The following is a 57671-nucleotide window of genomic DNA, read 5'->3' as shown; positions in this document are numbered from 1 at the left end:
AGCCTGCAATTGCCAGGTGAGATTTGCGGAGGCGTCGATGGATCTGGCGGTTTCCGGCGCCGGCAGCCATTCGGGCGCGCCGAGAGGTGGCACCAGACGTGCCGGCCGGGGGGCTTTCGCCGTGGCCGCGACGACGGCGGGCAAGGGCGCCACCGTCGCGGCACCCGATCGCAGGAGCAATCCGGCGGTCGCGACCAGATCGACCGCATCCTCCGGCGTGACCGACCAGAACATCGGTGGCGCGATCAGTGCACCCCGCCCGCTGACCGGTAGCGGATCGTCCGGGCGGGCCGGAAAGCGGGCGTCCGGGACGACGATGGCGGGGAAGGCCAGTGCGGCCAGGGCCGACTGGCGCCGACTGACCGCTGACTCCGTGTTCAGGTCGACGCGTTGGGCATCGGGGGTGTAGGCGAGTGTGTGAGGACTAGAACCCGCAGCTCCCAGGGCCGCACTGATCGCCGGCTCGAACGTTGACACCCGAACCCGGCCGATCGCGTACTGTCCCGACGGGTCGCTCCCGCCGCGTGGGGCAATGCCGTCAGAGGCGGCAAGCGCCGTGGGCAGCTCTGCTTTGGTCAGCTCGGCGACACCGTTGTCGGTGAGGTGTCCGGCTGCGGGAAGCGCCATGCCCCGGACGCTTTTCACGCCCAAGACGGCGTCGACCAGATCAGCCGGATTATTCACCGCGAGCCGGGTCAGCGCGGTGTTGCCGACCCGGTGCAGCGCATCGAGGTTCACGCCTGCGTACGGCAGTGCGACGACACAGCGATTGGCCGCGAGAGCGGTGAGCTCGGTGAGCCAGGCTTTCGCTTCCGCCTCACCCCGGCCGGGCTTCGTCGGGCCCGCGGGTGCGGCGGGGTTGGCCAGCACGGCGTAGCCGCGCGTCATCGCCGATACCGTGACGAGCAGGTCGGGATCGATGGCCAGACACAGGCTCTCGCGGACCGCCGCGCGCGGATCGCCCGGTCCGGCGGCCTTCACCGGACGCAAGCCGACCAGCAGGTTGTAGAGCCGCCCACCGGGACCGAGTGAACGCGCGAGACTCTCGTTGACCAACAGGATTCGGTCGGTGGCTCCGGCGCCGACCCGCCCCGGAACTGTTTGCGGTGGCGCCGCGAGCGGCCACAGCATGGTGAACGGGGCGGGCGTGCTGGTGCGGGCGGCCACCGAACCGTCCGGCCCGAGCCCGCGAGCGGCGGCCGGGTCCTGGACGAATCGTCGGGCCCGATCGGGGTCGGGGGGCAGTGACAGTACGGGCAGGAGCGTGCGCGAATCCGCGACGCGGGCCGGTGCTCCATCATCGGGCGTGGCATTGAGGTTCACCAGCAACGGGTAGATGCCGGGCTCGGAAATCCGCAGCCCGGCGGCGCTGCTCAACGGCATCCGCAGGGAAAAGCCGGTCGTCGCGCCCGGCCGCAACTCGTTGGCAATAGCGCTGAACTCACCGTTGATCTCGAACGTTGCGGGATCGCCGGCAAGTTCAGTCCGCAGGTCGGCGGCTCGGCGGACCGCCGGCCCGCGTTGCAGGCGGATGGTGAGGGAGCGCAGCACGCGTTCGCCGGTGTTGCGCACCGTTCCTTCGACGACAATGGTCGGACCGGTCGTGGTGGTGACGACCGTCGGCCGAACGCCATCGATCGAAATGGTGGCGAGCGCCGTATCTGGGTGGTGGGACTCGTTCGCGCCGGCCCCGCGCGAAGGGCCGGCCGGTGCGGAGGGGGCGGCCAGCGCCGGTGCTCCCGGGCCGAGGGCGGCGACACCCGCACCGAGTAGCGCCGATCCGGCGACCAGGGCCACCAGGATCAGCAGTGCGGGCAGGGGGCGCAGCCCCCTCGAGGATCCACCAGGCACGCTAGTCACCGGGCGGCGCCGGCCGTCGACCACGTCGACGACGCCTGCGCGGTGGTGGTGGCGGCGTCGGGTCCTTGCGACGCTGGTTGCGTGCGGCGGCGGCTTTCTCATAGTCGTTGGGCTCGGTCCGGTTGCTGTCGGCTTCACTTTGTGCGAGGCGGCCCGGATCGGCGGTCAACTCGGCGATGACCCCCTCGGCCATCCGGGCCAATCGTCGCTCGTCAGAATACGTGAGCCGCTTCGGCAGTTCGACCAGCGGCACCCACGCGACCTCGGCCACCTCGTAGTCGGCGTCGGAGAGCTCGCCGCCGGTACTGCGAAGCAGGTAGTGGTGGACGGTCTTGTGGATTCGGCGTCCCTCGCTGACGAACCAGTAGTCGATCTTGCCCAGTTGGGTGATCACCGATCCCTCGATGCCGGTCTCTTCCGCCACCTCGCGCACAGCGGTCTGCTCGGCCGTCTCGCCGGTTTCGATGTGGCCCTTCGGCAGTGACCACATCATTCGGCCGCGCCGGTCGACCCGCCCGATCAGCGCCGCCGACAACTCGTCGAAGGGACGGGATAGATCGCTGACGACCAGTCCGCCGGCCGATGTCTCGCGGACCGTGCGCAGGCGTGGCGTGCGGCCGCGGCTCTTTCCGCTTTCCGTGCGCTGCTCGCCCGCCACAGCAGTTGGCGCGGGTGCAGCTCGACCTACCTTTGTGACCAGGTCAGAAGGCTTTGGCGGCAGTCGCTCGGCGCCAACGCCGGGGTCGGACCGGCCGACGAGACGAGGGCCAGGTTTGGGCTTGGCCGGGTGTGGCTGCCGGTCCGGCTCAGCTGCGGCACCCAGACCAGGTCTGCCGACAACCTCCTTGGTTCCCCGCGATCCCGATGGCGGGATCGGCACCGGCTGCGCTACCGGGACGGGAGCCGGCCCGTTCGCCGTCGCTTTGCCCCCGCGGCCCCGGTGACGGCGTCCCCGACGCCGCCTCGGCCTCGGCGGCGACGGGTCACCACCCACACCCGCGTCGTCGCGGGAAGAAGGTGACGGCTGGGCGGAGGACACGCTTCGATGCTAGCCGTCCGTAACCTCAAGTTTCCCGTGGACACCGGGGTTGCGCGGCCGTGTCAGGCGAGAGGATAGGCTGTGACCCCGTGACCGAGTCCGATTTGCGGCGCGCGCGACTACTAGCCGCAGCTGCGGTAGCGCTGCGTGACCTTGGTGACGTACTGAACCCCTTGGGACAGCGTTTCGCCGACGCGGGCCACGATTTGTTCCTCGTCGGCGGATCGGTGCGCGACGCGGTCCTCGGCAGGCTCGGCAACGATCTGGACTTCACCACCGACGCCCGGCCAGAGGCCATCGCGGCAATCCTGCAGGAGTGGGCTGACGCCGTGTGGGATACCGGAATCGCGTACGGGACGGTCAGCGCGCGCAAGGGCGGCCACCTCGTCGAGATCACCACCTACCGCAGCGACGCCTACGACCAGATCAGCCGGAACCCGGAAGTCACCTTCGGGGACAGCCTCGACGGTGATTTGATTCGCCGCGACTTCACCATCAACGCGATGGCGGTCGCCATCACCGGTGCCGGGGCCGCAGATTTCCACGATCCCCTCGATGGGATGTCGGCTCTGCTCGCCGGCACGATCGACACCCCCGCGGCGCCCGAGACCTCCTTCGGTGACGATCCGCTGCGCATGCTTCGCGCGGTCCGCTTCGTCGGACAACTGGGTTTCACACTGGCGCCGCGCGCGGTCGAGGCGATCACTGAAATGGCCGACCAGATCACCCGGATCACGCCCGAGCGCATTCGTGTCGAACTGGACAAGATGATCTGCGGTGAACACGCGCTCGAGGCGATCGACCTCCTCGTCGACACCGGTCTTGCCGATCGGGTCATCCCAGAACTCCCCGGAATGAAGCTGACTATTGACGAACACCACCAGCACAAAGACGTATACGCCCATTCATTGACCGTGCTGCAGCAGGCGATCGACCTCGAATCCGGCGACCCAGACCCGGTGCTGCGCTGGGCCGCTCTCTTACACGACATCGGCAAACCGCCCACTCGGCGCCACGAGCCCGGCGGCGGCGTCAGTTTCCACCACCACGAAGTGGTCGGGGCAAAGATGGTCCGCAAGCGCTTGCGCGTGCTGAGGTACCCGAAGTCGATGGTCGACGACATCTCCCAGCTGGTGTTCCTGCATTTGCGGTTCCACGGCTACGGTGACGGCAAATGGACCGATTCGGCTGTTCGTCGCTATGTCACCGACGCCGGTCCCCTGCTCGATCGCCTGCACAAGCTGGTACGGGCGGACTGCACGACACGAAACAAGCGTCGCGCGCGACGGCTGCAGGAGAACTACGACGACCTCGAGCGGCGGATCGTCGAGATCGCCGCCGCGGAGGACCTGCAACGCGTGCGCCCCGATCTAGACGGAAACGCAATCATGGCTCTCCTCGATATCCCGGCCGGACCGCTCGTCGGCCAGGCCTGGAAACACCTCAAAGAAGTGCGATTGGACCGCGGACCACTCGAGCGGGACGAGGCGGAAGCCGAGCTTCGGCGCTGGTGGGCGGAGCGGCAGGACTGACCGCTGCTGAGATCGGTGCAGTGGCCTGCCGTCGGCGTGACTATCACGTCGGTGGGTCGCTGGGGGCCGGATCTCAGCAGCTCTACCGTGGTACCAAGACGTGCGCCACACCCGGAAGGGTGTCAAAGGTGGCCGGCAGGCGGCCGACGAGGTCCCCGTCGACCGAGACCAGCGCCGGTGGATCCGAGGTCACCTCGATTGTCGTTCCCCGCGCTGTGCGCACCATTTCGAGATCGACATGACGGCCGCTGAAGACCGTTGGCATCAGGCGGAGCATCGTCATCCGGCTGAACCCCGGCGCCATGGTGGCCACGGTCACGTCGAGTTCACCGTCATGCACGTCGGCGCTGGGGGTGATCAACATGCCACCGCCGTACGAGCGGGTGTTGCCGATGGCGGTGAAGATAACGTCACCGTCGGTGATCGTCGTGCCATCGACCCGGACGGTGAACCGTCGCGGCCGCAGGCGGGCCACCTCGGCGATCGCGGCGACCAGGTACCGCGCCTTTCCCCGCGGCCAGCGCAGCCGGTTGGCGCGATCGGTGACATCGGCATCGAAGCCGGTCGCGGCGACGGTCACGAAGAGGACCTCCCGCTGACCGTCGGCCCCGGATAGGCGCACCCGACCGAGGTCGATGGCTTCGGACCTACCCGCGGCGATGATTGCCACCGCGCCGGGCAGATCGTTCAACGGGATACCGACCGTGCGTGCCAGGTCGTTTCCGGTGCCGGCCGGAACAATGCCCACCGGGGTCGGCGATCCGGCGGCGGCCTCTAGGGCCAGCCGCATCGTGCCATCGCCGCCGACCGCAACCAGGGCGTCGATCTCCTCGTTCGCGACCGCCTGGTCGGCCAGCCGGTGGGCATCGGCGAGGTCGGCACCGACGAGGACCGTTACCTCGATGCCGTGGGAACGCACCAGTCGCTCGACCTCGGCGGCGATCGCCAGCCCAGTGCCCCGGCGCGCGAGTGGGTTGGCCAGTACGGCCAGCGAACGGACGGGCATCAGATCAGCTTGCCCGGATTGCACACCCCGGCCGGGTCGAGTACGGCCTTCACCGCGCTCAGCACCGCCACGCCGAGATCGCCGATCTCGGCGGACATCCACGGGCGGTGGTCCCGGCCGACCGCGTGATGATGGGTGATCGACGCGCCGACCTCCGTCAGGGTCGTGGTGACGTGGTGCTTTGCGGCCAGCCACTGCTCAAGGGCGTCGCCCTCCTGGCGGTACACCACGGTGAAGTACAGCGAGGCGCCGGTGGCGTAGGTGTGCGACAGGTGGCACATCACGACGGTCGGCTCGGGCAACACCGCGGCCAGTGCAGTGGTGACGGCCGTCTTCACCTCGGCAAGCCTGGCCCACGTCGTGGCGGTTTCCAGGGTTTCGCAGCCGACGCCGATATCGAGGAGCGCATCACGCAGGTAGGGCCCGGAGAAGCGGCCGTGTTCCCACATCTGTGCGGGGCCGGGGCCGAGTGATTGTCCACCGGCGGCCGCGAACGTCTCGCGAACGACGCCGGCGCGGGCGGCAACCGCGGTCGGCGAGCCTTCGAACGTCGTGATTGCCAGGCAGCCGCCCGGGACTGCCTTGTCCCCCGACTCCCCTATCTCAGTCGGCCGCGCCAGGTTGAGGGCGGTCTCGAGTTCGTCGGAAACACGCATGACCGTCGGCATGACGCCTTCTTGTGCCACGGCGCGAAATGCCTGTGCGGCGGCATCGAAGGAGTCGAATCTCCATCCCTCGTATTCGGTGGCCGTGGGTCGGCGGTGGACCCGGACCGCGACGCGGGTGACGACGCCGAAGACGCCTTCCGAACCCATGATCAGTTGGCGCAGATCGGGGCCGACGGCGTTCTTGGGCGACCGGCCGGCCTGCAGAATCCCGCGCGGAGTGACGAGCGTGATCGCCTGGACCATGTCGTCAAACCGGCCGTAGCCCGCTGAGGCCTGGCCCGACGACCGGGTGACGGCGAATCCGCCGATGGTCGCGTACCGGAAGCTCTGCGGGAAGTGGCCGAGGGAGTAGCCTCGCTCACCGAGCAAGCGCTCCGCGTCCGGCCCGGTGACGCCGGCCCCGAGGGTGGCGACCTGGGACACCTCGTCGAGGTCGAGTAGGGCGTCCATGCGACGCAGATCCACCGACACCGTCGCGCCGAACCCGTCGGCGACCGGATCGACGCCGCCGACCACACTGGTGCCGCCGCCAAAGGGGACGACGGCGACCCGGTGGTCGGTACACCAGGTCAACAGCTGTCCGACCTGGTCGTCGGAGGCGGGTATCACGACGGCGTCGGGCGCGTCTTGGTGCGGCCGGCGGCGGCGCAGCAGATCCGGTGTCGACTTGCCGCTCGCCCGCAGGAGTCGGTCGACGGCGGCCGTCGACACCCAGTCGTCGCCGACTATCGCGCGCAGCGCGGCGAGGTCCTCGCCGGACAGGCGACTCGGGGGCACGATGACCGTCGCCGGATCGATGGTGGGCAGGGTGGTCTCGCCGGTGACACCGAGCATTCCGCGAATCAGAGTCGAGGTGCCTTCGGAGAGGGGGGCGGCCAACTCTGGGTCTCCCCAGGCGTCCCAGCGCATCGGCGGGACGGGAAAAGGGGCGCTGTTGGGGCTGCTGCCGACGGTCATGCGATACAGTGTTACATATCATGTCAATTCGTAATGACGGTTTGCGGAACCCTGCGCCCGATGATGCTGACGCGGCCGGCGATGAACTCCGAACACGCGTGCTCGATGCCGCGCGGGAAGAGATCCTGCGTCAGCGTGGCCGCAAGGCCAGCCTCGCCGACGTCGCCCGTGCCGCCGGGGTGAGTCGGCCGACGGTCTATCGGCGCTGGCCCGATCTGGACGCCGTCGTGCGCGATCTGTGCCACCGGGAAATCAACCGGATTGTCGCGGCGGTCCAGGCGACCACCCCGCTGCGCACCCGATCCGGGTTCGCCCCGGCCATCGAACAGATCGTTCTCGTCACCGGGGCCATCCGGGACGACGAGTTGTTCGCCGAACTCTGGCGCGGCCAACCCGAGTTCCTCCTCCCCTATGTCTTCGACCGCCTTGGATCCAGCCAGCGCAGCCTCCTGCGACTGATCGCCGACAGCATCGAACAGGGGCAGGGACAGGGCTGGGTTCGCGACGGCGATCCGGACAAGCTCGCGGCAATGGTGCTTCTGGTCACCCAGTCCGCCGTGCAGTCGCGGGCGGTCGTCGAGCCGATCCTCGGCGAGGACTGGTCCACTGAGTTGCACCGAGTACTCGCCAGCTATCTTGAGCACCCCGGCAAGGAGTGAACCGATGACTGTTCTGAACGCCGCGCGTCGTAGCGCAGATCTCACCGGACTGTTCGCGCGGGCCGACCCGGTCGATGTCCTCGTGATCGGCGGTGGGGTGACGGGCGTCGGCGCCGCCCTCGATGCCGCCACGCGCGGGTTGTCGGTCGCGCTCGTGGAGGCGCATGACCTTGCCTTCGGGACCTCGAGATGGAGCAGCAAACTGGTCCACGGCGGTCTTCGGTACCTCGCGTCCGGCGGCGTCGGCATCGCCCGGGAGAGTGCCGTCGAGCGACACCATCTGATGACGACGATCGCCCCGCACCTCATCAAACCGGTCCGACAAATTGTGCCCGACTACGGCGATCTCGGCACCGGGATGCTGGTCCGCGCCGGATTTTTGGCGGGTGACGCGCTGCGTCGCGTGGCGCGCACGCCAGCCGAGGTGTTGCCGGGGCCGCAACGGCTGTCGCCGCTGGAAGCGGTCGCCGCCTGCCCGACGATCCGGCGCCATGGGCTGCGGGGCGCGGCATCGACCACCGACGGGCAGCTGATCGACGATGCCCGCCTGGTCACGGCGATAGCCCGCACCGCCGCCGGGTACGGGGCGCAGATCCTCACCCGGGTGCGGGTCGTGCGGGCCGGTGGCGACGGCGCCGTCGTCCACGACGAGATTGCCGGGCGCGAATTCTCCATTGCGGCGCGGTCGGTCATCAACGCAACCGGGGTGTGGGCGGCCGGCCTCGATCAGACGCTGAGTATCCGGCCCAGCCGTGGTACCCACCTCGTCTTCGACGCGGCGGCGTTCGGCAATCCAACGGGCGCCCTGACGGTACCGATCCCCGGTTCGACCAGCCGCTTCGTGTTCGTTCTCCCCGAACAACTCGGCCGGGTCTATCTGGGGCTCACCGATGTCGACGCGCCCGGGTCCATTCCCGACGTGCCGGTGCCCGATCGCAGTGAGATCGACTTCCTGCTCGATACCGTCAACACGGCGCTCGCGGTACCCGTTTCGTCGGCGGACATCCGAGGCGTCTTTGCCGGGTTGCGACCGCTGATCGCCAGCGCCAGCCGCGACGGCAGCTCGCTCGCCGACGTCTCGCGCCGTCACGATGTGCGGGTCACCGACGGCACGATGGTCAGCGTCATCGGCGGCAAGCTCACCACGTATCGACGGATGGCCCAGGATGCGGTCGATGCCGCGGTTTCGGCGGCGCGCCTACCCGCCTCGGCCTGCGTCACGGCGTCGGTCCCGCTCGTCGGGGCGAGTGCGAGCGGCCCGGCCTGGCCCGGCCTGCCCGAATCGCTGGTGGCCCGATTCGGCGCGGAGGCGCCCAAGGTCGTCGAGGCGGCAACCGTCGACGATCCGCTGGCCCCGATTGCGGACGGGATCGACGTCACCCGTGCCGAAGTCGAGTTCGCATTCACCCACGAGGGCGCCCTCACCGTCGACGATGTCGTGCACCGGCGCACCAGGATCGGCCTCGTTCCCGCCGACGGCGAACGAGTTCGGCCCGCGGTCGGGGAAATCGCGGCCCGCATGATGAACGGCGTTGGCTGAGACGCCGGGCGGCCTCAATCCGGGTGGGCGTTTACTCGGCCGGCACGATCCGCATCCCCAGCGGCATCAGCGAGAGCGGCACCATTTTGAAGCTGGCGACGCCCAGGGGGATGCCGATGATCGTCACACACAGTGCGATGCCGGTGGCAATGTGGCCGATGGCCAGCCACCAGCCGGCGAGAACAAGCCAGAGAATATTGCCGAACAGTGACATCGCGCCGGCGGAGGGCTTGCGCTCGACGGTGCGGCCGAACGGCCATAGCGCGTAGTTGGCCATCCGAAACGACGCGACGCCGAACGGGATGGTGATGATCAGAATGCAGCACACGATGCCGGCCACGGCATAGCCGATTGCCATCCAGAAGCCCGACAAGACCAGCCACAGGATGTTCAGAATCGTTTTCATAGTCCCAAGTATGCCGGTGGCACTCTATGCCGGTGGAACTCACGGCTTGCGCCGGTGCACCCGGTCGATCGTCCCGTCGCCGTCGGAGTCGACCAGCCCGACGTCCCAGATGCCGTCACCGTCGGTGTCGAGCAGTAGCTCTCGGGATCGGCCGCTGATGATCAGCGTCGCGTCGGGCCTGCCGTCGCCGTCGACGTCGACCGGAAGCAGTTGGCGACCAGGCCGGGCCCGGTCGCCCGGCGACAGGCCGGGCGGCGGATGTGCGCGGATGCCCCAGACGCCGGTGCCGGTGTCGGTGAAGAAGGCGTCGAGGTTCCCGTCGTCGTCGAGGTCGAGGCCCGCCAGGTCGGCGACACCATCGCCGTCGACGTCGATCATGGCGTCGTCGATCAGGCCGTCCCCGTCAAAGTCGAGGCGCACCGATTCCAGCCGGCCGTCACCGTTCAGGTCGGCGTCGGCGGGCGCGTGCCAGGTGTGAGTTTCACCCAAACCGGTGCCAAAGGTGTGTGCGATGAGTGGCGGGTCCATATTGGTTGGACGCAGCAGAACGGCAGTCGGTTCCCGCGACCCGGGCCGGGGCGCAATCGGACGGCGGATTCGGGGCGATAGATTGGATTGATGTTCCTCAGCGAGCTCGGATCTGGTTGGCACGACGCGCGCATCAAGCCGGACATCGTCCACCTGGATTCGGCGTCTGCGGGCCGCTCCTCGAACGCGGTGATCGAGGCGATCAGCGGGCAGCTGTGGGAGGAGTCAAAACGGGGCTCCTACGCCGCGATGGCGGCTGCCGAGGAAGACCTGGCACACGGATCGCGGGAGCTGGCCGGGCTGATCGGCCACCAGCCCGACGAACTCGTCTACCGCGATACCGGTCGGGCAGCACTTCGTGCTCTCCTCGGGGTGGCCAATCTCCCGATGTCGAGCACGATCTGGGTGGCGCGGAATGAGTTCGGACCCAACCTGGTGGAGTTCGAGCGGCGCGGGTACGCGGTTCACACCCTGCCGCAGGTCGACGTGTACGGCCACGTCGACACCGATGCGCTTGAGAACATGCTGCAGTTCGAGCAACCCGAGTTCATTCATGTGTGCCAGATCGGGTCGGCCAGCGGTGTCGTGCAGCCGGTTGCCGAGATCGTCCGAGTCGCCCACGCCGCTGACGTTCCCGTGGTCGTGGACATGGCCCAGTCAGTGGGTCACGTGCCGACTGTCACCGGCGCCGACGTGGTCTATGGCACCAGTCGCAAATGGTTGACGGGCCCGCGCGGCGTCGGGTTCGCTGCGGTACGGCCCGATTCTCGGCTCCACGTCGACATAGCGGATATGGCTGCCGGGGCGAGTAGCGGCTTCATCGCGGGGAGGCTGGGCCTCGGTGTCGCGGTCGCCGAGTTGGTGGGGATGGATCCGGCGGGCGTGTTCGACGAGCTCGCGGCAATCGGCCGCGCGATGCGCGAGCGACTGACCGGTATCGCTGGCTGGGAGGTGTTGGAGCCCGTTGACGAGCCGTCCGCGCTGATCACGCTCGCTCCCCCGCCGGGGTTCGAGGCCGCCGACGTCGACGCGGTGGCGGTCCACCTGCGCGAGGCGGGCCTGTTGGTGACCGCCGGTGGCGCCGAACGCGCCCCGCTGATGCTGACCAACTCGGTGTTGCGGCTGAGCCCGCATCTCGATGCGACGCGGGAGGACCTCGACCGCTTGGCGGCGGAGTTGCGGACGACGGGCTGCTGAACCGGCCCGGGGCCTACCGCGCTGCGAAGGATTGTCGGCGCAGGACCACCAGCAGTGCCGTCGCATAGGAGGCGGCCCCGATGAGTACCAGCGTGACGGCTTTCCCGTCGGCCGGGACGATCAGTGCCGCGAGGGTCACGCCCCCGATGAACATCAGGTTGAACACCGCGTCTTGAATCGCAAACACCTCGCCCCGTGACTCGTCGGGAATGTCGACTTGCATGGCGACATCGCCGCACAGCTTCACGGTCTGCCCGGCCCAGCCGAGAACGGTGGCGACGGCGATCAGCACTGTCACGTCGAAGGCGAGAAGCAGCACCTGTGCGCCGATGGCGATCGACAGCGCCACCTCCAGGGCGCGGTTGCGGCCGGCGCGGTGGACGAGCAGCGGCGTGGTCACCGCGGCGAGTAGCGCGCCCACCGCCGTCGCGCCGATCAGCAGCAGGAACCGTCGCAGCCCGGTGGAGACACCGGCATGGTTGGCCATCACCAGCAGGATCATCGAATTCATTCCGAATACCCAGCGGTGCGCGCCGATGGCGCGCAGAACCACGGCCACCGGCGGGGTCCGTTCGATGAGTGCCAGTCCGCGACGCCATGCGCGCGCGAGCCCGACTCGTCCCGTCGGGGCACCCATGGTGTCCGGCCCCAGGGACCGGCCGGGGAATCCGATGGCGATGATCCCCGCGACCAGCGCCAGCACGGCCCCGATGAGCATCGCCTGCGCACACCCCGCATCATCACCCCCGATCATCAGCCGGGCACCGGCGGCGATGCCGAGACCGAGCATGACCGCGAATCCGCCCAGCGTGGTGAACACCGCGTTGACCGTGACCAGGGAGTCCCGGTCGGTTACGTGAGGCAGTGCCGCGGATAGTCCGGACGCAACGAATCTGCTAGCGCCCATCACCCCGAGCGCGGAAACGAGCACTACGGTCTCGGGTAGTCCAGAGGCGAGCAGGGCTGCGCTCACGACGATGAGCAGTGCTCGAACCACGTTGGCCCACAGCAGTACCAGTCGCCGGTCCCACCGGTCGAGGAGACTGCCGAGCAGTGGTCCCAGGATCGAGTACGGACCGAACAGGACGGCCAGACTGCCGGCCATGAGTAGCGGCGACGCCTGGTGTTCCGGATTGAATGCGATCGCCGCGAACAGCGCCGCCTGGAAGACGCCGTCGGCGCACTGGCCTGCCAGACGGGCAATCAGGAGGCGGGTCTTCACTGTTCAAGACTAGCGACGACGCCACTGGGCCCGTGCGATGATGGGGTCGTGGGCGGTGACGACTTCGAGGATCCGAAGACCGGTACCGGCGGTGGCGCCGACGGTCGGTACGGTGCGGTGCCGATCCGGGCCGGTACGCTCCTGATCGCGTCCCCGTCGCTCATGGCATCGGCTTTTGCCCGCACGGTCGTCTACGTGATCGAGCATGACGAGAGCGGCAGCATCGGCGTCGTGATCAACCAGCCGTCGCAGTCGGCGGTCTACAACCTGCTGCCCGGGTGGTCCGGGTTGGCGGCAAACCCCAAGGCGCTTTTCGTCGGCGGGCCGGTCAAGCGCGATGGCGCGTTGTGCCTGGGGGTCGCCGTGCGCGGTGCCGACCTGCACGGCGTCAACGGCGTCATGGTGGTCAGCGGCCGGGTGGTCCTCGTCGACCTCGATACTGATCCCGAGGACCTCGCCGCATTGCTGGTCGGTGTTCGGATCATGGCGGGCTACGCCGGGTGGGGCCCGGGGCAGCTCGACGGCGAGCTGGGCGAGGACAGCTGGCTTGTTGCGTCGGCGCTGCCCGACGACGTGCTGGCACCGGCGGGAACCGATTTGTGGGCGGCGGTGCTGCGGCGTCAGCCGTGGCCGTTGCCACTTCTGTCGACCTACCCCCTGGAAATTGCCGCCAACTGAACGCTAATCCCGCATGGATTCGTCCGCGCGGTACCGATCGGTGCGGGTTGGGCGAAACCGTGCGGGGAGTTGGCGGGTCTCCCCGCACGGCCCGGGTAGGGCAATCGTGGTGGATGGCAATCGTGGTGTCATCACGCCAGGTCCTGGCGCGGGGTGCGCGCCAGCAGTTGCTCCATCGCTCGCTGTTGGGCCAGTAGTAGCTCGGCGCGGTTGGCGCCGCTCATCAGCTTGGCCCGGTCGGCGTTGCCGGCAACAATCCAGGTCGGGCCGTCCTTCAGCCGGGACAACCCCTCACGCGCAACCTCCTCAGGCACGCTGACATGTAGGCCGGGGACGGCGAAGTCCAGGCCGGCCCGCTGCATCGCCGGTGTCCGGGTGACACCGAGGATCAGTTCGAGGACGTCTACGCCATACGGCTGCAGCTCCAACCAGAGTGACTCCGCGAAGCTGCGGCTGAAGGCCTTGACCCCGGAATACACGCTGAGCGTCTTACCTCCGAGGTAGCCGCTCAGCGAGCCGACCAGCAGAATTCCCCCTCGACCGGCCTCCTTCATCGCTGCGCCGTAGTGGTGCACAACCGCGAGGGGCGTGGTGATGTTGAGCCTGATCACCTGATCGAATCCCGCGAGGTCACCGGTGACGAAATCACTGCCGTAGGTGTTGGCGCCGGCGTTGTAAATCAGCAGGCCCACGTCAAGATCCGCGGTCAGCGTCGCGATGCGGGCGGGCGCGTCGCCCTGGGTCAAATCGATCGACAGTGTTCGAACCGCGACCCCGCGCTGTTCCATGTCCGCGGCGGCCCCGGCGAGGGCCTCGGGCTTCCGGGCGATCAGAACCAGATTCACACCGGCATCGGCCAGTTCGGCCGCAAATGCCCGGCCGACCCCTTCGGAGCCGCCGGCAATGACCGCCCAGGGGCCGTATTGCGCCAGATCCACCATCGTGACCACACTCCTTCGCGAGAAAATGCTCGTATGCGTAGCCAACTCAAGACTGGCATATCGACTACGGCCGGCGTGGGCCAATCATCCGGCAGGCGAGCTACTGCTCGCCGGCCTTGGCATAGCGCGTCGCGAGCACGCTGCACAAGATGAGCTGGATCTGATGGAAGATCATCAGGGGCAGGACGAGTAACCCCACCGGACCACCCGCGAACAGCACGGTCGCCATCGGCAGTCCCGTCGCGAGACTCTTCTTGCTGCCACAGAATTGGATTGCGATGGTGTCGGCCCGGTTGAAACCCAGCCGAGGCGGCAGGCTCCCGGTGACCACGAGCATCACGACGACCAGTACCGCGGCGACGGCGGCAACGCCGACGACCTGCCAGACAGTGACCTGTGACCAGATCCCGTTGCGCACGCCCTCGGAGAAGGCCACGTAGACGACGAGGACGATTGAGCCGCGGTCGACGATCTTCGTCGGCTCCGAATAGCGCTGGACCCAACCGGCGATCCATCGCCGGGCGAGCTGGCCGAGGATGAAGGGCAGCAGGATTTGCGCCATCAGTTTGATGATCGACGATGCGTCGATGTGCACCCCGGAGGCCGTGCTCATCAGCGCGACGACCAGGAGCGGGGTCACGAAGACGCCCAGCAGGTTCGACAGCGATGCGCTGACGATCGCACCGGGCACATTGCCCCGGGAAATCGAGGTGAATGCGATGGACGACTGCACCGTCGACGGCAGCAGACAGGCGAACAGCAGGCCCAGGTAGAGGTCATGACCGACGATCGGCTCGACGAGGGGGCGCATCGCGACGCCGAGGATCGGGAACACCACGAACGTGAACGCCAGAATGGTCAGGTGCAGCCGCCAGTGCGTGAGCCCGGCGATCGCCTCGCGCGGGTGTAATCGCGCGCCATAGAGGAAGAACAGCAAGGCGATCGCACCGATCACGACCTTGTCCATGACTTCGGCGAAAGATCCGCGTGCCGGGAAGAGCGAGGCGACGACGACGGCGGTGATGATGGCGACGACGAACCCGTCGAACGGCGACTTGGCGAGCAGGGCGCGCGGTGAGTAGGCCACCGGGATCAGGCCCGGGTCGGCTGGGTATCGCCCGGGATCGCTGCGCGATCGGTGTTGTCGGTGATCGCTGCGCGATCGGTGTTGTCGAAGCAGGCGTCGCGCATGTCGCAACCACCGCAGGAGGTGCCGGTGCCGCAGATGTCCACCTCGTCGGTGCCCGTCTGGGCGACATCATCGGTTGCCTCGTGCCCACCGCAACCGCATTCGGAACCGCAACCGGTCGACTCCGGGTCGGCGGGCAGTGCGGCGACCGCACGAATGGCCGTCCCCGAGAGGAGGCCGACGAGCGCCAGCGCCACGATGGTGCCGACCAGCCCGAGTACGATTCCGGCAGCGCCACGCTGGGACAGTGCGAGTCCGGCGGCGACCAGCGCGAGCATCCCGGTGGCGACGAGGCCGGGGGCGACGACCCGGTTGGCGGTGCCGAACGCCTTCTCGCTGCGCATGGTCTCCGCGCTGCGGATGCCGAGGTACCGGTTTCGGCGCAGCATACCCGTCCAGCCGGCGACGCCGAGCGCTATCCAGGCGACGCCGATGACAGCGGCGATCACCGCCACGATGAGTGCGATAACGTCGGCCACGACTACCACTCTACTTTGTGGTGCGGGCCACCATTTACGCTGGTCGGGTGACTGGATCGAACCCGAACGCCTCCGTGCCCGACGCCGCGCACCGTTACACCGCGCAGCTCGCGGGCGAGATTGAATCGCGCTGGCGCCGCGAGTGGAGTGCGCGCCGCGTCTATGAGGCGCCCAATCCGGTCGGTTCGCTGGCCGGCGACCTGAGCGGGTTCTCCCCCGACGACAAGCTGTTTGTCCAGGACATGTTTCCCTATCCGTCGGGTGCGGGACTGCACGTCGGACACCCGTTGGGCTTCATTGCCAGCGACGTTTTTGCCCGCTACTCCCGCATGGACGGCCGGAACGTGCTGCACACCATGGGGTTCGACTCCTTTGGTCTGCCCGCCGAGCAGTATGCGGTGCAAACCGGTACGCACCCGCGAACCACCACCGAGGCCAACATCGAGCGCTATCTCGAGCAGATCCGGCGGCTGGGTCTCGGACACGATGAGCGGCGCCGCGTGGCGACGACCGACGTCGAGTTCTATCGGTGGACGCAGTGGATCTTCCTGCAGATCTACAACTCCTGGTTCGATGACCGGCAGGGCAAGGCCCGGCCGATTGGCGAGTTGATCGCCGAGTTCGATTCGGGGACGCGAACACTCGACGACGGACGGGAGTGGGGCGAACTGGACCCGTCGGCGCGGCGGGCCATCGTCGACGACCAGCGGCTCGTCTATCAGAGCAACTCGCTGGTCAACTGGTGCCCTGGTCTGGGTACGGTGCTCGCCAACGAAGAGGTCACCGCCGATGGCCGCAGCGAGCGGGGCAACTTCCCGGTCTTCCGAAAGAACTTGCGGCAGTGGATGATGCGGATAACCGCCTACTCTGATCGGCTGCTCGATGATCTGGAACTGCTCGACTGGCCGGAGAAGGTCAAATCGATGCAGCGCAACTGGATCGGTCGCTCGCGTGGTGCACACGTTGACTTCGCCCTCCCCGGCGATCGCCTCATCAAGGTGTTCACGACCCGGCCGGACACACTTTTCGGTGCGTCGTACATGGTGCTGGCACCCGAACACGAACTCGTCGACGAGATCGTTGCCGACTCGTGGCCGGCTGACGTCGACCCGCGGTGGACCGGCGCCGGGAGCGCAGCGAGCGGGCCGAATGTTACCGGCGCCGGGAGCGCAGCGAGCGGGCCGAATGTTACCGGCGCCGGGAGCGCAGCGAGCGGCGCCGCCACGCCCGCCGAGGCGGTGGCGGCGTATCGCGCGGCGATCGCGGCCAAGTCTGACCTTGAGCGCCAGGAGAACAGGGAGAAGACCGGTGTCTTCACCGGCGCCTTCGCGACCAATCCGGCGACCGGCGAAGCCGTCCCGGTTTTCATCGCCGACTATGTGCTGGCCGGGTACGGCACCGGCGCCATCATGGCGGTGCCGGCCCACGATGTCCGCGACTACGAGTTCGCCACCGCCTTCGGGTTGCCGATCCGTGAGGTCATCGGCTCCGAGCAGGGCGTCGGCGCGGCGGCGTGGACCGGTGACGGGCCGCTGGTGAACTCTGGGTTTCTCGAGGGTCTGACCGTCGACGATGCCAAGACGGCGATCGTCGAGAGGCTGGAGGCGGACGGCACCGGCGTCGGCACTGTCCAGTACAAGTTGCGCGACTGGTTGTTCGCCAGGCAGCGCTATTGGGGCGAGCCCTTCCCCATCGTCTACGACGCGGACGGCAATGCCCATCCGCTGCCGGAGTCGATGCTGCCGGTTGAACTGCCCGAGGTTGCCGACTATGCCCCGGTCGCCTTCGACCCGGACGACGCCGACTCCGAACCTTCTCCCCCGCTGGCCAAGGCAACCGACTGGGTCACCGTTGAGCTTGATTTGGGCGATGGGCCGCAGACGTACACCCGCGACGTGAATGTGATGCCGCAGTGGGCGGGCAGTTCCTGGTATCAGTTGCGCTATGTGGATCCGGCCAATTCGGAGGCGCTATGCGCCAAGGAGAATGAGGCCTATTGGATGGGTCCGCGCCCGTCCGTGCATGGGGCGAACGATCCGGGCGGGCTGGATCTGTATATCGGCGGGGTCGAACATGCCGTACTGCACCTGCTCTACTCGCGTTTCTGGCACAAGGTGCTCTTCGATCTGGGGATTGTGACGAGTCGCGAGCCCTATCGAAAACTGTTCAACCAGGGCATGATCCAGGCCTATGCCTACACCGATTCGCGCGGGGTCTACGTGCCGGCCGAGGAGGTGGAGGAGCGCGACGGCCGGTTCTACTTCGACGGCGCGGAGGTTGCGCAGGAGTACGGAAAGATGGGCAAGTCGCTGAAGAACTCCGTTGCGCCGGACGATATCGCCCGCGACTACGGCGCCGACACGCTACGCGTCTATGAGATGTCGATGGGGCCGTTGGACCAGTCCCGGCCCTGGGCCACCAAGGATGTCGTGGGCGCACAGCGTTTTTTGCAGCGCGTCTGGCGGCTTGTCGTCGACGAGGAGTCCGGCGCGGTGCGCGTCACCGAAGCCGAGCCCACCGAAGGTGATCTGCGGGCTCTGCACCGGGCGATTGCCGGCGTGCGCGAGGACTTTCGCGCTTTGCGGACCAACACGGCGGGCGCGAAGCTCATCGAGTTGACCAACCACCTGACGAAGGCGCATCCCGGCGGGGCGCCGCGCGCGATAGTGGAGCCGTTGGTGCTGATGCTGGCGCCGCTGGCGCCGCATATCGCGGACGAGTTGTGGGAGCGCCTGGGCCATGCCGAGTCGTTGACGCGCGGGCCCTTCCCCGTCGCCGACGAGCAGTGGCTGGTCGAGGACTCGATCGAGATCCCGATCCAGGTGAAGGGCAAGGTGCGCAGTCGGATAACGGTGCCCGTCGATGCCGATGAGCAGACGGTGCGCGCCATCGCGCTGGCCGACGAGAAGATCGTCGCGCTACTTGACGGTGAACCGCGCAAGGTAATCGTCGTGCCGGGCCGGATGGTCAACATAGTTCCGTAGGGCTAGGGGTCGAGTTCCCTGGCGATTGTGCGTTCCAGCTCTTGTGCCCCGGCGAGGGGGATTTCGATGAGGCCGTCGAGTTCGGTGCGCGCCTTGCGGTAGGCGGTCTGTCGCTCGGCCGGCGTCGCCGCCTCGTCGGCGGCAATCATCACCAGTCGCCGCGCGCGTTCTAGCGATTCGCGCTCGATCGGGGAGAAGTCGGCCTGTTTGCGACGGCGCGCCTCCCGTTCGGCGACGTCGAACGCGGCGGCGTACTCGATGACGGCGTCGCGATACTCGACGAACGCCCGGGGATCCTCGACTACCGCACCGGTCGGCGGCCGTAGCATGTCGGCGCGCCCCTTGGCCTGGTGGAATGCGCGGGTCAGCGGTTCGCGGACGTCGACGAGCATGGGGTAGCTGATGATGGTGGCGAGGTTGATCTCATAGCTCCACCACCGGTCGTCGATCTCGTCGTGGGTGCGCAGCGCGTTGCGCAGCTGCTGGGCGTTGACCCGGGTGACGCGCTGTTCCTCGACGCGGGTGGCCGACCTGGCGCGAGCCATCTCCAGCCGGTACTGGCGGCGTCGTTCCAGCCGCCGGTTGTATCGGCGCAGCCACGGACCGGCGACGGCGCTGAGCGGGAAGATCAGCCACCAGTAGCTTGCGATGAAGGTCAGCACCGGGCCCACGCCTCGATCGTAACCATGCCGCCGGTCCCGCGGCGCCCGCTAGTACCCTCGGCTGCTGTGACCGATACTGCCGACGATATTGTCGAGATCTCCACTGATGGCGCCTGCCTGGGCAATCCCGGCCCGGGTGGCTGGGGTGCGGTCCTGCGTTACCGCGGCCACGAGAAGCGGATCTCTGGTGCGGTGCCGCATACGACGAACAATCAGATGGAGCTGACCGGGGCCATTGAGGGGCTCGCCGCGTTGACCAAGCCGGCGCGGGTGACTATCTACACCGACTCGAGTTACGTGCGCAACGGCATCACCACGTGGGTGGCCGGGTGGCAGCGCAACGGCTGGCGCACGGCCGGCAAGAAGCCGGTCAAGAATGTTGAGCTGTGGCAGCGCCTCGTCGACGAGGAGTCTCGGCACCGGGTCACCTGGAAGTGGGTCAAGGGTCATAACGGCGACCACTACAACGAGATCGCCGATGAGCTGGCGACCAGCGCTGCGAGAGAGTTGCGCGACGGGCTGGGGTGAGGCCCCCGGCGATGCGACACGGCAGATACGACACGGCCCGCCGTCTCCGTGGAGACGACGGGCCGTGGCTGCCGTTGTGCGTTGGCGATCAGGCTGCGGCGACCTGAACCGGCTTGGCCGACTTCTTCTTGTCGTCCTTCGGCTTGCGCGGATCGTTGCAGTATGGGGCCTTGGGGTCGCAGGGCTCCCCGATCGTCGAGAAGTACTGGAATGCCGAGAACAGGATGATCGGCAGGCCGACGAAGACGAGGCCCGCCGCCGCGCCGGCCGGAGCCAGCAGGACGGCACCCGCGACGCAGCCGCCGAGCGGACCGGCACCGAGCAGCATTGCGATCGGCAGGGTCAGTGCGGCGGCGGAGACAGCGCCAATGATGCAGCCAACACCTGCGCCGACCGCCGCGCCGACTGCGGCGCTGGTGAAGCTGCCGATGGTTGAGCGGTTCGAGAACGCGGCTAGTTCTTGCTGGTCGCGCGGGGTGAAGGACTCGCTGGCCGAGTGCTTGGCCTGCTCGAGGCTGACCTTGCGGGTGACCGGGGTGACCGGCCGGCCCGGGCCGGTGCGCACGGGGATCAGGGTTGCGGTGGTGCCCTGGACTTCGGCCTTGATCGGGCGGGCCCGGTCGTTGAGGTGCCAGGTCAACGGCAGCTGCGCGACCGACTGGCCGTTCTGCGCGCGGATGTTCAGGTCGTTTCCGTCGACGGTAAGGGTGCCGTCCTTGATGGTGATCTTCGCGCCCTGCGGCGTTTGGGAGATCTGGTAGTGCACGGGCTTGACCTTGGTGTCGGCGGGGGCGGCGGCGGCCGTGCCGGCGCCGCTGACGGCGAGCGCGGCGGTCAGCAACGCCGCAGTGGCGATGAGATTCTTCTTCATGTCCCAGCGTACTTTCTGGTTGGCGGGTCGGCGGGTCCCACGTCCCTGCGGGGAAGCAGGCTGTCGTGGTGACCTTACGAATTGAATGTTCGAGATGTGACCGTATTTCCAAACTCGGGTTACGTGCAGGTATACAACCGCTGACATTTTGGTGTTGACACCGGAATTCACAGGCTGCTATGGGGGTCGCGTGCTAAAAGCTTCGGCGCCGCAATTATGGTAGAGACGCAGGTCAGGGTGGGTTCAGTTCCACAACATCGCCGTCTCGGTTGGGTTACGGGCCGCGCTGACCCGGTATCGGGGGGCACAATGGCCACGGCAGCAATATTGGCAACAGCAGTAACATCCGTAACATCAGTGACAGCAGCTAGGATTCACAACCATGTTTGGAAAACCCGCTGCCGCACTCGCGGCGGCCGCGTCGATGGCCGCCGCCTTGACCACGTTTGCGCCCGCGCCCGCCCATGCCTCGCCCTGTAACGCCCTGGGGCCGGTCGGGCACGACATCGGCAGTACCGGCAGCTCCGGATCGTCGCGGATCGGCATGGGCAGCCTCGACTTCGGCAGCTATTCGGCGCCCGGCAAGAAGCCGCAGATGCCGCTCCCCACGTTGCACGGCGGACCCTCGCAGACGGTGCAGTGGGTCACCGGACCACTGAGTCCGAACCGTACCGACAAGCGGTTCGCCATCACCGCCACCGACGTCGGGGTGCCCTGGGACAACGGCTCGGGGCAGGTCCTCATGGCCTTCGGCGATACGTGGGGCAAATGCAACGGGGCGATGGTCTGGCGGCACAACACCATGCTCCGGGCTAACGGCAACAGCGACCTGTCCAAGGGCATCACCATTCCCAGTGCGCATCCCGGTAACAACCGCTCCGGGGCTTCGGTGACGGCCGCCGACCCGACCTTCGCCCAACCCATCACCAACGCGGTGGGTATCAAGAACATCGAGGTCGGCCGCATCCCGACCGCGGGAATCTCGATCGGCGGCGTGCAGTACCTGTCGTTCATGTCGATAGCACGATGGGGCGAGGCCGGCCGCTGGGAGACGAACTTCTCGGCTCTCGCCTCGTCGCACGACAACGGGCAGACGTGGCGGGTCGAGAACAACACGATCCGGTCGCGCTACGAGTTGAACATCCCCGGCGTGCCGCACACCGCCACGGGACAGGGCCGGTTCCAGGTGAGCTCATTCATGCGCCGCGGGCCGTGGGTCTACCAGTACGGCACCCCCAACGGCCGATACGGTGCCCTATTCTTGGCGCGCGTCCCGGCGGCGCAGCTCCTCGACATGAACGCATATCAGTACTACCGGGGCGGCGGGCAGTGGTCGGGCTACAGCGGCGACGCGGTGAAAGTTGCCACCGAGCCGATCGCCGAGGTTTCGGTGCGCTACAACAACTACCTGAACCGGTTCGTCATGCTGTCGTCGCGCAAGGGCAGCATCACGATGCGCACCGCGGCCCGTCCGGAGGGGCCCTGGAGCGGACCTCGCGTGATCGTGCCCAGCCACCAGATCAGCCAGCTCTACGCGCCGTATATCTGGCCGCGGGAGACCGGGAGTTCGCTGTACTTCGTGGCATCGCGCTGGGACGACTACAACGTGATGCTGATCCGCACCGACCTGTCTGCGCTCCGCTAGCGGATATCGGTGAGCGAGCGGATCGGACTCCTGCGCGCCGTCAACGTCGGCGGTGCGAGGCTGCCGATGGCGCGACTGCGGGTGATCGCGGAAAGCCTTGGCGCCCAGGAGGTTTCGACCTACATCGCGTCGGGCAACCTGCTCTACACCCCGCCGGGCGAGGCGAGTGAGTTCGATGCTGCGCTCGAACGGGCGATCGAGGATGAATTCGGGTACTACCGCGAGGTGATCAGCCGGACGCCCGCCGAACTCGCGGCCGCGCTGGCGGGCCATCCGTTCGAGGTCGTCGAGCCGAGATTCTCCTACGTGTACGCGCTCACCGGGACCCCCACCGTCGAGGCCGCGACGGCACTCGCCCAACGGGCCGGGCCAACCGAACACGTCGCCGTCATCGGCCGCGAACTGCACCTCCGCTACGACGACGGGGCGGCCAACGCCACGCTGACACCCGCGGTCATCAAGCGCACCCTGGGCTACTCCGGCACCGGCCGCAACCTCGATACCGTCGGCAGGCTCGTCGAATTGGCGACCGGCTGAGGAACCGATCAGCGCCGCGGTGCGTCCAAGAAGGCATGACACCCCCACCGGTATCGACCAGCAGATTCGGCGTCGATCGCGCGGAACTCGCCGCGCTGGCCCAGTCCTGGCGGCGCAGCGGTCGCGTCCTGGCCGGCCTCGACGTCGACGAACTCATCGACACCGCCGAGATCATGGGCTGCGGGGATGCGGTCCGAGCGGCCGCCGACCCGGTGAAACGGGTCGGCGTCGACATCGCCAACCGGCTCGACATCTTGAGCCAGATCGTCGGCCGGTTTAGCGCCGCAGCGGCCGAGGACGACGACGCGGCCGGCCGCGCCCTGGCTGCCCTGCCCGATCGCTGATGCTCAGCGTCGACGAGGTCGCCGGTTGGCCCGACCGCCCGCTGGCACCGGCCGCGCGGCAGGCGCGTGACAATGGCCGGACGGTCCGGGCCGAGGTCGTGGCGGCGCGCACACAGCTGACCGGACTCACCCGCTGGCGCGGGCAGGCCCGGGCCGGCGCCGATCGGCGGCTGGGGCAGGAGCTCGACCACGCCGAGGAGGTCGCCCGGGTGTTGGCGGCATTCGCCGACGCCGCCGACGAGGCGGGCGCCGAACTTGCGGCGGGGCGCGACCGGATCATGCGGCTGATCGGGGACCAGTCCGGATTCCAGCTCGGGGAGCGGCCCCGCGGCGTCGACGCCGCCGGCGAGAAGCGGGAACCCGATCCACGGGTGGTGGCGGCGCTGGCCGAGCTCGACGACGTGGACCGACGCGGTGCGGCGCGACTGGCCCGACTCGGCGCCGACCTGGCGGCGATGGCCGGCGGGCACGTCACCGTCGGGACCCCCGAAGGGCGTCGCGATCCCGACGGGGTGATCAACCGGCTGGTGGCGATGACGCCGGATCAGCGCCGCGACCTGCTGCAGCGAATGACGCCAGTCGACCTCGAGCGGTTGATCGCGGCAAACCCGCAGGTACTGGGGAAACTGGACGGCATCCCGTTCCCGGTGCGGATTGCGGCGAACCGGCGCGCAATCGAGGAGGCGCTGGAGTCGGAGATCCGCCGCGGCGCCGGTGACGGTCTGCGGGCCCGGCAGCTGCGCGACATGCTGGGCACGATCAGCAACCCGAACGACCCGCGCCACCGGATGCGCCGCCAGTTCATCACCTTCGCCAACACGAGGGCGGGCCGGTCGATCGAGATGTTCGGCGCCGTGCGCCCGGACATGCGGGGCGCTGCGGTATATGTGCCGGGGACGGGGACCACGATGGACACCGCCGGGCGCAACCGTACGGCGGCATGGCACCTGGCAAACCGCAGCGGCGCCCCGGTCTTCCTCTATCTGGACGGGCGATTCCCGCCCAACCTGGCCATGGCGGTGTCCCCCGGCTTCGCCACCGCCATGGCGCCGAACCTGGTGTCCTTCGGCGCGGCCCTGGCCGCCGAGCTCGCGGGCCAGGCGCCGGGCGCGCGGACCACGTTCATCGGGCACTCTTACGGCGGCACGGTGGTCGGTACCGCCGAGCAGCTCGGCCTGCGCGCCGACCGGGTGGTGTATGCCTCCGCGTCGGGCACCGGTGTGCTGCCGGGAGGTGCGGCGGCATGGGTCAATCACGATGGGACCCAACGGTTCTCGGTGACACCGCCGGCCGACCCGATCCAGCCGGTGCAATCCTCGGGGGCCCACGGGGGAGACCCGGACACCGCACCCGGGGTTACCCGGATGGATTCTGGTGACTACGCCAGCGGAGAACGGGTGCGCGGCGTGCGCGGGCATGGCGGCTACTTCGACGATCCGGGTAGCGACGCCTTCACGAACATGGTCGCGGTAATCCGGGGCGAGCCGGTCACCCCCTATGTGCGCCGCGAGTCCGATCAGCCGGGGCTGGGCTAGTGGGGCCGGACGAAGCAGCTGGGCCGGGCGAATAGGCTGGGCGGATGACCACCCCGTCGCCCCGCTGGATCACCGACACCGAACCCGGTCACAGCCAGTGGTACATCGAACGCTTCCGGACCATGGCCGCCGAGGGCGCCGATCTGGGCGGCGAGGCCCGACTGGTCGATGCGATGGTCGCCCGGGGATCCCGAATCCTCGACGCCGGCTGCGGTCCCGGCCGCATCGGAGCCCACCTGCACGACGCCGGACACACCGTCGTCGGCGTGGATGTCGATCCCACGCTCATCGCCGCCGCCGAGGCGGATCATCCCGGGCCGGCCTGGCTGGTGGGGGATCTGTCCGAACTCGACCTGCCGGCCCGCGGGATCGGCGAGCCGTTCGACGCCATCGTCTGCGCGGGGAACGTCATGGTGTTCCTGGCGCCCGGCACCGAGGCCCAGGTGCTGCGGCGGCTGGCCGCGCACCTCACCCCCGACGGCGTTATCGTCGTCGGGTTCCACACCAACCGCCATCTTGCGCTGACCGATTTCGACGACGCCGTTGCGCAGGCGGGGCTGCGCGTCGACCTGCGCCTGGCGACGTGGGATGTGCGGCCGTGGCACGACGGCGCCGACTTCGCGGTGTCCATCCTGCGCAAAACCGGCTAGGGCCCGACCCGGGCGGTCAGCGCGCCAGAAACGCTGCGACGGCGGACTCGAAGGCCTGCTTCGCCTCGATCATGACCCAGTGCCCGCACTTGGGGAAGATGTGCAACTCCGCATCGGGGATCAGGCGCATCGGCACCATCGCCATGTCGGGCGGGCTGACCCGGTCGTCGCGGCCCCAGGTCAGCAGCGTCGGGCAGCCGACCTTGTGCATCATCGACCAGTACGGCGGGGTGTCGGCGGCAGCCATGAACTGCTGCTGCATCGCGAAGGCCTTCGACCCGTACATCATGGTGGCGGTCTGCCGGGCGTCGGGATTGGTGGCGGCCTCCCACCGTTCTTCGATCAGCTCATCGGTGACCAGGCTCCGGTCGTAGACCATCGCGTTCAGCCAGCGAATCAGTTTGTCGCGGTCGGGTGCGTCGGTGAACTCCTGCAACAGGCGGATGCCCTCGCTGGGCGACGGGCTGAAGACGTTGGGCCCGACTCCGCCGATGGTGACGAGCTTCGAAACGCGTTCGGGCTTCTTGATCGCGAGGTTGATGCCGACGACGCCGCCCATGGAATTGCCGATCATCGGCGCGGACTCGATGCCGAGGCCGTCCATGAACCGCGTGACCGAGCCGCCCGCGGTCAGGACCGGGTGGCCTTCGACGGCGTCGCTGACCCCGAAGCCGGGAAACTCGACGATGAACGCGTGATGGGTCTGGGCGAAGAAGCCGAGGTTGCCGCGATAGTTGCGCCAGCCGTTGACGCCCGGACCCGATCCGTGCAGCAGGATCAGTGGGGGAGCAGCGGGGTCGCCGGCCTCGTGGTACCGGATCACGCCTTGGTCGGTGGGCAGTTCGCGCTTGGTCGCGTCATAGGTGACATCCACGCCAGCCATACTAGAACAGGTTCTATTTTCGGGCTACCAGATGCGCACCCGGCGGCCGGGCTCCAGGTACAGCTCATCGCCGGGCCGGACGTCGAAGGCGTCATAGAACGCGTCGATATTGCGCACCACACCGTTGCACCGGAATTCCGGCGGCGAATGTGGATCGATCGCGAGCCGCTTGATCGCCTCCTCGTCGCGGGTCTTGGTCCGCCAGATCTGCGCCCAGCTGTAGAACAGTCGCTGCTCGCCGGTCAGACCGTCGATGATGGGGGGATCGGGGTTGACGAGCCGGTAGGCGACCAGTGCGATCGACAGGCCACCGAGGTCGCCGATGTTCTCGCCGACGGTGAACTCGCCGTTGACCGAGTGCTCGGCATTCAGGCCGGTCGGGGTGAACGCGCTGTACTGGTCGATGAGTGCGCGGGTGCGGGCGGCGAACTCCGTCCGGTCCTCGTCGGTCCACCAGTCCACGAGGTTGCCGGCACCGTCGTACTTGGCGCCCTGGTCGTCGAAACCATGACCGATCTCGTGACCGATCACGGCGCCGATCCCGCCGTAGTTGACGGCGTCGTCGGCGTCCGCGTCGAAAAAGGGGGACTGCAGGATGGCCGCCGGGAAGACGATCTCGTTCATTCCCGGGTTGTAGTACGCATTGACGGTTTGCGGGGTCATGAACCACTCGTCGCGGTCGACGGGCCGGCCGATCTTGGCGAACTCGCGGTTGTACTCGAATGCCGTGGCGCGCGCCACGTTGCCGATGAGGTCGCCCCGGTCGACCAGAAGCGCGGAATAGTCGCGCCAATGCGCCGGATACCCGATCTTCGGGTTGAACGACGCAAGCTTCGCCAGCGCCTTGGCGCGCGTCGCCGGCGTCATCCACTCAAGGTCGCTGATATTGCGGCGGTACGCCTCGACGAGGTTGGCGATCAGTTCGTCGATGCGGGCCTTGGCCGTCGCGGGGAAGTGCTTGGCGACATAGCGGCGGCCGACCGCGAAACCGGCGGCGGATTCGACGAAGGCGACGCCGCGCTTCCAGCGTTCGCGAAGCTCGGGTGCGCCAGACAGGGTGCGCCCGTAGAAGGCGAAGTTCTCGTCGACGAAGGCCTGCGGCAGGTAGGGGGCGGCGGAGTGGAGCAGCTGCCAGCGCAGCCACGCCTTCCAGTCCTCGAGGGGGCGGGTCGCAACGAGTTCGCCGACGCCGCTGATGAAGTCCGGTTGGCGCACGACGACCTCGGCGAATACCGGTTCATGGGTCGTCCCCAGCCCGGCGATCCATTCGTCGACATCGAAACCGCCGGCGGCAGAAGCGAAATCGGCGTAGGCGAGCAGGTTGTAGCTGCGCTCGGCATCGCGCCGGGCCACTACGTCCCAGTGGTGCGCGGCGATCGCGGTTTCCAGGTCGAGGACCCGCGCCGCAGCAGTGGCGGGGTCGGGCAGCGCGGCGAGGGCGAAGACGGCTTCGATGTGAGCGCGGTAGGCGGTGCGGGTCTGGGCGTGTTTCACATCGCGGTAGTAGCTCTCGTCGGGCAGGCCCAGGCCCGATTGGCTCAGATGCACCAGATAGCGGGACGAGTCCTTGGCATCGGTGTCGACGTAACAGCCGATCAAACCGGCGACGCCGTGACGCTGCAGGCGGCCGATCCGGCGGGCGAGCCGGTCGGCCGTCGTGATGTCGTCGATCGCCGTCAACTCGTCGCGGATCGGGCCGATCCCCAGCGCCTCGATGTGGTCGGTAGCCATGAACGAGGCGTAGAGATCACCGATCTTGCACTCATCGGTGCCTGATTCCGCATCCGACGTGGACGCGGCGACGATCAGGTCGCGGACGTTCTCCTCTGCGCGGTCGCGCAGCGTGAGGAACGAACCGTCGATACTGCGGTCGGCGGGGATCTCGTGGGTCGCCAGCCAGGCGCCGTTGACATGCGCGTACAGGTCGTCCTGCACGCGAACCGCGTCGTCCGCAAAGGACAGGTCGATGCCGGAGTGGGGAGTCGTCTCAGTCACGGTTTCCATCCTGCCTGAAAACGGGGAAAACTGGATCCATGGGCTATTCCGTGTACCGTGCGCGCGACCGGTTCACGACGACGACCAGTTGGTTGTCGTCGGCCCACAGCTTCTCGTTCGGCGACCACTACGACCCGGGCAATACCCACCACGGCATGCTTGCGGTCCACAACGATGAAATCCTGCGACCCGGTCAGGGGTTCGATACCCACCCGCACCGGGAGACCGAGATCGTCACGTGGGTCCGTTCGGGGAGCCTGGTCCATCAGGATTCTCGCGGGCACAGCGGCATCGTCTACCCCGGCCTCGCCCAGCGGATGAGTGCCGGTAGCGGCATCGAGCACTCCGAGCGCAACGACACCTGGACCTCCGGCGATGGGCTGCGTGTCGAGGGCGCGGGCCGTGTTGACGCCGGTTACGTGCAGATGTGGGTGCTGCCCGACGAGTTCGGCCTGGACCCCGGCTATGACCAGGCCGATGTCGGCGTGGAGCTCGCGGCCGGTGGCTTGATCCCGATTGCGTCGGGAGACCCGGCGACCGATTCGGCCATTCGGATCGCCAACCGGTCAGCGACGCTGTGGGTCGCCCGGTTGTCGCGCGGCCGGCGGGTGTCGCTCCCGCGGGGACGATTCACCCACCTGTTTGTCACCGAGGGAGTGATCGGCGTCGGCGAGGAGTCCGTGGGAGTCGGCGATGCGATTCGCGGCATCGACATGGGCGGCGTCGAGATCGTCGGTACCTCCGACGGGGCGGCCGAGGCACTCGTCTGGGTCATGGACAAGACGGTCGGCGAGTAGCGCTGGGCACGGTCGGCGAACTTCGGGGCACGGTCGGCGAAATGGGGTGCGTTATCGGCGTGTGATGGGGTTGCAATGGAGCCGATGCCGCCGGAAGCGACCCGCACGGTGCGACAGATGTGAAAATTGTGACTTATGAGGTTCATGATGCTTTCGCGTTGCCGCGCTGATCGCTCCGTCCGGCCGGGCCGGGCGGCCACCCTCGCGATGGCCGTCACCGCCGTGGGGGCGTGCTGCGCCGCGCTCACCTCGTGCTCGTCGGAGCCCGCCGGCGCGTCGGCAGTGATTCACGACTACGCAGCTGCCGTCTCGCAGCAGAACATCTCGCGGGCCGCGTCGCTGACGACCGCTCCCGGGCAGGCCGGCGACGCGCTGACCGCGACGATGGACGGGATGCACGCGACGAATGTCGAGGCGCAAGTCGTGCGCACGGTCGGCTACAGCGATGGCACCGCTGGGTTCACGCTGAAGACGACCTACCGGTGGGATACCGGAACCGATAGTGAACGCGCGGCCCGGCAGTTCGTCGTCAAGACCCAGGGGATGGCCCGCAACGTCTCGACCGGCTGGCGGGTGCAGTGGGAGCCTGCGGTGATCTATCCGGGTCTGCGCCCGGGCGGCCGGATCCGCAACATCCGCACCGACGCCCGCCCCGCCCCGCGGGTTCTTGCCCGCACCGGGAAGCCGTTCATGGTGATGGAGCCCATCAACGAGGTTGTGATCGATCCGGGCCGAACAGAGGATCTCGGCCGGACCGTCGGGGCCGTAGCACGCGTCATCGCCCCGATGGCACCGCAGATCACCGCCGACGTCATCCTCCACAAGATCTCTGCCCGGCCCGGGGAACCGGTCGTCGCGGTCGAATTGCGGGATCCGGATATGCAGGTCCTCGCCGGCGACCCCGGCAAGATTCGGGGGGTGTCGGTGCGCCGGACAGATCGGCTGGTCATGACCGACCGGCGGCTGAGTTCGCCGCTCGAAGACGGACTGACCAACTACTGGCAGGCGATTCGCGATGTCACCTCCGGCTGGCAGATCACCGTCCAGCAGCCCGGGGAGGCGCCCCAGCGACTCGACGGCCGGCAAGGCGCGGCCGGGCCGAACATTGCCACGACGATCGATCCGCGGATCCAGAGCGCGGTCGGCACCGCGGCCGTCGAGGTTGCGCAGCCGACGACAATCCTGGCCCTCGACGGCCGCAGTGGCGGGATTCTCGGGATGGGCCAGAACGACACCGCCATCGACCGGGGAATCAGCATCGACGGCGAGTACGCCACCGGATCGGCGCTGTCGGCCGTTTTCGATGCGGTGACCGCCTACGCGAAGTCGCACAACAGCGGCACCGAAGAATCTCTCGACCGCCTGGGTCTGGGAGTGGCCCTCACCGTGCCGGGCGCATCCTCGCCGCAGCGCAACGGTCTCGGTGTCGAGCGGATCGACTTCCGGCCCGGCGAGATCCGTGCCTCGATGCTCAACGTGGGCGCGCTCGGGGTGGCCCTCGGCCGGGTGCTGGCCGGCGAGCGATCGTCGGTGGCGCCCTACATCATCACGGGCCAGCAGACGAAGGTGGCGGCGGGCAAGCTCGGCGCACTCGACGGCGAGCTGGTGCGCCCGATCCTGGACGCCATGGTTGCGACGGTGCGCCGCGGCGACGCCAGCGACCTCACCGACAGCAAAGGATTGCGCGCACTCGTGGGCACCAACGGCCCCGATGGTCCCGGCTGGTTCCTGGGCCTCGTCGACAACACGGTAATCGTCGTCTACACGGAGGGTGAGCGGGCGGGCACCGCGGCGCTGCAGGCGGTGCAGAAGTACCTGAAAGTGCGGAGTCGCTAACGCTGGAACATCTGGTAGACGCGGTTGGCCACAACGCGCCAACCGATGAGGAAGATGCCCAGCGACAGTGTCGCCACCCCGATGAAAGCGGCTGCGGTGCCCTGGTTCAGTACGGCCCGCAAGGTCATTCCGATTGCCACCGACAGGATCCAGACCACGATCCCGAACGGAACGACGCGCTCGGGGCGGAAGGTGCGGGTGCCGGTCGAGTCCGGTGACCCGACGTGGGCGTAGACGTACATCAGTGACCATCCGACGGCGGCGCCGGCGAGAAACGGCCAGGCGGTATCCAAAATCCCCAGGACGGTGAGGTGCTCGTCGTGGCTCCGCCGCCCGGAGGCCGCGAATACCACGACCATCGCCGTGTCGATCGCAGCTGTCGCCAGCAACGGCAGCTGCAATAGTGGACGCGCATGATTTGCTTTCACCCCGGTGTTCACCGCCTCTACGGTAGCTTCCAGGCCGTGTCGCCCGACGGCGGGCCGTCATCACGAGTAGCCGGCGGGCCGTCATCACGAGTAGGCGGCGGGCCGTCATCACGAGTAGCCGGCGGGCCGTCATCGTCGGTGTCGCCGGCACCGTCGTCGTCCGGGATTGGATGGCCCAGGATCAGTCGGCGCTGATCGTCGGTAAAGCCCAGCAGCGGCCGGTCCGGATGGGCCGGCGCGGCGGTGCGGAGGCCTTCCTCGAGGTCGTCCGTCTCATCTTCGACGGTCCGGATCCGGGTGCGGAACAGCACCAGGATCACCACCCAGCCGACCAGCGAGACCAGCGCCCAGCTGACCAGCCGGTAGAGAATGACGGCAACGACGGCGTCGCCGGTGGTCATTCCGGCGGGGACGAGTGCGGCAACCATCGCCGCGTCGACGATGCCGAGACCGCCGGGCAACAGCGGGATCGCGGTGCCGACCGCCTTTGATGCCGCATACGCGACGGCGATGCCGGCGATCGAGGGGTGCGCGCCGATCGCCCAGCAGGCGAACAGCAGGCAGAAGACGTCGGCAATCCAGTTGAACAGGCTCCACCCGAACGCTACGGAGGCGTCTCGCCTGGTCAGCTGCACGGCGCCCAATTGGTCGATCAGTCGCGCCAACCGTTCCTGCCCGGCGTGCTCGGGACGGTTGCGCATCTCGTTGTACCAGGCGAGGATCTTCTCACCCCAATTGTGGACGGTGGCGGGATGGCTGGCCAGATACTGCAGGACGGCGACGAAGGCGACGAATCCCAGGATCGAGAACATCGTCGAGTACGGATTGGTACGCGCCCCGGCGAGCACCGCACCACCGATGCCCAGGGTGGCCAGACCGACGCCGGCGAGCAGTCCGGACATGACGACCTGCCACGACGCGACGACCGGGTTCGCGCCCCACCGGCGGGTTTCGCGGTAGGTGAAGGCGGGGGCGAGGACCTGCCCACCGGGCATGGTCTGGCTCAACGAGTTCGCGGCGAGTACCACCGCCAGCGACCGCCACTGCGAGACGAAGACACCGGCCGATCGGAACAGTGCGCGTTGGACTCGTGCAAAACTGTCGAGGTTGGCCATCGATGCCACAAAACATGCTGTCAACCAGCCCCAATGAACATCGCCCACGCGGTCCCACGCGGTGGAGAACTGGTTCCGGACGAGGTAGCCCTCGACTCCGAGAACCACGACGATGGCGACCAACATGACCCAGCGAAGGGACCTCCTGCTGCGTTGCCAGATCGCCCGGCGCGATTGTGCCATGCCGGTTAGGGTACCTAAGCGCTGAACCGACCCTGATCTGCTTAGTCTTGGACCCATGAGCGAATCTGTGAGTCCGCCGCCGCACCCGGTTCCAGCCGGGGTGCGCGCGGCCGCGTCGTGGTCGTGGCGGCTGCTGGTGATCGGCGCACTCGTCGTGGTGCTGTTCATCGGCTTTCTGAAGTTCAAGACAGTGCTCGTGCCGGTGGCCATCGCCATCCTCGGCACCGCGATGCTGGTGCCGGTCGTCGACTTCTTGAATCGTCGCCGGCTGCCCCGCTCGCTGGCCGTGGTGTTGTCGATGGTCGGCGTCCTGGGCGTGCTCGGGCTGGTCATGAGCTTCGTCGTTCGCGAGTTCATCAACGGGATCCCGGAACTGACCAGCCAGGTGACCCAGACGGTCAACACGGTCAAGACGTGGCTGATCGACGGACCGTTCAAGCTCGACGCGAAGCAGGTGAACAACGTCGGGGGCGACGTCGTCGACTTCATCAACCACAATCAGGAGAAAGTCACCAGTGGCGCCCTCGCTACCGCGACCACCGCGACCGAAATCGTCACCGGCGCCTTCTTGACCCTGTTCGTCATGATCTTCTTCCTCTATGGCGGCGGGCAGATTTGGGAGTTTGTCACGAAGCTGGTGCCCGCCGAGCAACGCGCGCGGGTCTGCGCCGCCGGCCACGCCGGCTTCGGCACCCTGGTCGGCTACGTTCGGGCCACCGTGGCGGTCGCGCTCGTCGATGCGATCGGAATCGGCGTCGGCCTGGCCATCATCGGTGTGCCGCTCGCCCTACCGCTCGCGTCGCTGGTGTTCCTCGGGGCGTTCATCCCCATCGTGGGCGCGCTCGTCACCGGCGGGGTCGCCGTCCTCGTCGCGCTGGTCACCAACGGATGGCTGGCCGCGGTCATCGCGCTCGCCATCGTCATCGCCGTCATGCAGGTGGAAAGCCATGTGTTGCAGCCCTTCCTCCTCGGCCGATCGGTGCGCCTGCACCCGGTTGCGGTGGTACTGGCCATCGCCGGGGGCATCGTCCTGGCGGGGATCGTCGGCGGTCTGCTGGCTGTTCCGCTGATCGCCTTCCTCAATACCGCGATCCGCGAACTGAATGTCTGGCCGGGCGAACTGGCGACCGGTGTGGACGGCGACGGGGCCGAACTCGTCGGCGGTGTAGAGCTGGTCGCCGAACCGGATTCGCCGACCTGGGATACCCGGTGACCGAGGGGGAGCGGCCCACATCTTCTCGGCCCACATCTCCTCGGATCGAGGCGCGGCGGGACTGGTTGGACCGGATGCGGAATATCGACGAGGACGCCGCGGCACCGTTGTGGCGGGCCGCCCAAGTCTTCCGCGCGCTGTCATTGGTGTATGCCGTCGGATTCCAGGCGGCCGTCAACGGGCAGCTGGAACGCCCACGGGTGACGGCGGTGCTGTGCGCCGGCCTCGTCGGGTGGTCGGCGGCCTGCGCTGCCGCCTACCTCATCGGATTCGGGCGGAACTGGGGCTGGGTGGGCGCCGACATCGCCGTCACCGCGGCACTGATGCTCTCCACGTCCTATGTCGCGTCGGCGCCCTGGATCGCCGACAACCAGTCTTGGCCGACGACGCTGTGGGCCTGCAACGCGGTGATCTCGGCGGCCATTCTGGGCGGGGCAACGGGCGGCGCGCTGACCGGCGTCGCGGTGTGGGCGTCCTCCGTCGTCGTCAAAGGGCAGGTGAATCTAAACTTCGGCCGCAACGCCCAGCTCATCCAGTTGCTCTTCCTGGGCCTCGTCGTCGGATGGGCGGCGACCAGTGGGCGGCGCAACCACGAGCTGCTGACGCAGGCCGCGCGCTATGCCGCAGCCGGTGAAGAGCGCGACCGGTTGGCCCGCCACGTTCACGACGGCGTCCTGCAGGCGCTGGCGATGATCTCACGCCGCGGACGCGAAATCGGCGGCCCCACCGCGGAGCTGGCCGGGCTGGCCGGGGAGCAAGAACGCGCCCTGCGCCGACTTCTCACCGAGCGGGCCGACGAGGACCGCGTCGGCATGGACCACCCGGCCCGCGAGCACGGGGACCGGATTGATTTGGCGTTGTTGCTGCGCGGCCGGACCAGCGGGGTGGTGTCGGTCAGTACCCCGCGCGACCCGGTCCCGGTGCCCATCGAGCGCGGCACCGAGATCGACGGCGCCGTGCGCAACGCCCTCGACAACGTTGATCGCCACGCCGGTCCGGGGGCCCACGCATTCGTCCTGTTGGAGGATCTCGGCGACGAACTGGTGATCAGCATCCGCGACGACGGCATCGGCATCGAGCCGGGACGGCTGGCGGCCGCCGCGGCCGAAGGTCGGCTCGGTGTCGCCCAGGCCATCATCGGGCGCATCGAGACGCTGGGCGGCCGAGTCGTGCTGGATTCGACTCCCGGCGCGGGCACCGAATGGGAGTTGACGGTCCCGCTGCGCGATCATGGCGGCAACGATGGCGGGGTCGAACGGAGGCTGGAATGACAATCCGAGTGATGATCGTCGACGACCACCCGATGTGGTGCGACGGTATCGAGCGGGACCTTCTCGACGAAGGCTTCGAGGTCGTCGCGACGGCCGCCGGGGTGGCGGCCGCCGTACGACGAGCCGCCGCCGTTCAGCCCGACGTGGTCCTGATGGACATGCACCTCCCCGACGGCAGCGGCGCGCAGGCCACGGCGCAGCTGCTGGCGGTCTGCCCGGCGACGCGAGTAATGGTGCTGTCCGCCTCCGATGAGCGTGACGACGTGCTCGAGGCGGTGAAGGCCGGTGCCGCCGGATATCTGGTCAAGAGTGCCTCCCGTGACGAGATGATCGCCGGGGTGCGGGCAACCGCAGCCGGGCAAGCCGTATTCACCCCCGGCCTGGCCGGGCTGGTCCTGGGTGAGTTTCGCCGGTTGTCGGCCAGCAGTGATCCGGCCAAGCCGATCCTGTCGCCCCGCGAGACGGAGGTCCTGCGGTACGTGGCGAAGGGGATGACCGCCAAACAAATCGCGACGAAACTATTCCTTAGCCACCGAACCGTCGAGAACCACGTGCAGTCCTCGCTGCGGAAGCTGCAACTGGCCAACCGAGTCGAACTCGCCCGCTACGCGATCGAACACGGGTTGGACGGCAACGACTGACCAGGGTTAGTCGTCCTGATCGCGGGACCGGCGAAGCAGATCCTGCACACTGATCTCCCGGTCGCGGTGCCCCGCGGCGCGCTTGCCGTCGGCATCGTCGTCCTCATCGGCGACGGGCGCGGGAGCATGCGGGGGCGGTTGAACCGGCGCCGGGGCATCAAGACCACCGAGGCGGATACCGCCGTTGCCCAGCTTCCACGCCCCCGTGTCGGGGGTATCGTCCGCTGCCGAATCCTGCGCCGGACCGGGCTGCTGCACCGGCCGGATCGGCGGCGGTGCAGGAATGATCGGCGCAGGGGGGATCGGCGCAGGGCGACGAGGCGTGATCGGCGGCTGCTCCACGGGCGCTGCCAGCGACTCGGTTAGCGGATTCGGCCCGCTCGCTTGCGCTCCCGGCGCGGTTAGCGGATTCGGCCCGTTCGCTTGCGCTCCCGGCGTCGGGAAAACCGTGGTGGGCGCGGCTTCCTGCGGCGAAACCCGGGACGGACTGGCGAAGGCCGTCGTCGGCGCCGTGGCAATGACGGTGCCCGCTGACATCGAGCCGACCGCGGCCGCGCTCAGCTCACGCATATCGTCGGGCTCGACATCGAGAATCGTCTCGCCGAGGCCGAGCTTGCGCTGAAAGGCCTGCATCCACTTCGGCGCCCACCAGCAGTCGTCGCCGAGCAGTTTCATCGTTGACGGCACGAGCAGCATGCGGATGATCGTCGCGTCGAGGATCAGGGCCGCGATCATGCCGAACGCGATGTACTTCATCATCACGATGTCCGAGAGTGCGAATGCGCCCGTCACCACGACCAGGATCGCTGCGGCCGCAGTGATGATTCGGCCCGTGTGCGCCGTGCCCACCCGGATCGCCTCCGTCGTCGACGCCCCCTTCTGTCTCGCCTCGACCATGCGCGACAACAGGAAGATCTCGTAGTCCGTCGACAACCCGAACACGATCGCAATGATGAGGACCAGCACCGCGGCGAACAGCGGACCCGGCGTGAAGTTCAACAGGCTCGAGCCGTGGCCTTCGACGAAAATCCAGGTCAAGATGCCCAGCGTCGCCCCCAAACCCAGTGCCGAGACGAGAGCCGCCTTGATCGGCAGCACCAGCGAGCCGAACGCCAGGAACATCAGGAAGCCGGTGACAAGAATCAGGATGACCGCCATCAGCGGCAGACGGGTCAGCAGCGCGTCAATCGAATCCTGGGTCAGCGTCGGAGTGCCGGCGACAAAGACGTACTGCAAACCGTGGTGATCGATCGAGCGCAGATACTTGATCGCATCGGCCGAGGCGCGAGTGTCCTTCGGATCGCGCAGACCCGCCGACATCTGCACCACGCCCTGACCGGAATCACCCCGGGACCCGGTCAGCGCGCCCTCATCGGACGACAGCGAGAACTCCTTGGTGAAGAACCGCTCGTTCGGCGGCACGCTGCGGTCGTGCTGATTGGCCGAATCCGCGAGGGCGACCAGCCGTTCCTGGTCCTCGGTACTGTTCTCGTCGTAGACGACGATCAGCTTGATTTCTTCGGTTCGCTCCTTGGGGAAGGCCTGGTCGAAGGCCTCCTGAGCCATGCGTGTCGGATTGTCCGGCGGCAGATAGCGCTCGCTGATACCGCCGAACTGGATATTGCCGAAGGGGATGATCAGCGCGAGAAGCAGCAGGACGGTGGGAATCGCCGTCTTGAGCGGGTGCTTCATCACCCACCCGGACAGCTTTCCCCAGAACCCGTCCTCGACCTCCTGCTTGGTCTTGGTGCGGCGCAAGAACGAGAAGCCGAGGGCGTCGACGCGCGGTCCGAGGATGCCGAGGATCGCCGGTAGCACGGTGATCGAGAGGAAAGCGGCCAGTGCCACCGAGGCGATCGCCCCGTAGGCCACCGATTTGAGAAAGGCCTGCGGATACAGAAGAAGGCAGGCGATCGCGGCGATGATGATCGTCGCGGAGAACCACACCGTCTGACCGGCGGTCATCACGGTTCTTCGGACCGCGGCTTTCGTCGTGTACCCCTCGGCCAGCTCTTCGCGAAACCGGCTCACGATGAACAGGCCGTAGTCGATTGCGATGCCCAGGCCGATCAGCGTCACCACTGATTGGGCGAAGACGTTCAGCTCGGTCACCGTCGCGAGAAACTTCATGATGCCCAACGAGCCGGCGATGGTGAGGCCGCCGATCAGGACCGGAAGGAACGCGGCGATGACACCGCCGAACACAAAGAACAGCATGAGCGCGACGACCGGCAGGGCGATGACTTCGGCGCGGCGGATGTCATGCTCCATGCCCACGCTCATCGCATTCGCAATGGGTTGCAGCCCGGCCAGCTGGAAGTTCGCACCCTGGAGATCGAAGCGCTTGTCGATGTCATCGAAGGCGGGGCGCAGCGACTTGAAGTTCTGCAAGATCGACGTGTCGTCGTGGCCCTTGACGCCGATACTGATGAAGGCCTTGTTCTCGTCGTGGTTGAAGGTGTGCGAGCGGATCGTGTCCTGGGCCGCCTTGGCCGCGGCACTGTTGTCGGCGAGGTAGAACGGGTCGACGATGCCGGGATCAGAGCGGCCGACGAGGCCCTTGGTCTTCTCGTTGGTGACGAGGTCGTTGACGAAGTTCTCCATCTTCGTCGTGAACTCGGGATCGTCGATCTTGAGTCCCGGGGGCGGGGTCACCAGCAGGACGATGTCGGACTTGTGGTCGCGGCCAAGGACCTGGTCAGCGATGATCGAGCCCTTTACGGACTGCGACGTCGGGTCGAACCAGCCACTCTGGGAAAGGTGCTTGGGCAGATCCAGCCCGTAGAGGCCGAGCCCGGCCATCAGGGCCACCATGATGGCGATGACGGTGTACCGCATTCGATACACGAACGCGCCGATCCATCCGAACACGCTTGGTTCCTTTCGTCGCGCGACACATCCGGAACGCATGTGCCGCAGAACCCACGTCGGGCCATTCTTCCAGGTATTGCCTGAATGCCAACTGAGTAGGCCCGGATTGCAGCCGATTCCGGCCGGCGCCGAGCGGGATCAGGGCCTATCGCACCAGCGCGGACAACGGCCGGAACGGGGGCAGCCAGGCGCCGTCGTCGGGCAGCGCGTCGAGGGTGATCCGCGGAAGCGGCTCGCGGAACACATTGGGGATGTCCTCGAGGTCGACGAAGGTGATGAGCTCCCCGCCCTGCGCCCAACTCGCATGCTCGCGAAAACCGATGACGGTGATCGGAATGCCCTCGGCCGCGAGCCGAAGCAGCGGTTCACGGAAGGCCTGGCCGTCAGCGGAGGCGACGATCAGCCCGGCCAGCCCGGTCGTGTGGTGACGCATCTCGATGTGGGCGAGCATGTCGTCGTCCACATCGGTGTCGTCAGTGATCTTCGGCTTGGCGAACACGGCGTACCCGACGTTGCGCAGCGCGTCGACCCAGGGCCGGACCACGTCGGCGCTGCCGGGGCTCACGTTGGTGAAGACCGTCGCCTCCGCCTCGATCGCCGGCAACACACCCACCGGCAGCCGGGACGGGTCGTCACCGGTGCGAATTGACTCGGTTTGCCCGAGCAGCCACCGGCCGACGGCATCGAACCGTGGCCGGTGCGCCGCGGTCGGCCGGCCGCCGATGATCGCGCCGAGACCCATGTCCATGTTGGGCGCGTCCCAGACGAGCAGGACTCGACGCGCGCGCGACTGCCCGGAGATCACCTCGCCGACCCCGTTCTCAGATCCGTTGCTCATTGGTCCCCCTCGGCTCGCGTGTAGACGAATTCGGTGACGACGCGGCCCTCGGTCGCGGCCCGGCCCTCGAACTTGGTCGTCGGCCGGGCCAACGAGACGGGACTGTCTCCGGTCAGCGGCACCAGGTGCGTGCGGGTCGTATCCTGGGCGTCCAGGAGTTCGCGAATCCACTCGGTGTAGTCCGCATGGTCGGTGGCGATGTGCAACACGCCGCCGTCGGCGAGCCGCTCGGCCATCGTCGCCAGGGTTCCCGACTGCAGCAATCGCCGCTTGTGGTGGCGCGCCTTGGGCCAGGGGTCGGGAAAGAATACGCGGATCGCCTGCAGACTCTGTGGCTCGATCAGCTCATCGAGCACGATGACTGCGTCGCCGCGAATCATGCGGACATTGGTCAATCCACCACGGTCCACGAGGCCCACCAGTTGAGCCAGCCCGGGTTGGTAGACCTCGACGGCGATCACGTCGAATTGGGGTTCCGCACCGGCCATCGCCGCAGTGGAGATGCCGGTGCCCGAGCCGATCTCCAGAATTAGCGGGGCGCTGCGCCCGAACCACCGATCGGTGTGCAGCGGCGGTTCGGCCACCCGGCCGCCGGGCTCGGGGTGGATACGCAGGTCGCGGCCCAGGGCCGGCCACAGGGTCTCCCAATTGCGGCGCTGGCCCGGGGTCAGCGTGCCCCGCCGGAAGCGGAAGCTCGTCACGCGCGGGTAGAGCCGGGACTGATCGACGGTATCGCTCACCGGACCATCGTCTCACCTGATTACATGAGGGTTGTCGACTACGGGGGTGGTTCGGCCTGACGCACGGGGGAAATATCAATGGGAGAGCAGCGCGTTAGCCGGCTGGGCAAGATCCTGGTGGGCCGGACCGGGGTGGCCGGATCCGGGGAAACGAATCTGTCGGTGGTGAGCCGCGCGCTCGCGGCGGAGGGGTTCGTCGTCGAGACGGCGGGTGGGGCCGAAGGGGGTGGGGCCGAGGGGGTGGTCGGATTGTGGCTGTTCCCGGTGGGCGCGGAGATCGGTGCCGGTCAAGCAGCGTACGTGCATCGCCTGCGCCGACGCTGTGACGCGGTTGCGCTGGTCGCCGTTGGGATCGAGGACTGTCCGACCTGGCCCGACCGCGCAATGACGGCGAGCCGTGTGCTCGATCCCGATGGTCGGCTGCCGGTGTTCGCGGTCGCGCTGGGTCTCGCCGACCGCGGCGACGCGGTGGCGTCGGGGTTTGACGACCTGGTCGGGTGGATCATCGCGGAATCTGATGGACGGGCCGCCGTCGAGCTCGCCCGCCGCACCACCGCCGAACGCCTCACCGGTCTGCGGCTCGGGTCTGCCGCGGTGCGGACGTGGGCCGGTGGGCGGATTCATGCCGGATTCCGGGAGCTGGCGTCGGCGGGCCAGGAAGCGGCGATGGAACTGCGCGTGGGCGATGTGGAGCGGTTCGTGCACTGGTTGCGGTGCTCGTCGGCCGATCTTGAGCGCGACCTCGTCGGGGCGGTCGGCGAACAGGCCGCCCACATCCAGGCGACGGCCCTCGTCGGCCTGGCCGCCTACGACCGGGCGGCCGATCCGCGGCCCGCCGGGCCCGCGCCCTCGATGGCGGTTTCGTGGCAGCGCCGCACGTGGGGGGCCGAAGACGCGGTGCTGGTGCTGATCGGCGCATCGAGCGGACTGGGTGTCGGCCGCCTGGCGGCCGGGTCGATGGCCGGGCTAATCCCAGGTGGGGCGGCAGTCCTGGCCGCCCTTCTGATCGGGCTCGGCGTCGCGACCGCTGCCGTTGCGCTGCGCCGTCGCGTTCTCCTGCGCGGGCAGGCCCGCGCCTGGGTGGCCGAGGTCCTGGCCGACGCCCGCGCCCGCACCGAGTGGCGGGTGGCGGCGATGCTGACCGGTGTCGAAGCGGCCGCCGCCGCCGCCGTCCGGCGGGCCGCCTGGAGGGGACACCTCGGGTCACAGGGAACCGATTGCCGCGCCGCTGCGTCTAACTAGTGATGGACGGCGATCTTCCCGACGATGAGGCCGCGGGCGCCCACGGCACGGCCGGGGGCGTCGGCGAACACCTGTGGCTTTCGGAGTCGGGTCGACTGTGGGACCTCGGGCCGGCGACGGCGGACACCGACGCGGACGGGGTGGGTGACAGCCTCTCCCGAAACGACGCCGCGGGCTTGACGGTTTTCACCGATACCGATGGAGACCATCGGGTCGACCTCGTCACTCGGATCGGGGCCGACGGGTCGGTGTCGTCCTCGACTTACGACCCCGATACCGGGCAGTGGAGCGCGGCCCGGCCGGGTCGCCTGCGATAAGCCCGGCCGGGCCCCGGCCGGTTCTTCGGTGCGCTGGCGGGACCTTCGGACCCGACGCCTCTTCCGCCGACAACCCGACTCCCGATCGACCAGGTAGATCCCGTATCCTGGGAGGCAGACTGACCGCGCTGCAGGCGGTCGGCGACTTCAGGAGACGCTTCCAATGACCTCTGCCACGATTCCCGGACTCGACGCCGCCAGCGCGCCCACGAAACACGCTGACCTGCTTGCTTGGGTAGCCGAGGTTGCAGAGTTGACTCAGCCGGACCGCGTCGTGTGGTCCGACGGCAGCGATGAGGAGTGGGACCGCCTCACCGCACAGCTCGTCGAGGCCGGCACGATGGTCAAACTCGACGAGTCGAAGAAGCCGAATTCGTTTCTGGCCCTCTCCGACCCCGCCGACGTCGCCCGCGTCGAATCCCGCACCTTCATCTGCAGCACCACCGAGGAAAAAGCCGGCCCCACCAACAACTGGATGGCCCCCGCGCAAATGCGGGGCATCATGACCGAGCTGTACCGGGGCTGCATGCGGGGCCGGACCATGTTCGTGATCCCGTTCTGCATGGGCCCGCTCGGCAGCGACGACCCCAAACTCGGCGTCGAAATCACCGACTCCGAGTACGTCGTGCTCTCGATGCGCGTGATGACGCGCGTCGGCCCCAAGGTGCTCGAGGCCCTCGGTGACGACGGGTTCTTCGTCAAGGGGCTGCATTCGGTCGGCGCACCGCTGGCACCCGGCCAGGAGGATGTGCCGTGGCCGTGCAACACCGAGAAGTACATCACCCATTTCCCCGAGGACCGCGAGATCTGGTCCTACGGTTCCGGTTACGGCGGAAACGCGCTGTTGGGCAAGAAGTGCTACTCGTTGCGGATCGCGTCGGCGATGGCGCATGACGAGGGGTGGCTCGCCGAGCACATGCTCATCGTCAAGCTGATCAGCCCGCAGGACAAGGCCTATTACATCGCCGCGGCGTTCCCGAGTGCCTGTGGCAAGACCAATCTTGCGATGATCCAGCCCACCATTCCGGGCTGGCGCGCCGAGACGGTCGGTGACGACATCGCCTGGATGCGCTTCGGCGAGGACGGCCGCCTCTACGCGGTGAACCCCGAATTCGGGTTCTTCGGTGTTGCGCCCGGCACCAACCACAAGTCCAATCCGAATGCGATGAAGACCATCGAGGCCGGCAACACCATTTACACCAACGTTGCCCGCACCGATGGGGATGACGTCTGGTGGGAGGGCTTGGAGGGCGAGCCGGATCATCTGATCGACTGGAAGGGCAACGACTGGTACCCGCGGGAGACCGAGACCCTCGCCGCCCACCCCAACTCGCGATACTGCACCCCGCTGGCACAGTGCCCGTCGGTGGCCCCCGAGTGGGACGATCCCGCCGGCGTGCCGATCTCGGCGATTCTGTTCGGCGGCCGGCGCAAGACGACCATCCCGCTGGTTACCGAGGCGCGCGACTGGGCGCACGGGGTGTTCATGGGGGCGACCGTCGGGTCCGAGCAGACCGCCGCTGCCGAGGGCACCGTCGGCAAGGTCCGGCGCGACCCGATGGCGATGCTGCCGTTCCTCGGCTACCACGTCGGCGACTACCTGCAGCACTGGCTGACCATTGGGGAGAAGGCCGATCCGGCCAAGCTCCCGAAGATCTACTACGTCAACTGGTTCCGGCGGGGCGACGACGGCCGCTTCCTGTGGCCGGGATTCGGCGAGAACAGCCGGGTGCTCGAATGGATTGTCGACCGCATCGAGGGCCGGGCCGAGGGCCAGGAGACTCCGATCGGCATCGTCGCGACGCCGGCCGCACTCGATCTCGAAGGGCTCGACGTCGATACCGCTGACGTGGCCGAGGCCCTGTCGGTCGACAACGCCGCGTGGCGCGAAGAATTGCCGTTGATCAACGAGTGGTTCGACTTCATCGGCGACAAACTGCCCGCGCAACTGAGCGCCGAACTCGATGCGCTGACGAAGCGGCTCGCCGACTAGCTGCACTCCAACCCAGCTTTTCCGGACGACCCCGGCATCCGATTGGTGCCGGGGTCGTCCACTCTGGTGGGCGTGCATCCCCGCTACCGGTGGGAGCAGCCGCCGACATGTGGCACGGTAGAGACCATGCCGCCACGCGACGTCGTCACCCAGGGGTCCGCTCCGTCCACCGCCATTGCGGCCAGCGCCGTCGAAGTGGCCAAGGAATACGGTGCGGGAGACACCGCGGTCCACGCCCTGCGCGGCGTCAGCATTGATTTCCCCGCCGGTGAGTTCACCGCCATCATGGGTCCGTCCGGTTCGGGGAAGTCAACGCTCATGCACTGTCTGGCCGGGCTGGACACCCCGTCGGCGGGAACCGTCCGAATCGGCGACACCGATCTCACCGGACTCGGCGACAAAGCCATGACCGAGTTGCGGCGCGACCGCATCGGGTTCGTCTTCCAGTCCTTCAACCTCGTCCCGACGCTGACCGCGCGCGAGAACATCACGCTGCCTTGCGATATCGCCGGTCGCGACGTCGACCAGCAGTGGATGGACACCGTCGTCTCGCGCCTGGGCCTGGCAGCGCGACTCGAGCACCGGCCCAGCGAGCTGTCCGGCGGGCAGCAGCAGCGCGTCGCGTGCGCGCGTGCGCTCGTCGGACGTCCGGCGATCATCTTCGGCGATGAGCCGACCGGCAACCTCGACTCCCGCTCGTCGGCCGAAGTGATGTCAATCTTGCGCGCCGCGACCGACGAGTTCGGCCAGACCGTCGTGATCGTGACCCACGACCCGCGCGCCGCATCGTTTGCCGACCGCGTCGTCTTCCTCGCCGACGGCCAGATCGTCAACGAATTGCGCGACCCGGATGCGGACGGCGTCTTCGAGGTGATGCGCCACCTCGACGACAACGGCGTCGTCAACGGCAGCGCGGACGGCGACAGCCGGTCCGGCGCGCTCGCCGACGAGGACCAATAGCCATGGGCTCGGTCATGCGCCGGGTCTCGGTGCGCAATCTCGCCGCGCACAAGATCCGGCTGTTCCTCACCGTGTTCTCGGTGGTGCTCGGTACCTCGTTCGTGGCCGGCTCGATCGTGTTCACCGGCAGCATCTCCAACGCGTTCACCAGCATTTTCGACAAGACTGCGCGTGGCGTTGCCGTTCAGGTCGCACCGAGGAATCCGTCCGAGATGGCGGCAACGGGTGCACAGATCAGTCCCGGGGTGCCGATGCCGGTCGTCGAGCAGCTGCGGGCCAATCGTGACCGGCTCGGCTACGACCGTCTCGCGGTGAACTACACCGGGCTTGTCGCCGTCGCGGCGGCCGACGGCAAGGCGCTGCAGACGGGCAATGCACCGAGCATCGGCACCACCTATCTCCCGCCCGGTCAGGCGGTCGCCGAGGGCGAGAACGTCATCCTGCCCGGCGGTCGCGGGCCGGTCCGTGCGGGTGAGGTCGCCATCAACTCCACTGCGGCGGAGAAGGCCGGGCTACACGTCGGATCAACGACCAAGGTCGTGGCCGGGCAGGGAACGGCGGGGCCGCAAGAGGTCACCGTGGTGGGCCTGCTCGACTGGCCGTTCGAAGTAGGCGGGTTCGTGACGGTCGCCTTCGATGAACAGACAGCGCGGCACCTGTTTTCCGATGGCAACCACGCCGGCACCGTCACCCTGTCGGCGCGGCCCGGAGTCACCGACGGCGAGTTGCAACAACGCGTCAAGAACCTGATCGGCCCGACGCTCCTCAAGGTGCAGACCGGTGCGGAGGTGCGCCAGGAGAGTAAGGACTCGATCAACAGGTTCCTCCAGATCTTCACCTACATCCTGCTGGCGTTCGCCGGGATTGGGATCATTGTCGGCACGTTCATCATCTACAACACGTTCGCCATGATCGTCGCCCAGCGCAATCGGGAACTCGCACTCCTGCGCGCGGTGGGCGCCAGCCAGGGACAGGTGTCGCGATCGGTCCTGACCGAGGCGTTCATCGTCGGGCTGGTGGGTGCGGTTGTCGGCCTCATCGCCGGGATCGGCCTTGCCGCGGGGTTGCGTGCGGTCGCGATCGCCACGACGGGCCTCCCCGACGGCGGGTTGCTGATCACACCGTCCGCCGTCATCGGCACGCTCCTCGTCGGGATCGTCGTGACCATGCTCAGCGCGTGGCTGCCGGCCCGCCGCGCGGCCCGCGTCGCGCCGGTGGAGGCGATGCGTTCGACGATGGCCGAGCCGCGGTCGCTGCGCCGCCGTACCATTGCCGGCTCGATCATCGGCGCGGTCGCGATCGCGATCACGGTGGCTGCCGCGATGCGTCAGGGTGTCGGCCCGGCGCTCGGCGTCGGAGTGGGTGCGATCCTGCTGATCGTCGCTGTCGTACTGGCGGCGCCGGCGCTTTCGATACCGGTGATCTCCGTCCTCGGCGTCATCACCCGGCCGTTCGGCAAGATCGGCCAACTCGCCCGCACCAACGCCGGCCGCAATCCGCGGCGAACCGCTGCCACCGCGTTCGCGCTGACCATTGGCCTGATGCTGGTCGCCATCATCGGCACCCTCGGTTCGACCTTCAAAGCGACGGTCGACGAATCGTTGAACACAAACGTGAAGTCAGACTTCTTCGTCACCGGTGTCAACAACCTGCCGGTGCCACCGCCGGTCTTGCCGGCGATACGCGAGACTCCCGGCGTGGCCGAGGCCGTGGGGGCCGGGATGGTGGTCGGCACCATCGACGGCAAGCAGGTCAGGGGACGGGCCGTCGTTGGGGGGCGGCTCGACGAGATGGTCAACTACCGAATTGTCAAGGGCGTCGATCTGACGCCCGACGGGATGCTCGTGGACGAGCCGACCGCGCGCACCGCGGGGTGGACCGTCGGCAAGGTCCTGATGTTCACCCGCGCCGACGGGGCAGCGGTGCCGGTGCCGGTCGTCGGCGTCTACGAGCGCAACGACGCGGTCGGCCCGTGGCTGCTCGGCAGCACCGCCTACGACCAGGTGATGCCCGGACCGACGCAGATGCTGGCGGGCGTCTTCGTTCGTGCCGCACCGGGCGTGTCCCCGGTGCAGCTGCAGGAGCGCCTCACCGCCGCGACCGCCGGATTCTTGACGGTGCAGGTGCAGACGCGCGAGGAGTTCAAGAGTGCGGCGTCGGCGATGATCGATCAGATGCTGGGCGTGCTGTACGCGATGCTGGGCCTGGCCCTGCTGGTGGCCGTGCTCGGCATTGTGAACACCCTCGCCCTTTCGGTGGTCGAGCGTCGCCAGGAGATCGGGATGGAGCGCGCGATCGGCATGGCGCGCAGCCAGGTGCGCCGGATGATCTACCTGGAATCGGTCCTAATCGCCATTTTCGGGGCGCTGCTGGGTGTTGTGCTGGGCAGCGGGCTCGCGGTGGCCCTGGTGCGCACCCTGCGGGAATGGGGAATCGGCAGTCCGGTGCTGCCGTGGCCGCTGATCGGTCAGACGCTGGTCGGGGCGGCGGTCGTCGGCGTCGTCGCGGCCATCTGGCCGGCGATCCGCGCTTCCCGGACCAAGCCGTTGGAGGCGATCGCCGGCGAGTGACGGGTGCCACCGAATCCGGCGCAGCGACCTCACCGGGTGACACAATGTGTGCATGACATATCCCCAGGATCCCCAGGACCCGTTCGCCTCCTCGACGCGCAGGTTCGATCCGGAGCAGCCGACCAGTTCCTACCAGCCGGAGCAGTACCCCGGCACCGTCCAGTACGGGAACGAGCAGTACGGCCAGGGGTATGGCGACAACGGCGGTGGGCCCGATAAGAACCGGCGGACGAAGATCCTCATCGGGTCGATCGTGGCCGGTTTGGTCGCCATTCTGTTGGTGGCATTCCTTATCTCGGTGACCGCCGGCCGGGGTGGTGAAACGCCGGCGCCAGCCGTGTCGGACACCACGAATGCGCCCAGCACGCAGGATACGACGACGTCGGAGTCCGCTACGACCGAATCCGTGCCGAGCAGCCCGACAACGGCCCCGGTTCCCGCGGGGCAGGTCGTCTACCGCTTACTCGGTGACGGCGATCTGATCGTGGTGCGCTACCAGACGAACGGCCGGTCGATGACGATGGCGACGGTGCGCTCGCCGTGGTCGGTGACGACGTTCGTGCCCGACGGTCAGGCCAGCTTGGGTGCCATCGTCGTGCGCGGCACGGTAACGTGCCAGATCGTCGTCGGCGGGACGGTGATGTCGGAGGGGACGAGTTCGGGTGGCCCGCTGAACTGTGTCGCCGATCTGCCGGGCTGACGCGGCGGGCGGCCTCGCCACATCTGTGGGCTACATCTCCTCGGTGCCGATGAGGGCGGCGTCGGCGGGGATGGGCGCGCGGTCGGTGGCGTCGTTGCGGACGAGCGACACCACGGCGATGGCGATCACGCAGTAGCTGGCGGCGAACCAGAACGGGGCGGGCGCGCCGAACCACGATGCGATGTGGGCGACGGCGATGGCTGAGGCCGCGCCGCCCATCCAGCGCAGGAAGCTGTAGCCGGCGCTCGCCACCGACCGGGGCGTTGCCGGGTCGCCACTGGACATGGCAACACTGGTGAAAAGGGTGTTCAGGACGCCCGAGGGCAGGCCGGAAAGGATGACGGCCAGCCCAATCAGCACGACGGAATCGGCCGCCGCACCGTAGGCGGCCAGGGCCATCGCCGCGGCGTAGACCGTGATGGCACCCAGGACTCCCTCCTTCTGGCCGAAGCGGTCCGCGATGCGCGGCGCGAGGAAGACACCGGCGAGTGCGGTGAGCAAGCCCCACCCGAAGAACACCAATCCTGCGCCGATGGGTCCGACGGCACCGTGTCCGTGGGCCTTGTTCGCGACCGACAGGGCCAGCGGGGCCCAGGCGATGATGGTGAACAGCGCACCGGTGTAAAAGCCCGAACCGATTGCGGTGACCAGCAGGGTCCGATCCCGCAGCGCCGCGAGCGGGTCGGTGATGCGAACCGGGGTGCGGTCGCCGCGGGGCCCGTCGGCGGGCAGCATCCAGGCGCAGAGGATCGCGCCCACCAGCATCAGCAGCGCGGTGCCGGCGAACGGCGCCTGCCACGATGCGCTGCCCAACAGGGCCCCGATGAGCGGCCCAACGGCGAGGCCGACGCCCAGTGCCGCCTCGTAGAGCAGGATCGCGCCGCGCTGCCCGCCTTTGGCCTGCCCGACGATGAACGCCAGCGCGGTGGCCATGAACAGGGCGTTGCCCAGTCCCCACAGCACGCGCAGCATGATCAGCTGATCGATGGTGGAGCCGAAGGCGCTCAAGCCGGCGGCGACGACGATCAGGACAAGTCCCACGGTCAGGGTGCGTTTGGGCCCGAAGGTGTACGCCGACCAGCCGGTGATCAGCATCGCGAACACCTGCACGCCCAGGTAGACGCCGAAGAGCAGTGTCAGTTTGGACTCGGGCGCGTGCAGCGCTTCGGCAATGGTGTTCAGAATCGGGTCGACCAGCCCGATCCCCATGAATGCGATGACGGCGGCGAATGCGGTCACCCAGACCGCTCGGGGTTGCTTGCGGAAGGTCTCGATCAGCGCTGGGTGGGTGCCGGGTTCCGTCGCGGCGAGCGGGGCCGAGACGGCCGCCGAATGGGCGTCATCAATCTTTTCGGTCACGGGTTTCCTTCTTCAACTAATTCGAGGAGGCGTCGGCCGCAGTGGTGGCGCGCTCGAGGTGGTCGTGGAGTTCGGCGAGGGCCGTTGTCGCGGCGGCCAACTGGCCGCGGCGCTCTTCCGACAGCTGGGCCAGTGCCGCCGTGAGGGCGTCGTCGCGCTGGCGGCGGGCCGCTTCAATCGTGGTGCGACCCCGTTCGGTGAGTTCGACGATGACGGCCCGCCGGTCGTCGGCATCGGGGCGGCGGTGGACGAGTCCGAGGTTGATCAGCCCGTCGACCAGCGTGGTCGCCGTTGGCATCCGGATCCCCTCGCGGTCGGCGAGGGCGCCCATCCGCAGGGGTGCGTGCACCAGCAGAGTCGACAGGGCAGACGCTTGAGCGGCGCTGAGTCCGGCGATGGGTGCGCGCCGCCGCAGCGCCAGGTACAGCCGGGTGATGGCCGGTCGCAGATCTCGGGCCAGGTCGTCGCTCACCGAAGCGATACTAATCCTTAGGTTTACGAACTAAAACCTCACGGTCAGTGAGATTGGCCACCGGTGAGCGGGTTCAGGGCTTGGCGGGCCTTCGCGCCGATCTGCCTGCCGAGTTCGGTGTACGCCGCGAATTGGCCCTCGTTGAACCACTGGTCCGATGTCGCGTCGTGGGGAAAGACCGGGTTGTTGTCGGCGTAGGTGAGCAACCACGGCGGTAGGTCGGCGGTGAGGATCGCCTTGGCCAGGATCAGGACTCCGGACCGGCCGCCGGCCGAGTCGGGATAGGTGAACCGCACCCGCACGATCGGGGAGTCGGCCAGCCGGGCCACCAGCTCAGCGGTGACGTCGGCCGCAATGGCCCGGTCGGCGGTCCCCGGGGCGAGCCGCGCGGGCGAGTAGTCGTCGTCGATGGCGAAGCGCACCCCGAGTTCTGCTTCGGCCAGCCGGACCGCTTCGGCAAACGTGGTCAGGTCGGGCGGGGTGTCGCCGCTGGCGTCGATGGCCACGATCGTCGTACACCGGCGTCGCAAGGCCTCGACCAGGCCGAGGTTCTCGTAGTGGCCGCCGTCGCTGATCTGGACCAGTCGCCCGTGGCCCGAGTGGGACCCGAAGACCTCCCGGAACAGGTAGCTGATCCCGCGAAACGTCGGCAGGCCGTGTGGCCATGCCGGGTTGTCGTGTTCAAACCGGGATTGGAACAGGAAGCGCGGATTGGGCAACCAGCTGCCCAGGCGCGCCCCCGAGACGGCCAGCAGCGCCTGATAGCCGCGGGCAGCCCGACCCATCGCCGACCCGAAGGCTGCGCCGCTGATCGCAATCGCGGCCTGCACGGTCAGGTCTCGCCGGATCCGGGTGGGGACGATCTGCGCCAGCGACTCGGTCTTGAGCCAGCCGAGATCGGGGCCGCCGACGTAGTCGGCGCTGAAGGCGTAGGACACGGCGTTCTGCCCGCTGGCCGGCTTGTCCTCCCCCGATACCGCGGCGGCGGCGGCGAACACGAATACCGGAGTGGTCAGGCCGTGATGTGGCGGATCGGCCGGGGCGGGCCAGGTCAGGTGCGTCCGGCGGGGTTCGGCGAAAAGGGAGAGCTCGGTCGACTCCGATGGCGGGTAGGGCACTGCGCGCAACTGGCCGTCGCGGAGCCGGATGCGGCGCATCGCGAACGCCGTGGCCAGCCGGCGGCGATAGAACGGGTGCAGGCTCGTCGACGTGACGTCGAACAGGGCCAAGACGGCCAGCACCGCGAGTGCGCCGACGCCGACGCCGACAACCTTGCCGGTGTCGGGGGAACCGGGCGTGGCGCCGCGAACCGCCCACGCCGCGACCACGGCGACCGTCAGCAGCCAGGCGAGCGCCAGGACGACGAGGGTGACCAGGACGATCAGCAGTTGCACGACGCCCTGTGGCACCGCCTGTCGCGGCGCGGCCGGCGTTCCGCGCATCCGTGCGAAGAAGCCGCTCACCGATCCGCGGTTACGCCACAGGATAGCCACCAGCACCGCCACGTAGTTCAGGACGAGCACCGATGACACCGGTCCCGCCACCCCGGCGGGACCCGACGGCCCGCCGGAGGACCACACCACTCGCATTGCCCACGGGATCGCGAAGGTCGCCAGCGCGATGATGGCCGCAGCGGTCGCCGCCAGCTGGCCGATGCGGGTGAACACTTGGTTGAGGTTCATCGCCCACCGGCGCGTCGACGTCGCCTCGGCCAGGTTGGCGGCCACCAGGGACAGCACCGACAGCGCTGCGGCCACGCCGACCACGACTAGTGCGGGAACCGTGTTGGGCGTTCGCGTCGACCACGCGGAGTCGAGTTCGACGGCGGAGACCGGCACCCGCGCGTAGAGCGTGCCGAGGAGCGCTCCCAGGACCACCGCGGGCACAAACACGACGGCCAGTGACAGGATCATGTTCTTGGCGACGATGGCGAGGGCCGCGGCGAGTTCCGCGGGCGAGTCGGCGATGTAGCTGGCGTGGCGGCGGACCCGGTCGTACTCGACCGAGCCGCGTTTGAATGATTCGTCGACCGGTAGCGGTTCGTCGGGGATGGCGGCGGGATTGGTTGCGCCGAGCGCCTCGCTCATCCCGGCGGGCCAGACCGACGTGCCCGGTGGGCGATGAGCGGCCTGCAGGAACGCCCCGGAGAGGAAGCCGCCGCCGGAGACCGAGATGAGGTAGTCGGTGGCGGCGAGCACGTCATTGGTCGCATCGTCGGCGTTCGCGCTGGGGTTGCCCGACAGCGCCTGCAATGCGCCGAGTGCGACGCTGCCCGCGCGGATGCCCCCGCCGGACAGGCAGACCGCGCTGGTGTCGGATCGGATCGGATCGGCGACGGTGGGGACCCAGTACGCCCGGCGCCAGCGGTACTGCTGCGCCGACTCGTCCTCGCGCGGCGGAGCGAAGACATAGGCGACGTCGGGAACTTCTGATCTGCTGTGTATCAGCCACTTTCGCGAGAAGTACCACCGGCCGGCGTACCCGATCGCGCCCGGGATGATCAGCAGAACGGGGACGATCATCACCCACTTCAGCGTCGCGAAGGGAGCCGACCACGCACCGTTGTGGGCGAGCAGGGCGATGTCTTCAGCGACATCTGCCAGCGCCGCGACGGCAAGCATCCCGAGTAGCGCGGTGATGGCGGTGCGCAGCGTCACCGAGAAGGTGCGCGTCCGGAGGAACACGCACAGTGCCCCGAGGGCCAGGGTGTAGCCGACGATAAACCCGAAGTCGCTTCCCACCGCACGATCGAGTTCGCCGGCCCGGGCACCGGGATCGCCGGTGAACTCGTACCCCACGATGCCGGGCGCGCTGGCGCGCAGCCCGAACCAGGTGGTAAGTGCGACGCCGACGAGGAAGCCGACGATCAGGGCCGCGTCGAGTCGAGGATTGCGCGTGCGGCCGGCGGCGGAGAAGCCACTCCCATCGGGCGGGCGGTCCGGTTCGGTCGCTGACATGGGACCAATGATCCGCCACGAGCGTCCGGCATAGGGCTGGTCGGGGGAACATTCCCGCCGCGGGACCGGATATCGGGCAAAGTCGGCGCACCGGTTGCCGAGTAGGGTCGCAGGCGTGCCCACCGCTCTGATCACCGGCGCGAGTCGCGGCCTCGGCGCCGCCATCGCGACCGCGCTCGCCGGCTCCCATGACGTGCTGCTCGGTGGGCGACCGTCGGCCGAACTAGACCGCCTCGCCGCGTCACTCGGTGGCGCCACGACCTTCGCGGCCGAGTTGACCGACTATGCGGCGGTGGCCGCGGCGACCGAGTCGATCACCTCGCTCGACGTGCTGGTGCACAACGCCGGAGTCGAGTCGAGTCTGGAAAGTGTGGCCGACACCCCCGTGCAGGAGTGGCAGCGTGTTCTCGAGGTGAACCTCGTCGCGGCCGCCGAACTCACCCGCCTGTTGCTGCCGGCGCTGCGCCGGTCCGGCGGTCACGTCGTCTTCATCAACTCCGGCGCGGGAATCCGGGCGAATCCGGGCTGGGCGCCGTACGCGGCGAGCAAGTTCGGGCTGCGGGCGCTGGCAGATTCACTTCGCCTCGAGGAGCCGGGTCTGCGGGTGACGTCGATCTTCCCCGGGCGGATCGATACGGAGATGCAGCGCCGCATTGTCGCGATCGAGGGCGACCCCTACGACGGCGGCGCATTCCTTGATCCCGCGACAGTCGCCGCCGCCGTCGCGGCGGCGGTGCACACCCCGGCCGATGCCCATCCGGTCGAGGTGGTGCTGCGCCCGGCAGGACGGCCCTAGTACGGCCGGTCAGACCGTCTTGAGGTCGGTGGCCGGATCCCAGACGGCGCGCATCGAGGTGATCTTGCCGTTCTCGTCGAACACCATGATGTCGACGGGCTGGATTTCGAAGCCGGTGTCGCCGGCCTTGGTGAAGAGGTGGAACTCGAAGACTGCGGTGTCGCCCACCACCTTCTTCCACTTGAGGGTGGCCCGGTGCTCGTCGAGGTTGGCGATAAGGCCGTAGAACTCGATCAGTTCGGCGCGCGTGGTGCGCAGCGGGGACCCGATGGGGTCTTCGACGCTGCACTCCTCGGCGTACAGGTCGGCGATCTGCTCGGGAGTCCCGTTGGTGATCAGGTCGATGTAGGTGTCGACCGTCGCGTTGATCGCAGCGGTCAAATCGGTGGCGGTGCCGGTCATCAGGGTGCTCTCCTCGAATGACGAACTAGAACAGGTTCTAGTCACGGTAGCAGCTGGATGGTGTTTGCTTTGATAGGTTCGCGGTTCTAGAGAAGTCCACTCACGAGGGGTTGCTATGTCGGCAGGCGACGATCCGCTCGGCGGCGAGCGGACCCGGTTTGTCGGCTGGACACCCCCCAATGTCGAGGTGGCGACACCGCAGCCCGGTCTCGTCGACGCGGAGTGGCAGCCGGCCGGCCCGCGCACCGGCCGCGGGGCGCAGCTGCCGACGCTGCCCGGCGTCGAGCTGCCGACGCGGCTACCCGAACCGCAGCCCGCGCCCGTCGACGGTCTTGTCGCGCACAAGCCGGGCAGCGCACCGCTGCGCCCCTTGACCGGCCTGGACATCGTCAGCGGGGCGGTGAGCGTGGCGAGCGGCAACCTCGGGATAATCGGGCTGCTCTGGGTTTGCGCCTGGGTGCCCGCGGCCGCCATCGTCGTTGTCGCCCGCGTCGTCGACCCCGGGCTGGGCCTGGTCGCACTGAGCATTGCAGCGTTCGTCATGCCGGTGGCCCTCACCGGTGCGCTCGCGAGCCCCCTGCATGCGACGGCGATCGGACGGCCGATGGCCTTCGCCGACGCACTGTCCGCGGCGTTCGCGCGGCTGGTTCCGCGTACCGCGCTCGAGGTGGCCGGCCTGGCGATTCTCGCTGCGCCCGCGTTACTGCTCGGCCTGGTGCTGGCGGCAATCACCGAGGTGGTCGCCAAGAGCGTGGCGGTGCTGCTGCTCCCCGTGCTGTACACCGCTCCGCTGTCGGTCTACCTGCTGGTGGCCGTGCCGATTCAGCTAATCCACACCGTCCTCGCCGTCGAGGGCGCGCCCCTGGAACAGTCGGTCCGCCGCGGGCTGTATCTGAGCGGAAAGAGCCTGCTGCATCACCTGGTGCCGATTGCCCTGCAGGCAATTCTGTTCAGCACCATCGGGTTTGCGATCCTCATGTCGGTGGGTCTGTTCTTCCTGCGCGGGATGCCGGCGATGGTCATGCTGATCGCCGGCGCGGTCCTCTCCCCGATCGCCGCTGGTTTCGCGGTGATGTACTACGTCGATGCCCGGATTCGTCAGGAGGGCTACGACGTGGAGCTGTCGGCCCGAGTGGCCTCGGGCGCGGGAGCGGAGGCGGCGTGATCTACCTGGCGCTCGACCCCGACAACGACACCGCCCGGCAGTGGCTGCGCGACGAGCTGTCCAAACCCCGGTACGCCGACCCGGCGGCGAAATCGCCCGAGTGGAGGTCGCCCCAGACACCGGGGTTCCTGGACCGGCTCGGCAAGTGGTTGTCGGGCCTGTTCAACAGCGGCCTCTCGCTGACCATCGGATTCCTGCTCCTGGCCCTGCTCATCGCGGTGGCCGGGTACGTCGTGGTCCGCGTGCGGCGCGAGACCCGGCGCACCGGCGATGCGATCGACGGTTCGCCAGGGGCGGTGCTCGGCGGGATCGCCGGGACGGCCGAGCAGTTCCGGTCGGCGGCGGCCGAGGCGCTGGCGGCGGGCGACTACGACAATGCGGTGCTCGCGGCCATGCGCGCCATCGCGCAATCGGCGTCGGACCGAACGCTACTCCTCGGCGCGCGCTCGGCCACCGCCCACGACATCGCGCGGCGGCTCCGCCATGTCTTTCCCGATCACTACGGCGTGCTGTACTCGGCGGCCGAGGTATTCGATGCCGTCGCCTACGGCGGGCGCCACGCCGGCGCCGGTTCGGCCGCCGCACTGGTGCACTTGGACGCCGATCTGCGGGACACCAGACCGACCGGTTACGTCGACGATGAGATCGCCGAGATGTCGCTGCCGTTGCTTCCCCCGGTGCGCCGATGAGTGCGCCCCCGGCGGGATCCGCGAGCAACCCGGCGGTCCGCCGCCGGCCCGGACCGATCGTCGCCGTCGTGTCATTGATCATTGTCGGCGCGTTCGCGGCCCTGGCGGTTGCCGCCCTGATCGTCGGCGGGTCGCGGGAACGGATGCCCACCGGCAACTCCACCCCCGGCGATCCGGGAAGCTTCCGGTCCACTGGAACCGCCGCTCTCGCCCAGACCCTCGCGGCGCACGGCGTCGCGGTACGCGTTGCCCGCGATCAGCAGGAGTTGCGCGGCTGGCCAGAGGCCACGCCGTCGACGGTGGTCGTCATCTCGCGGGCCACGTCGGCATCGGAGAGCAGTACCCGCATCCTGCGGGACAAGACGCGCCACGCTCGCCGGATCGTTGTCTTGGATCCCCGGTCGGAGGTGCTCGATCAGTGGGGCGTCTCGACGGCCGTCATCTCGTCGACCGGTTCGACCCTCACCTCTGCGGCGCAGTGCTCGGTGGCCGGGATTGCCCCTGCTGATCGGGCGGGTCACTCCGCCACCATCATCGTCGCCGGTGCTGACGCGGTGATCTGCTTCCGCGACCCGCTGACACCCACCGGCGGTGCTGTCGTGGTCTATCCGGCTACTGCCGCGCACCCCGAGATCGTTGTCGCCCAACAAGATTGGTTCCGCAACGGGGCGATCCTGGCGAACGATCACGCGGGAATCGCGGTGCGGATGATCGGCGCCGGAACCCAGGTGCAGTGGTTCGCACCCAACTACACCGACCTGATGAACGACAACCCCGAGCCGATGACCCAGGCGAAGCTCGAGCCCGATGTGCCGCGCTGGCTCTGGCCGATGGCCGGCCTCGGCGCCTTCGTGCTGATCGCACTGATGCTGTGGCGCGGCCGCCGTTTCGGCCAACTCATCACCGAGCCGCTGCCCGCCGTCGTCAAGGCCGCGGAGACCACCGAGGCGCGCGGCCGGCTCTACCAGGCATCCAAAGACGCCCGGCGCGCGGCCGCCCAGTTGCGCGGGCAGGCCCTGCGGACGATCCCCAAGCGTCTCGGGGTCTCGCGCCACGCCCCGGTCGACGATATCGTCGCGGCCGTTTCCCGGGCCACCGGCCGTGACCTCGCCACCGTGTACGCCCTGCTGGCCGGCCCGCTGCCGGTCGACGACGACGGGCTCGTCGCCTTCGCCACCGATCTGTCCACCCTTGAAGAGGAAGTCCGACCCGTACTATGACGACACCAGTTGCACGCCACACCGACTCTGACCGCGCCCGCCAGGCCTTGTCCGCGGTGCGCGGAGAAGTCGCGAAGACCGTTGTGGGACAAGACTCTGCCGTTGCCGGCATCCTCATCGCACTGCTGTGCCGCGGGCACATCCTGCTCGAAGGCGTACCCGGGGTCGCCAAGACGCTGCTCGTCCGCTCGGTCGCCGCGGCGCTCGCGGTCGACACCAAACGAGTCCAGTTCACCCCCGACCTCATGCCCGGCGACGTGACCGGCTCGCTGGTCTTCGACAGCGCCACCTCCGAGTTCACCTTCCGCGAGGGGCCGGTGTTCACCAACCTGCTCCTGGCCGACGAGATCAACCGCACCCC

Annotated in this window: 50 protein-coding genes and 1 pseudogene (1 of these 51 cut by a window edge); 28 read left to right on the top strand and 23 right to left on the bottom strand. The window is 68.3% G+C overall.

Annotated features, from left to right (window positions below; all coding sequences use genetic code 11):
- Together B4M62_RS01455 and B4M62_RS01450 are read right to left on the bottom strand one after the other, a co-directional pair.
- Positions 1-1860 carry the 5' portion of a DUF6049 family protein gene (locus B4M62_RS01455; RefSeq protein ID WP_290704080.1) on the bottom strand. Its footprint begins 735 nt before the window's first position, so only the first 1860 of its 2595 coding nucleotides appear in the window; it begins with the start codon at positions 1858-1860; its stop codon lies off the left edge, out of view.
- Complete coding sequence (locus B4M62_RS01450) at positions 1853-2899, bottom strand: NUDIX hydrolase (protein WP_290704077.1); 1047 nt, start codon at positions 2897-2899, stop codon at positions 1853-1855. Before B4M62_RS01450 ends, B4M62_RS01455 begins: the two co-directional genes overlap by 8 nt.
- 89 nt (positions 2900-2988) lie before the next feature.
- Here B4M62_RS01450 and B4M62_RS01445 point away from each other — a divergent pair, with 89 nt between their 5' ends.
- On the top strand, positions 2989-4431 hold the full coding sequence (locus tag B4M62_RS01445) for a CCA tRNA nucleotidyltransferase (RefSeq protein ID WP_290704074.1): 1443 nt from the start codon (positions 2989-2991) through the stop codon (positions 4429-4431).
- Between the two features lie 82 nt (positions 4432-4513).
- Here B4M62_RS01445 and B4M62_RS01440 read toward each other — a convergent pair whose 3' ends face one another.
- A complete protein-coding gene (locus B4M62_RS01440) occupies positions 4514-5437 on the bottom strand; it encodes a diacylglycerol/lipid kinase family protein (protein WP_290704072.1) in 924 nt (307 codons plus the stop codon).
- Positions 5437-7062 carry an FAD-binding oxidoreductase gene (locus B4M62_RS01435; RefSeq protein WP_290704071.1) on the bottom strand — a complete coding sequence of 542 codons (1626 nt, stop codon included), beginning with the start codon at positions 7060-7062 and terminating at the stop codon, positions 5437-5439. Before B4M62_RS01435 ends, B4M62_RS01440 begins: the two co-directional genes overlap by 1 nt.
- Before the next feature lie 20 nt (positions 7063-7082).
- On the opposite strand from B4M62_RS01435, the gene B4M62_RS01430 reads away from it, so the two are divergent.
- Positions 7083-7721, top strand: a complete 639-nt coding sequence (locus B4M62_RS01430; protein WP_290704069.1) for a TetR/AcrR family transcriptional regulator — start codon at positions 7083-7085, stop codon at positions 7719-7721.
- 4 nt (positions 7722-7725) lie between these two features.
- Positions 7726-9261: a glycerol-3-phosphate dehydrogenase/oxidase gene (locus B4M62_RS01425; protein ID WP_290704067.1), complete on the top strand. Its 1536-nt coding sequence runs from the start codon at positions 7726-7728 to the stop codon at positions 9259-9261.
- A 31-nt stretch (positions 9262-9292) separates the two neighbouring features.
- On the opposite strand, the gene B4M62_RS01420 is transcribed toward B4M62_RS01425, so the two are convergent.
- Both B4M62_RS01420 and B4M62_RS01415 read right to left on the bottom strand, forming a co-directional pair.
- The gene (locus B4M62_RS01420; protein WP_290704064.1) at positions 9293-9667 is read right to left on the bottom strand and encodes a YccF domain-containing protein; all 375 of its coding nucleotides are present in this window, start codon (positions 9665-9667) and stop codon (positions 9293-9295) included.
- A gap of 39 nt (positions 9668-9706) precedes the next feature.
- Positions 9707-10195 carry a hypothetical protein gene (locus B4M62_RS01415; RefSeq protein ID WP_290704061.1) on the bottom strand — a complete coding sequence of 163 codons (489 nt, stop codon included), beginning with the start codon at positions 10193-10195 and terminating at the stop codon, positions 9707-9709.
- 90 nt (positions 10196-10285) lie between these two features.
- Here B4M62_RS01415 and B4M62_RS01410 point away from each other — a divergent pair, with 90 nt between their 5' ends.
- The gene (locus B4M62_RS01410; protein WP_290704058.1) at positions 10286-11392 is read left to right on the top strand and encodes an aminotransferase class V-fold PLP-dependent enzyme; all 1107 of its coding nucleotides are present in this window, start codon (positions 10286-10288) and stop codon (positions 11390-11392) included.
- A gap of 13 nt (positions 11393-11405) precedes the next feature.
- Here the strand turns inward: B4M62_RS01410 and B4M62_RS01405 are convergent, their stop codons facing one another.
- The gene (locus tag B4M62_RS01405; protein ID WP_290704055.1) at positions 11406-12614 is read right to left on the bottom strand and encodes an MFS transporter; all 1209 of its coding nucleotides are present in this window, start codon (positions 12612-12614) and stop codon (positions 11406-11408) included.
- Positions 12615-12662: 48 nt separating this feature from the next.
- Between B4M62_RS01405 and B4M62_RS01400 the strand changes: the two genes are divergently transcribed.
- The gene (locus tag B4M62_RS01400) at positions 12663-13292 is read left to right on the top strand and encodes a YqgE/AlgH family protein (RefSeq protein ID WP_414651751.1); all 630 of its coding nucleotides are present in this window, start codon (positions 12663-12665) and stop codon (positions 13290-13292) included.
- A 131-nt stretch (positions 13293-13423) separates the two neighbouring features.
- On the opposite strand, the gene B4M62_RS01395 is transcribed toward B4M62_RS01400, so the two are convergent.
- From B4M62_RS01395 to B4M62_RS01385, 3 genes are all read right to left on the bottom strand, one after another.
- Positions 13424-14233, bottom strand: coding sequence for an SDR family NAD(P)-dependent oxidoreductase (locus B4M62_RS01395; RefSeq protein WP_290704052.1), 810 nt, complete (start codon positions 14231-14233; stop codon positions 13424-13426).
- Between the two features lie 100 nt (positions 14234-14333).
- Positions 14334-15320: a bile acid:sodium symporter family protein gene (locus B4M62_RS01390; protein ID WP_290704050.1), complete on the bottom strand. Its 987-nt coding sequence runs from the start codon at positions 15318-15320 to the stop codon at positions 14334-14336.
- Positions 15321-15325: 5 nt separating this feature from the next.
- A complete protein-coding gene (locus B4M62_RS01385; protein WP_290704047.1) occupies positions 15326-15901 on the bottom strand; it encodes an SdpI family protein in 576 nt (191 codons plus the stop codon).
- A gap of 47 nt (positions 15902-15948) precedes the next feature.
- On the opposite strand from B4M62_RS01385, the gene B4M62_RS01380 reads away from it, so the two are divergent.
- Positions 15949-18885, top strand: coding sequence for a leucine--tRNA ligase (locus tag B4M62_RS01380; protein WP_290704044.1), 2937 nt, complete (start codon positions 15949-15951; stop codon positions 18883-18885).
- Between the two features lie 2 nt (positions 18886-18887).
- On the opposite strand, the gene B4M62_RS01375 is transcribed toward B4M62_RS01380, so the two are convergent.
- On the bottom strand, positions 18888-19556 hold the full coding sequence (locus tag B4M62_RS01375; RefSeq protein WP_290704041.1) for a hypothetical protein: 669 nt from the start codon (positions 19554-19556) through the stop codon (positions 18888-18890).
- 15 nt (positions 19557-19571) lie between these two features.
- Between B4M62_RS01375 and rnhA the strand changes: the two genes are divergently transcribed.
- Complete coding sequence (rnhA, locus tag B4M62_RS01370; protein WP_290704038.1) at positions 19572-20075, top strand: ribonuclease HI; 504 nt, start codon at positions 19572-19574, stop codon at positions 20073-20075.
- An 88-nt stretch (positions 20076-20163) separates the two neighbouring features.
- Here the strand turns inward: rnhA and B4M62_RS01365 are convergent, their stop codons facing one another.
- Positions 20164-20946 carry a hypothetical protein gene (locus tag B4M62_RS01365; protein WP_290704036.1) on the bottom strand — a complete coding sequence of 261 codons (783 nt, stop codon included), beginning with the start codon at positions 20944-20946 and terminating at the stop codon, positions 20164-20166.
- 382 nt (positions 20947-21328) lie between these two features.
- Between B4M62_RS01365 and B4M62_RS01360 the strand changes: the two genes are divergently transcribed.
- The 5 genes from B4M62_RS01360 to B4M62_RS01340 are packed head-to-tail and all read left to right on the top strand — an operon-like array spanning position 21329 to position 25657.
- Positions 21329-22591 (top strand): DUF4185 domain-containing protein, encoded by a 1263-nt coding sequence (locus B4M62_RS01360; protein WP_414651750.1) that lies wholly within the window; start codon positions 21329-21331, stop codon positions 22589-22591.
- A gap of 9 nt (positions 22592-22600) precedes the next feature.
- Positions 22601-23128 carry a DUF1697 domain-containing protein gene (locus B4M62_RS01355; protein ID WP_290704033.1) on the top strand — a complete coding sequence of 176 codons (528 nt, stop codon included), beginning with the start codon at positions 22601-22603 and terminating at the stop codon, positions 23126-23128.
- 35 nt (positions 23129-23163) lie between these two features.
- Positions 23164-23472 carry a hypothetical protein gene (locus B4M62_RS01350; RefSeq protein WP_290704031.1) on the top strand — a complete coding sequence of 103 codons (309 nt, stop codon included), beginning with the start codon at positions 23164-23166 and terminating at the stop codon, positions 23470-23472.
- On the top strand, positions 23472-25007 hold the full coding sequence (locus tag B4M62_RS01345) for an alpha/beta hydrolase (RefSeq protein WP_290704029.1): 1536 nt from the start codon (positions 23472-23474) through the stop codon (positions 25005-25007). Before B4M62_RS01350 ends, B4M62_RS01345 begins: the two co-directional genes overlap by 1 nt.
- A 44-nt stretch (positions 25008-25051) precedes the next feature.
- The gene (locus B4M62_RS01340) at positions 25052-25657 is read left to right on the top strand and encodes a class I SAM-dependent methyltransferase (protein ID WP_290704026.1); all 606 of its coding nucleotides are present in this window, start codon (positions 25052-25054) and stop codon (positions 25655-25657) included.
- 16 nt (positions 25658-25673) lie between these two features.
- Here the strand turns inward: B4M62_RS01340 and B4M62_RS01335 are convergent, their stop codons facing one another.
- Both B4M62_RS01335 and B4M62_RS01330 read right to left on the bottom strand, forming a co-directional pair.
- On the bottom strand, positions 25674-26531 hold the full coding sequence (locus B4M62_RS01335) for an alpha/beta fold hydrolase (RefSeq protein WP_290704023.1): 858 nt from the start codon (positions 26529-26531) through the stop codon (positions 25674-25676).
- A gap of 33 nt (positions 26532-26564) precedes the next feature.
- Positions 26565-28544 carry a M13 family metallopeptidase gene (locus B4M62_RS01330; RefSeq protein WP_290704017.1) on the bottom strand — a complete coding sequence of 660 codons (1980 nt, stop codon included), beginning with the start codon at positions 28542-28544 and terminating at the stop codon, positions 26565-26567.
- Positions 28545-28573: 29 nt separating this feature from the next.
- Here B4M62_RS01330 and B4M62_RS01325 point away from each other — a divergent pair, with 29 nt between their 5' ends.
- Both B4M62_RS01325 and B4M62_RS01320 read left to right on the top strand, forming a co-directional pair.
- Positions 28574-29332 carry a pirin family protein gene (locus B4M62_RS01325; protein ID WP_290704014.1) on the top strand — a complete coding sequence of 253 codons (759 nt, stop codon included), beginning with the start codon at positions 28574-28576 and terminating at the stop codon, positions 29330-29332.
- A 144-nt stretch (positions 29333-29476) separates the two neighbouring features.
- Positions 29477-31168, top strand: a complete 1692-nt coding sequence (locus tag B4M62_RS01320; protein ID WP_290704011.1) for an NTF2-like N-terminal transpeptidase domain-containing protein — start codon at positions 29477-29479, stop codon at positions 31166-31168.
- On the opposite strand, the gene B4M62_RS01315 is transcribed toward B4M62_RS01320, so the two are convergent.
- Together B4M62_RS01315 and B4M62_RS01310 are read right to left on the bottom strand one after the other, a co-directional pair.
- The gene (locus tag B4M62_RS01315; protein WP_290704009.1) at positions 31165-31608 is read right to left on the bottom strand and encodes a DUF3054 domain-containing protein; all 444 of its coding nucleotides are present in this window, start codon (positions 31606-31608) and stop codon (positions 31165-31167) included. The genes B4M62_RS01320 and B4M62_RS01315 overlap by 4 nt on opposite strands.
- A 5-nt stretch (positions 31609-31613) precedes the next feature.
- A complete protein-coding gene (locus B4M62_RS01310; RefSeq protein WP_290704006.1) occupies positions 31614-32894 on the bottom strand; it encodes a lysylphosphatidylglycerol synthase transmembrane domain-containing protein in 1281 nt (426 codons plus the stop codon).
- A gap of 55 nt (positions 32895-32949) precedes the next feature.
- Here B4M62_RS01310 and B4M62_RS01305 point away from each other — a divergent pair, with 55 nt between their 5' ends.
- The 3 genes from B4M62_RS01305 to B4M62_RS01295 all read left to right on the top strand — a co-directional run bounded on the left by B4M62_RS01305 (position 32950) and on the right by B4M62_RS01295 (position 36019).
- Positions 32950-34107 carry an AI-2E family transporter gene (locus tag B4M62_RS01305; RefSeq protein ID WP_290704003.1) on the top strand — a complete coding sequence of 386 codons (1158 nt, stop codon included), beginning with the start codon at positions 32950-32952 and terminating at the stop codon, positions 34105-34107.
- 74 nt (positions 34108-34181) lie between these two features.
- Positions 34182-35378 carry a MacS family sensor histidine kinase gene (gene macS / locus B4M62_RS01300; protein ID WP_290704000.1) on the top strand — a complete coding sequence of 399 codons (1197 nt, stop codon included), beginning with the start codon at positions 34182-34184 and terminating at the stop codon, positions 35376-35378.
- The gene (locus B4M62_RS01295) at positions 35375-36019 is read left to right on the top strand and encodes a response regulator (protein WP_290703997.1); all 645 of its coding nucleotides are present in this window, start codon (positions 35375-35377) and stop codon (positions 36017-36019) included. The genes macS and B4M62_RS01295 overlap by 4 nt, the downstream gene beginning before the upstream one ends.
- Positions 36020-36025: 6 nt before the next feature.
- Here the strand turns inward: B4M62_RS01295 and B4M62_RS01290 are convergent, their stop codons facing one another.
- From B4M62_RS01290 to trmB, 3 genes are all read right to left on the bottom strand, one after another.
- Positions 36026-38890: an MMPL family transporter gene (locus tag B4M62_RS01290; protein ID WP_290703995.1), complete on the bottom strand. Its 2865-nt coding sequence runs from the start codon at positions 38888-38890 to the stop codon at positions 36026-36028.
- Positions 38891-39035: 145 nt separating this feature from the next.
- Entirely contained in the window at positions 39036-39728 is a 693-nt protein-coding gene (locus B4M62_RS01285; protein WP_290703992.1) for an NYN domain-containing protein, read from the bottom strand.
- Complete coding sequence (gene trmB / locus B4M62_RS01280) at positions 39725-40468, bottom strand: tRNA (guanosine(46)-N7)-methyltransferase TrmB (RefSeq protein WP_290703989.1); 744 nt, start codon at positions 40466-40468, stop codon at positions 39725-39727. Before trmB ends, B4M62_RS01285 begins: the two co-directional genes overlap by 4 nt.
- 78 nt (positions 40469-40546) lie before the next feature.
- Between trmB and B4M62_RS01275 the strand changes: the two genes are divergently transcribed.
- The 6 genes from B4M62_RS01275 to B4M62_RS01250 all read left to right on the top strand — a co-directional run bounded on the left by B4M62_RS01275 (position 40547) and on the right by B4M62_RS01250 (position 48250).
- Positions 40547-41710 (top strand): hypothetical protein, encoded by a 1164-nt coding sequence (locus B4M62_RS01275; RefSeq protein WP_290703986.1) that lies wholly within the window; start codon positions 40547-40549, stop codon positions 41708-41710.
- Between the two features lie 2 nt (positions 41711-41712).
- Positions 41713-42027, top strand: a complete 315-nt coding sequence (locus tag B4M62_RS01270; protein WP_290704147.1) for a DUF6802 family protein — start codon at positions 41713-41715, stop codon at positions 42025-42027.
- Between the two features lie 163 nt (positions 42028-42190).
- Positions 42191-44020, top strand: coding sequence for a phosphoenolpyruvate carboxykinase (GTP) (locus B4M62_RS01265; RefSeq protein WP_290703983.1), 1830 nt, complete (start codon positions 42191-42193; stop codon positions 44018-44020).
- Between the two features lie 126 nt (positions 44021-44146).
- Positions 44147-44980 carry an ABC transporter ATP-binding protein gene (locus B4M62_RS01260; protein ID WP_290703980.1) on the top strand — a complete coding sequence of 278 codons (834 nt, stop codon included), beginning with the start codon at positions 44147-44149 and terminating at the stop codon, positions 44978-44980.
- Between the two features lie 14 nt (positions 44981-44994).
- Complete coding sequence (locus B4M62_RS01255; protein WP_290703977.1) at positions 44995-47550, top strand: ABC transporter permease; 2556 nt, start codon at positions 44995-44997, stop codon at positions 47548-47550.
- 52 nt (positions 47551-47602) lie between these two features.
- The gene (locus B4M62_RS01250; RefSeq protein WP_290703974.1) at positions 47603-48250 is read left to right on the top strand and encodes a hypothetical protein; all 648 of its coding nucleotides are present in this window, start codon (positions 47603-47605) and stop codon (positions 48248-48250) included.
- Positions 48251-48280: 30 nt separating this feature from the next.
- Here the strand turns inward: B4M62_RS01250 and B4M62_RS01245 are convergent, their stop codons facing one another.
- The 3 genes from B4M62_RS01245 to B4M62_RS01235 are packed head-to-tail and all read right to left on the bottom strand — an operon-like array spanning position 48281 to position 53038.
- Positions 48281-49609, bottom strand: coding sequence for an MFS transporter (locus tag B4M62_RS01245; RefSeq protein ID WP_414651749.1), 1329 nt, complete (start codon positions 49607-49609; stop codon positions 48281-48283).
- Between the two features lie 16 nt (positions 49610-49625).
- Positions 49626-50090 carry a MarR family winged helix-turn-helix transcriptional regulator gene (locus B4M62_RS01240; RefSeq protein ID WP_290704141.1) on the bottom strand — a complete coding sequence of 155 codons (465 nt, stop codon included), beginning with the start codon at positions 50088-50090 and terminating at the stop codon, positions 49626-49628.
- Positions 50091-50125: 35 nt separating this feature from the next.
- Positions 50126-53038: a hypothetical protein gene (locus tag B4M62_RS01235; RefSeq protein ID WP_290703971.1), complete on the bottom strand. Its 2913-nt coding sequence runs from the start codon at positions 53036-53038 to the stop codon at positions 50126-50128.
- A gap of 115 nt (positions 53039-53153) precedes the next feature.
- Here B4M62_RS01235 and B4M62_RS01230 point away from each other — a divergent pair, with 115 nt between their 5' ends.
- Positions 53154-53834 carry an SDR family oxidoreductase gene (locus B4M62_RS01230; protein ID WP_290703968.1) on the top strand — a complete coding sequence of 227 codons (681 nt, stop codon included), beginning with the start codon at positions 53154-53156 and terminating at the stop codon, positions 53832-53834.
- Positions 53835-53843: 9 nt separating this feature from the next.
- Here the strand turns inward: B4M62_RS01230 and B4M62_RS01225 are convergent, their stop codons facing one another.
- A complete protein-coding gene (locus B4M62_RS01225; protein ID WP_290703965.1) occupies positions 53844-54236 on the bottom strand; it encodes a nuclear transport factor 2 family protein in 393 nt (130 codons plus the stop codon).
- A gap of 115 nt (positions 54237-54351) precedes the next feature.
- On the opposite strand from B4M62_RS01225, the gene B4M62_RS01220 reads away from it, so the two are divergent.
- The 4 genes and pseudogenes from B4M62_RS01220 to B4M62_RS01205 form a co-directional block, all read left to right on the top strand.
- A complete protein-coding gene (locus B4M62_RS01220; RefSeq protein ID WP_290703962.1) occupies positions 54352-55401 on the top strand; it encodes a hypothetical protein in 1050 nt (349 codons plus the stop codon).
- The gene (locus B4M62_RS01215; protein ID WP_290703960.1) at positions 55398-56090 is read left to right on the top strand and encodes a DUF4129 domain-containing protein; all 693 of its coding nucleotides are present in this window, start codon (positions 55398-55400) and stop codon (positions 56088-56090) included. The genes B4M62_RS01220 and B4M62_RS01215 overlap by 4 nt, the downstream gene beginning before the upstream one ends.
- A complete protein-coding gene (locus B4M62_RS01210) occupies positions 56087-57310 on the top strand; it encodes a DUF4350 domain-containing protein (protein ID WP_290703957.1) in 1224 nt (407 codons plus the stop codon). The genes B4M62_RS01215 and B4M62_RS01210 overlap by 4 nt, the downstream gene beginning before the upstream one ends.
- Positions 57307-57671, top strand: a pseudogene (locus tag B4M62_RS01205) (AAA family ATPase); the annotation flags it as partial. The gene B4M62_RS01210 and the pseudogene B4M62_RS01205, both read left to right, overlap by 4 nt.

The sequence above is a fragment of the Gordonia sp. UBA5067 genome, assembly GCF_002414845.1.
Lineage (GTDB): Bacteria > Actinomycetota > Actinomycetes > Mycobacteriales > Mycobacteriaceae > Gordonia > Gordonia defluvii.
Note: the sequence above shows the minus strand (reverse complement) of the source record. Positions and strands in the feature narration are given on the sequence as shown.

Excerpts from the sequence above, each read along its gene's own strand:
- B4M62_RS01410 (WP_290704058.1), top strand. The coding sequence starts at position 10,286 with ATGTTCCTCAGCGAGCTCGGATCTGGTTGGCACGACGCGCGCATCAAG.
- B4M62_RS01285 (WP_290703992.1), bottom strand. The coding sequence starts at position 39,728 with ATGAGCAACGGATCTGAGAACGGGGTCGGCGAGGTGATCTCCGGGCAG.
- B4M62_RS01295 (WP_290703997.1), top strand. The coding sequence starts at position 35,375 with ATGACAATCCGAGTGATGATCGTCGACGACCACCCGATGTGGTGCGAC.
- B4M62_RS01395 (WP_290704052.1), bottom strand. The coding sequence starts at position 14,233 with ATGGTGGATCTGGCGCAATACGGCCCCTGGGCGGTCATTGCCGGCGGC.
- B4M62_RS01435 (WP_290704071.1), bottom strand. The coding sequence starts at position 7,062 with ATGACCGTCGGCAGCAGCCCCAACAGCGCCCCTTTTCCCGTCCCGCCG.
- B4M62_RS01250 (WP_290703974.1), top strand. The coding sequence starts at position 47,603 with ATGACATATCCCCAGGATCCCCAGGACCCGTTCGCCTCCTCGACGCGC.
- B4M62_RS01235 (WP_290703971.1), bottom strand. The coding sequence starts at position 53,038 with ATGTCAGCGACCGAACCGGACCGCCCGCCCGATGGGAGTGGCTTCTCC.
- B4M62_RS01260 (WP_290703980.1), top strand. The coding sequence starts at position 44,147 with ATGCCGCCACGCGACGTCGTCACCCAGGGGTCCGCTCCGTCCACCGCC.
- rnhA (WP_290704038.1), top strand. The coding sequence starts at position 19,572 with ATGCCGCCGGTCCCGCGGCGCCCGCTAGTACCCTCGGCTGCTGTGACC.
- B4M62_RS01225 (WP_290703965.1), bottom strand. The coding sequence starts at position 54,236 with ATGACCGGCACCGCCACCGATTTGACCGCTGCGATCAACGCGACGGTC.
- B4M62_RS01440 (WP_290704072.1), bottom strand. The coding sequence starts at position 5,437 with ATGCCCGTCCGTTCGCTGGCCGTACTGGCCAACCCACTCGCGCGCCGG.
- B4M62_RS01210 (WP_290703957.1), top strand. The coding sequence starts at position 56,087 with ATGAGTGCGCCCCCGGCGGGATCCGCGAGCAACCCGGCGGTCCGCCGC.
- B4M62_RS01255 (WP_290703977.1), top strand. The coding sequence starts at position 44,995 with ATGCGCCGGGTCTCGGTGCGCAATCTCGCCGCGCACAAGATCCGGCTG.
- B4M62_RS01430 (WP_290704069.1), top strand. The coding sequence starts at position 7,083 with ATGTCAATTCGTAATGACGGTTTGCGGAACCCTGCGCCCGATGATGCT.
- B4M62_RS01220 (WP_290703962.1), top strand. The coding sequence starts at position 54,352 with ATGTCGGCAGGCGACGATCCGCTCGGCGGCGAGCGGACCCGGTTTGTC.
- B4M62_RS01415 (WP_290704061.1), bottom strand. The coding sequence starts at position 10,195 with ATGGACCCGCCACTCATCGCACACACCTTTGGCACCGGTTTGGGTGAA.
- B4M62_RS01310 (WP_290704006.1), bottom strand. The coding sequence starts at position 32,894 with ATGGCACAATCGCGCCGGGCGATCTGGCAACGCAGCAGGAGGTCCCTT.
- B4M62_RS01270 (WP_290704147.1), top strand. The coding sequence starts at position 41,713 with ATGGACGGCGATCTTCCCGACGATGAGGCCGCGGGCGCCCACGGCACG.
- B4M62_RS01305 (WP_290704003.1), top strand. The coding sequence starts at position 32,950 with ATGAGCGAATCTGTGAGTCCGCCGCCGCACCCGGTTCCAGCCGGGGTG.
- B4M62_RS01330 (WP_290704017.1), bottom strand. The coding sequence starts at position 28,544 with ATGGAAACCGTGACTGAGACGACTCCCCACTCCGGCATCGACCTGTCC.
- B4M62_RS01425 (WP_290704067.1), top strand. The coding sequence starts at position 7,726 with ATGACTGTTCTGAACGCCGCGCGTCGTAGCGCAGATCTCACCGGACTG.
- B4M62_RS01265 (WP_290703983.1), top strand. The coding sequence starts at position 42,191 with ATGACCTCTGCCACGATTCCCGGACTCGACGCCGCCAGCGCGCCCACG.
- B4M62_RS01420 (WP_290704064.1), bottom strand. The coding sequence starts at position 9,667 with ATGAAAACGATTCTGAACATCCTGTGGCTGGTCTTGTCGGGCTTCTGG.
- B4M62_RS01325 (WP_290704014.1), top strand. The coding sequence starts at position 28,574 with ATGGGCTATTCCGTGTACCGTGCGCGCGACCGGTTCACGACGACGACC.
- B4M62_RS01365 (WP_290704036.1), bottom strand. The coding sequence starts at position 20,946 with ATGAAGAAGAATCTCATCGCCACTGCGGCGTTGCTGACCGCCGCGCTC.
- B4M62_RS01340 (WP_290704026.1), top strand. The coding sequence starts at position 25,052 with ATGACCACCCCGTCGCCCCGCTGGATCACCGACACCGAACCCGGTCAC.
- macS (WP_290704000.1), top strand. The coding sequence starts at position 34,182 with ATGCGGAATATCGACGAGGACGCCGCGGCACCGTTGTGGCGGGCCGCC.
- B4M62_RS01320 (WP_290704011.1), top strand. The coding sequence starts at position 29,477 with ATGATGCTTTCGCGTTGCCGCGCTGATCGCTCCGTCCGGCCGGGCCGG.
- B4M62_RS01350 (WP_290704031.1), top strand. The coding sequence starts at position 23,164 with ATGACACCCCCACCGGTATCGACCAGCAGATTCGGCGTCGATCGCGCG.
- B4M62_RS01275 (WP_290703986.1), top strand. The coding sequence starts at position 40,547 with ATGGGAGAGCAGCGCGTTAGCCGGCTGGGCAAGATCCTGGTGGGCCGG.
- B4M62_RS01360 (WP_414651750.1), top strand. The coding sequence starts at position 21,329 with ATGTTTGGAAAACCCGCTGCCGCACTCGCGGCGGCCGCGTCGATGGCC.
- B4M62_RS01345 (WP_290704029.1), top strand. The coding sequence starts at position 23,472 with ATGCTCAGCGTCGACGAGGTCGCCGGTTGGCCCGACCGCCCGCTGGCA.